Origin of the sequence: Flavivirga sp. 57AJ16 (assembly GCF_028736925.1) — a bacterium.
Taxonomy (GTDB): Bacteria; Bacteroidota; Bacteroidia; order Flavobacteriales; family Flavobacteriaceae; genus Flavivirga.
Map to the genome: position 1 here is coordinate 173,015 of NZ_JAQZAT010000008.1, position 57,671 is coordinate 230,685.

A 57,671-nucleotide genomic window follows, 5' to 3' on the forward strand; every position below is an offset into this window, starting at 1 on the left:
GAAATGAAGCTAATTTAAATGATCAATACCGTGAGTATGTTATTGTATTTAAAGAAGATGGTGTTGCTAAAGTACATGCCAGAGGAGGTGATACACTAACAGGGACTTGGAGTACACGTGTAACGCCTAATGGCGCTTTAATAAAACTTGAGTTTGATACGTTGGTAGACTTCACATTAGAATGGTTTGTGTACGATTTAGAACCAGGTAGAATAAAGTTATACCAGGCAGGAGGTAATAAAATTATCTTAAAGAAAAATTGTGATATAGTAGTTGATATTACTAAAGAAAGAGTTGAAAACTATTTACAAGAATGTTTATGGAGAGTAGCACGATTAAGTGTAGATGGTTCAGATAATGAAAAAGATTATATAGGTACACCATTAAAGTTTTTACCAGAAAATGTTGTTAAAATTAGGGTAAAAGGTGAGTTGGTTGAAGGAACTTATGAAGTATTAGTGAGAAATGCTGGAATAGGTTTAAGTATTACCCTTGAAGGAAGACCAGACCTGAAATTAGAATGGTTAATTACTTTCCTGGAACCAGGTTTAATTAAACTTGAAAATGAGAACAACAAAATGGTATTGAAAAGGCATTGTCCTGATGGTGATGAAGATATAAACTATATAGGTGATGTTGTTGTCACTGGTCTATGGGAAGTTGCTTCATACACTGATGAAGATGTAAATAAAACTGAAGAGTTCTTTGGATATTCAATAGATTTCTTAGAAAGTGGTTATATAAAAGTAACAGATCCTAATGAGGGTATTATAGATGGTTCCTGGTTGGCTTACAGAAATGAAGGTTTATTCCTTGGTCTGCATTTTGGGATGGAAGCACCGTTTGGTGATCTTAACCACAGATGGAAAATAAAAGAAGTTTCACCAAATAGAATTGAATTAAAAGATTACAATGCTAATGGTGGTATAGAAAGAATACTGGTTCTTGAACAAGCAGAGTGGTAGTCTAACTGTTTTTGATTGAAAAAAGGAAAAACTTATCTTTCCGGTTAGTAGTAGGTTAATTAGCTGGATTTCCTTTATAAGACTGTCAAATGATATCATTTGACAGTCTTTTTTTATTAGTCCACGCATATTGCGTGGCAGGAAAACTCTGTTTTGAAAAGTTGCGAAGCAATGCATTCAAAACGGATAGTTAAACCGGCTGGTCGGCCAGGCAGGCTAATCCCGCTTTTTCAGAGGGATCTCAAGTTTAATACCTCCGACCCTTGGGTCTATTTTCAGCGTCCAAGGCTTGCCCTAGGGCATAATATTTTTATATTAAGCCCCTTTATTAATACGCTTCAAATCATTAACTTTGCCATTCTTAAAATTAAAAGTAAATTATGTTTAATAATTTAAGCGATAAATTAGATAAAGCCTTACACGTTTTAAAAGGGCACGGAAGTATCACGGAAGTTAATGTAGCTGAAACTTTAAAGGAAGTTCGCCGTGCATTGCTAGATGCCGATGTTAATTTTAAAATAGCCAAAGAATTTACCGGAAGAGTTAAAGAAAAAGCACTTGGTCAGAATGTTTTAACAACACTACAGCCAGGTCAGTTAATGGTTAAAATCGTAAAAGATGAGTTGACCGAGCTTATGGGAGGTGATGCAGAAGGTATTAATCTTTCTGGTACGCCAAGCGTTATTTTAATGTCCGGTTTGCAAGGTTCTGGTAAGACTACTTTTTCTGGGAAACTCGCCAATTATCTTAAAAATAAGAAAACTAAAAAACCATTGTTGGTGGCCTGTGATGTGTATCGTCCTGCTGCGATCGACCAGTTACATGTTGTTGGAGATCAAATAGGCGTTGCCGTTTTTAGTGATAGAGGAAACAATGATCCCGTTGCAATTTCTAAGGCAGGTATAGCTCATGCAAAAGCTAATGGATATAACGTCGTTATTATTGATACCGCAGGTCGTTTGGCTGTTGATGATGTTATGATGACCGAAATATCGAACATTCATAAGGCCATTCAACCACAAGAAACGTTGTTTGTTGTAGATTCTATGACAGGTCAAGATGCGGTCAATACTGCAAAAGCCTTTAATGATGTACTGAATTTTGATGGTGTTATACTCACCAAATTAGATGGGGATACTCGCGGTGGTGCAGCTATCACTATAAAATCGGTCGTAAACAAGCCTATCAAGTTTATTGGTACAGGTGAAAAAATGGAAGCCATTGATGTATTCTATCCATCACGTATGGCAGATCGTATTCTTGGAATGGGTGATGTTGTTTCTTTAGTTGAAAGAGCCCAAGAACAGTTTGATGAAGAAGAAGCACGTAAACTACAAAAGAAAATAGCTAAAAACCAATTTGGCTTTGATGATTTCTTAAAGCAAATTCAGCAGATTAAGAAAATGGGGAACATGAAAGACCTTATGGGTATGATTCCCGGTGCTGGAAAAATGATGAAAGATATTGATATTGATGATGATGCCTTTAAAGGTATTGAAGCTATTATTCATTCTATGACACCTAAAGAAAGAAGCCATCCATCTATTATAAATTCAAGTAGAAAAATACGTATAGGAAAGGGATCGGGAACTTCTGTTCAAGAGGTCAATCAGTTGTTAAAGCAATTTAACCAAATGAGCAAGATGATGAAGATGATGCAAGGAGGCGGCGGTAAAAAAATGATGCAGATGATGAAGGGGATGCGTTAGGCCAGTATTCAGTCTCAGTTTTCAGTAATCAGTATTAAAAAGTAGAAATTTCATGGATTTCAAAAAACTATTAGTCTATCAAAAATCATTTGAGTTGGCTATGTTTATTTTTGAAATTTCTAAATCGTTTCCCAAAGAAGAAACCTATTCATTGACAGATCAAATAAGAAGAAGTTCACGTTCCGTATGTGCTAATATAGCAGAAGCTTATAGGAAACGGAGATATCCTAAACACTTTGTAAGTAAACTTACTGATGCTGATGGAGAAAACTCTGAAACAAATACTTGGCTAGATTTTGCATTAGCCTGCGAATATATTTCTTCTGAAGATTATTCAAAATATTCAGAACAAGGAAAAGGAATAGGTAAGCTAATAAATTATATGATTAATAACCCAGAGAAATTTGGGGTTAAGCTTGAATAGAGTGAGTACAACAACTTAAATTTAAAACTAAATAAAAACGGAGATTTAGTTCGGCAGAGTAAAAAAACTGCGACTGAGACTGCGACAGAAAACTTTATAACAATGACAATTTTAGACGGGAAAAAAGTTAGCAATGATATTAAAAATGAAATTGCAGCAGAAGTTCAGAAAATAAAAGACAAAGGTGAGAAAGTGCCACATTTAGCTGCGATCATCGTCGGTAATGATGGGGCAAGTTTAACCTATGTTGGTAGTAAAGTGAAAGCTTGCGAGCGGGTTGGTTTTGAGTCTACTTTGGTACAAATGTCCAATACAACGAGTGAAATTGAGTTATTGGAAAAAATAAAAGAACTTAATGAAGACCCTGAGATCGATGGTTTCATCGTTCAGTTGCCATTACCTTCACAAATTAATGAGCAAAAAGTGTTATTGGCTGTTAACCCAGATAAAGATGTAGATGGTTTCCATCCTACAAATTTTGGTAAAATGGCTTTAGACATGTCTACTTTTATTCCAGCGACACCATTTGGTATTTTAGAACTGTTAGACCGTTATGGGGTAGAAACTAAAGGAAAGCACACCGTTGTTATTGGTCGTTCTCATATTGTAGGTAGGCCTATGAGTATTTTAATGGGTCGGAAAGGGTTTCCGGGAAACTCTACAGTCACCTTAACACATAGTCATACCAAAAACATCACTCAAATTACATCGCAAGCAGATATTATTATTTCTGCATTAGGAGTTCCTAATTTCTTAAAAGCGGAAATGGTGAAAGATGGTGCCGTTATTGTGGATGTTGGGATTACAAGAGTTGCAGATGAAACCAGGCCAAGAGGATATAGAATAGTAGGCGATGTCGATTTTGCTAACGTTAGTGAAAAAGCAAGTTACATTACGCCCGTTCCAGGAGGTGTAGGCCCCATGACAATTGCTATGTTGCTTAAAAATACATTGCTTGCTCGGGAAAGGCACAATCAATAAAAAAACAGTATCGTTAACTTATAAAAACGAGGGTTAAAAAGTAAGTTCGATGTGCCATATTGAAATTAGATCCAAAGAATATCAAGCAGCGGAAATGACGTCATGATCTATAGTCAAACAATAACGACTAAGTGTCATTTAGAAGGAGGCACGACTGAAGAATCTTTTGAAGTTAATTAGATGCTTCGCTGTGCTCTGACAATAACAGTAAATTTAATAGTTATTAAAGCACGTCAATGGAAGAAATCAGTATCCAGTGTTCGGTCTCAGTTGGCTTTGCTCGAGATGGTAGTTCACGATTTCTTTTTTGCGTCTTCGCGTCTTTGCGAGCTTAGATCCAAAGAATGTCAAGCAGCAGAAATGACGTCATGATCTATAGTCAAACAATAACAACTAAGTGCCATTCAGAAAGAGGCACGACTGAAGAATCTAACTTGCTGAAAACAACTGTTCCATATTCTTAAAAGATTTAAACTCCAAAGCATTTCCTGAAGGATCTTTAAAAAACATGGTGGCTTGCTCTCCAATTAAACCTTCAAAACGAATATAAGGGGCGATAATAAAATCAATGTTTTTACTTTTTAAATGTTCCGAAAAAACATGAAAAGTATCCCATGGTAAAACAATTCCAAAGTGTGGTACGGAGACGTCCTTTCCATCTACCAAATTGGTATGCGTACTATCTTTTTCTTTTGGGTTGTGATGAATAACTAATTGATGACCGAAAAAGTTAAAGTCTATCCAACAATCACTACTTCTGCCTTCCTTACAGCCTAAAATATCTCTATAAAAATCTCTGCATTCCGAGAGGTTATGACCAGATGTGGCTAAATGAAAAGAAGGTATTAAGGTTTGTTATTAATCATTTATTTTTTTATCCTTCTTGGAGATTTCCTATATTCCTTGGTAGAATTACTAATCAAGTTATTTAACTCATTAAATTCTTCTTTTGTCAATTCTCTATACTCACCAACGGGCATGTCCATTTTAATATTCATGATCCTCACACGTTTAAGTGTTTCTACTTCATAGGTTAAATATTCGCACATACGACGAATTTGCCTATTTAAACCTTGTGTTAAGATAATTTTGAATTGGTAGGTGCTTAGTTTTTCGACTTTACATTGTTTAGTGACTCTGTTTAATTCTGCTAACGGAATACCACCGGACATACGCTCTATAAATGTTTGCGATATAGGCTTGTCTACTTTTACGATATATTCTTTCTCATGATTATTACTAGCACGCAAAATTTTATTTACAATGTCCCCATCATCGGTTAAAAGAATTAGGCCTTCACTAGGTTTATCTAATCTCCCAATGGGAAAAATGCGTTTTGGGTAGTTTATAAAATCAATAATATTATCTTTTTCAACAGAAGTATCCGTTGTACAAACAATCCCAACGGGTTTGTTAAAAGCCAAGTAGACAAAACTTTCTTTGTTATTTTTTATTTCTTCACCATCAACATGAACAACATCTTCCGGGGCAATTTTTGTGCCCATTTCTGGAATAACACCGTTTATGGTAACCCGCCCTGCTTCAATAAGTTTATCTGCTTCACGACGTGAGCAATACCCCACTTCGCTTAAAAATTTGTTAATTCTTTTTAACTGTACTTCCATGCTTCAAAAGTACAACATTTTATGCGTTTAAGAAGTCAATAACGTAACTGTGAACAGCTTCGTTTTTTAGACCATGCCCAAAGCCTTTCGTACCAATAAATTCTACTTTTTTGTGATTTTTTTTGAATTTTAACCCATCAGAGTAAGGTATGATTCTATCTTTCTTATCATGGACAACCAATATTTTTGCTTCGATATCTTTTGCGAAATCAGGGGCAGAATAGTATTCTGGTAAATGATTAAATTCTCTTAATACATACTGAGCCATAGCAAGGGAAACCTTTTTGTTGTAACCCATCATGGTTTCGTATCGTTTAAAGACCCCAACAAAATCTGCAGGAGCACCCAATAAGATTATTTTTTCAATAGATGCCAACTGTTTTTTGTATTGAGAAAAGATACTTGCGGTGCCACCAACCGAATGACCTACTATAGTATTTATCTCAAATTTTTTAGCAACAGCATGTATGCATTCTGAATAGAGGAGTGCATTAAATAATTTTCCACTAGAATGCCCATGCCCTGGAGCATCAAGAGCAATAACAGTATAGTTTAAAGACTTTAAGATTTCGATTAAACTTTTCCATCTATAGGCATTGCTTTCCCAACCGTGAGCCAATAAAACGGGTTCTTTTTCACCTTTCCAACAATACGTTTTTATTGAAATATTTTCATGCATGATCTCTTCTTGGACCGCAGTGTTGAGGTATTGTTTTTCTTTTTCATTGAGTCTCCCTTTTTGAGGGGTTGAAAATAACTTAATAGCCAGTTTTGCGGCATATTTTGGCGAAAAATAACTTATTAGGTTTATATAAGATCCAATAATTTTTATAAAGTAAGCATTCATTTAGTTTCTCTATTTACTAAGTCTATAGAAAATGCGGGTATGCAAATAGCTATATATTCACATGTTTCAGCGAAAGGATTAGAATATTGAACTCTAGTGTTCTTCTCAATTTTAATAGATTGGCCTGCTTCTAAAACAATGGTTTCACCTTCAATAATGAATTGCTTTTTACCTTTTATTATAAAGGTGAATTCATCAAACCTCGGTGTTTGAAAAGGTTCACTCCACCCAGAAGGCGCCTTCATATGGGCTATGCTAATTTGTGAATTGCCATTGGAAGCCATTCCAAAATGTTCCTTTATGATTTTTCCGTCTGTAGTTGGTACGACAAACGGATTGTTTTGTATTGTATATTTTTTTTCTTCCACGTAAAGTTTATTTTTCAACTAACAACTAACAACTAACAACTAACAACTAACAACTAACAACTAACAACTAACAACTAACAACTAACAACTAACAACTAACAACTAACAACTAACAACTAACAACTAACAACTAACTATTTCATGGGCTTCTTCTTGATCATGCCACCTTTTAAATCTTTAACAACGCCCATGATAATAAACGCCTTTCTGTCTATTTTGTCAATTTCCGTTTGAAGTTTGGTAAGTTCCAGACGTGTTACAACAGTGTAAATAATATCTTTATCATAGCTAGAGCCTTGTTTACCATAGCCTCCTTTACCGGCATATATAGTGCAAGCACGTCTTAGTTTTTCAGTAAGCATGATCCTTAGTTCTTCATGGTGGTTTGAGATGATTGTGACCCCTACATATTCCTCTACGCCATCTACCACGAAATCTACTGTCTTTGCCGCAGCCAAATAAGTAAGCATAGCATAAAGAGCTGTTTCAATAGATAGTATGTATGCACCTACGGCAAATATTATAACGTTGATTAGCAGCAAAACATCACCAATAGTTAATGATAATTTTCTGCCTAAAAATATGGCTAAAACCTCAGTGCCATCAATAACGCTACCTCCACGTATCGACATGCCAATTCCCAAGCCTAAAAAGAAACCACCAAAAACAGCGATTAATAACTTGTCTTCAGTAACGATAGGGTAGTTTACAAAGTGTACAACGGTTGCTAAAAGAGTTATGGCAGCAATACTTTTTATGGCGAATTTATTGCCAATGGTTCTGTAGGCAAGAATTAAAAAAGGCAGGTTAACTAACACTAGTAATAAGCCTAAATTCAATGATGTTACATTTTCTAATAATAAAGAAATCCCTGTAGCGCCACCATCAATAAATTTGTTTGGCAATAAAAAACCCTTTAACCCAAATCCAGCAGAAAAAACCCCAATTATAATAAAAAAATATTCTTTGACTGCATGCGATAATTCAACTTGAAACCGTCTTACCAGAGGGACTATTTGTTTTTTGCTCACAGGCTTGTTGACTTGTTTTTTTTCAAGTCTTTTACGCGCCAGATCTACTAATAATTTTGATAAGAAAGGGTTCATTTATTTAGTTGTTAATGCATGGTCCAGTTTAAGAAAAAGTATTTTATTTTAGCATTATCGGGAATATGCATAGCTTCTATTTTTACATCCATATTAAACCTAAGATTGGCAGGGAGTTCTTTTTTATCTATAACAAAACTTGCGTTTAATTCGTTTACAATAATATGAACCGAGTTTATTAGACTATTTATTTTTGAAATTTTATAAGCACTCGAAATATCCTTAAAGGTACTTAGGGTAGATATGTTCTTATTTGTTTTATATCTAGGATCTATAATTTGAATACTTTCAATAACCGACGTAGAGTCTAAAGCTTGTTTCGGGGTGAGAACCAAAAGTTTTGCACCACCTTTTTCAAATAGCTCTATATTGTTTTTGCTGCCAGCAAATTCATCACCACTGGTAAATGTTACTAAAGAATCTTTAGCAAAGATGCTTTTAAGGTCTTTAACTTGTGTGGAATCTGTTAATAATCCAATATGTTGTTTTCCAATTTCAAAAGGGTTTTGCTCTTTTTCACAACTAGAAAACAAGAGGATAAGAATAATAAGACTTAAAAATGATCTGTACATTATTTAAAAATGATTTAGGTATTGGTTAATATTAATTATTGAACTCATTTAAACTTTTAAAATTGGCTGAAGAATTATCCTTTAGCACCCATTTTTCACTTTTTTTTATTCCGTAGCGGTGCTATACAACTCTAAAAAGCCATCAACTGGATACAAAATGACTAATTTTCGCTTCAATCCAAAAAGTTTAAATGAGTTCATTGATTTATTTTTTTAGTACTTTGGTTAAAATACCAAAAACACTTCTTATAAAGGTAGCACTTGTGAGTACTTTAACAATAGGATTTATTCTAGTACTTCTTCTGGAACTAGTAGTACGTTTTCTGGACTCGGCTTTTTTAAGAGCTTCCCTTTCTTGTCTTGCTTTTTCTTTTGCTTCCTCGGCTTCAGCACGTTCTATTTTTTCATTAAGCATTTCGTAAGCACTTTCTCTATCAATATTTTTATTGTATTTTTTTACCAATTTCGATTTTGAAAGTAAGGTGCTTAATTCTATATCGGTTAACACGTCCATTCTACTCATTGGTGCTCGCATCATGGTAGCAGCTAAAGGGGTCGGTCTTCCCTTTTCATCTAAAGCAGATACCAGAGCTTCGCCAATACCTAAGGATGTTAATACTTCGGTGGTGTCGTAGTACTTGGAATCCGGATAGTTTTGTGCCGTAAGCTTTATGGCTTTTCTGTCTTTAGCCGTAAAAGCCCTAAGGGCATGTTGTATTTTTAAACCAAGCTGTCCTAAGACGGCTTCTGGGACATCCGTTGGGTTTTGAGTTACAAAATAGATGCCTACCCCTTTACTTCGTATTAATTTTACAATGCTTTCAATTTGGTTTAATAACGCTTTTGATGCTTCATTAAAGATTAAATGAGCTTCGTCAATAAAGAGAATTAGTTCGGGTCTGTCGCTATCACCTTGCTCAGGGAATGTTGAGTAAATTTCTGCTAATAAGCTCAGCATGAATGTTGAGAATAGTTTGGGTTTGTCTTGGATATCTGTTAATCTGATAATATTAATATAGCCACGTCCGTTCTCATCAATCCTTAGTAAATCCTGGGTATCAAAAGAGGTTTCTCCAAAAAACAAATCGGCACCTTGCTGTTCTAGCGCAACGATTTTACGTAAAATGGCACCTGTTGATGCCGTCGAAATTCTACCATAAGCTTCAGTAAATTCTGCTTTTCCTTCTTGAGTGGCGTACTGGAGTATTTTTTTGAAATCTTTTATATCCAGAATAGGCAGCTTATTGTCATCACAATATTGAAATATGACGGCCACAACTCCAGATTGTGTTTCAGATAAATCTAAAATTCTCGAGAGCAATACCGGTCCAAATTCGGTAATGGTTGCTCTTAAGCGAACCCCATCTTGTTCAGAAAGGGTTAATATTTCAACAGGAAAAGGCTTCGCTTCAAATGGGAGCCCTATTTTTTCGTGGCGCTCATCAATTTTTGGATGCCCAGGACTCGGTTGTGCTAATCCACTTAAATCCCCTTTAATATCCATAAGCAATACAGGAATGCCTTTGTCGCTTAAATTTTCGGCCAGTACTTGTAAAGATTTTGTTTTTCCCGTACCAGTGGCGCCAGCGATTAAACCATGACGATTCATGGTCTTTAAAGGTATTTTTACATGAGCCCCCGTAACAGTTTCGCCATCTAACATGGCAGCACCTATCGGGATAAAATCACCTTTAGTTGTATTGCCCTCAGTGATATGTTTGAAAAAAGTTTCCTTGGTACCCATATGCTATAATTTTGCATAAAAATACAGGAAAAAAGAAGAAGAAAAAAATAAGATTATAAGCGATAAAACCTAATCTATTCACGCCATTTAACCCAAACAACTATTGCTGGATTTGCTACACTTGACCCTGAACTAGAAGAACTTAATGATATATAATCGTTTATGTTAAAATCTAGATTTAATGTTGAATTATTAAATTCATAATTTGACAAATTAAAATTATATGAAATAGTGGTATTGGTTCCAAATCCAGTCCAATCAAAGACTCTTAATTCAAAACCTTTATTGCTATTACCTCCACTACAATTACCAGTAATTCCAACGATCGTTCCATTAAATGGCATTAAAGGACCACTACCTGAATTTCTCATAGTACCTCCATAAGAAAGATTTTGACCATCTGAGTTACCATTAGTTCCAAATTGAATCGCGACTGCTCCAGTGCTCAACCACTTTGCTCTTGTAGCATCGTACATAAATAGTTGGTCTCCAATAACGGCTAATTGCCCGGTCATGGAACCAGTTGGTGCAGATTGCGGGTTTAATCGTAAGGCGGGAATTCCAGTGTTAGTGGTTTCAATTTCTAGTTCAGAAGATGGCGTAGTAGTACCAATTCCAACTTGCGAAAAACTATAATAACTGCATAGCAGCATTATAAAAAAAACTATTTTTTTCATTTTTGAGTAGAGGTTGAGAGCTATTTATTTAATCCAAAGGTAAAGTTAAAGTTATAAAATTATATCTAAACTAAATCTGAATTTATATAAACTCGTTAAAATTGATTTATTATTATAATTGTTATTTGTAATCAGTTCATTTTAGAGATGCCAATGTTAATCATTTGCCCCTCTAAGGGTGTGCCGTTATTGTTTACGACATATCTAAATTTTACTATATCATTTGTGCTAATAGGATACATGATATTTCCACTAGTACCCCAGTAATCGGTACTGGTTAAGGTTGCGACACCCCTATTAAGATAACCAACTAAATTACCATTTACCGTCATTGCAATGATGTATTTTACACCGCCCGAAGGCATATTTCTTACAGACAAAGAAGCGCTAAACATATAATTTCCAGATTCTAGGATAGTTATTGTGCCATTAGAAGTAATGTTAAACACATGGGGGTTAGTAGCTAGAACATCGCTAGTACCAATTGGAAAATCATAGTATGTATTATTGCCAGTTGATATTATTGAATTTCCGGAGCTACAAAGTCGATTTATTACTAAAGTCGAGTTAGAAAGATTAGTCCAAGAGCTGCTTCTGTAAATGTAATACGAATTTTTAGTGGTATTAAATACTAAAGCACCGTCTAATGGCGTTGCAATAGACATCATCTGCGAATTAGTCACCCTAGGAGGTACAAAAGCTCCTGTAGTGCTATCTATTTGTAAAGCAGAACCGTCATCAGGGGTAGTCGTTCCTATACCCACCTGAGTATAAGATATGTAATGCATACATAAAAATAGCACTACAAAAAGAGTCGTTTTTTTCATTCTTGAGAGAAAGAGATTGAAAACAAAATTATTATTTTAATTAATCCATGGCGAATGTATAAAAATAGAATTGAAAATCAAAGTGTTAATAAGTGAACTCATATAGTATATATCTTAATAAACGATAAGCAAAAAGAGGTGTAATCGCATGTAAATAAAGGTGAAACACTATTTTTTTGAAAATATTCCTTACTATGTGAAAAGAAGTACGACAAAGTGTTTTTGGTTTTTTTTTCTTACGCTAGATACAGTAAAAAGTGTTATAGGTGGATGTAAATAATACCATTTCTTGTTTGAAATGGCCGCAATAAAACGCCCTTTTTTACTTTCTACTTCAATAGAAAAAGAAACCGTAGCTAGGCTTGCTTTATTTTTCAATTTTGTATAAAGCAAAAAATCATCATTTTCTTTTACAGTAATTTCAAACAAGAAATGGTATAAATTTAAAAACAGTTATACTGCTGCCTACTAAATTTGTTAATTTTAATCAAAAGAGTTCCTTGAGCTTTCCAATTGACCTCTCCTTTAGAGAGGTCGGAACCGTAAAAGAGCTCCAGGAGAGGTGAAATAAAAAGAATCCAGAAATTTTTTGTTTGAAAAGAATTTCCAGAGGCTCGCCTAGGTCTGTTTTTTGACCAGTTTGTACCACAATATGGATGAATTGTGTATGCTAGTTTTAAAGCGAACGAAGCACATAAGTTTCTATAAACAGGATATACAGACTGAAAGTCTGATTCGTGTTCATGCTAATTAAAATACACCAGAAACAAAAGAGTATTAATTCGTTATATATTTGTGTGTTACCAAACAGTATAAACTAGAATTGAAACTGAAAATATAGTAGATTAAATTAATGTTATATGTATCTTTGCAAATTATGAAAAAAGAGGTACAATTACTGGTAGATAAAGGAGACATGTTGCCTTTAATGGAAGCGTTTTATACGATACAAGGGGAAGGCTACCATAAGGGTACTGCAGCCTATTTTATTCGTATAGGTGGATGCGATGTAGGATGCCATTGGTGTGATGTTAAAGAAAGTTGGAATGCCAATTTACATCCCCCTACTGAAACTGTTAAGATTGTTGAGAATGCCAAGAAATATAGTGATACTATTGTTGTAACTGGAGGTGAACCATTGATGTGGGATATGACCATTTTAACAGACCAATTGAAAAATAAAGGGCTTCAAACGCATATAGAAACTTCTGGAGCTTATAAATTAACAGGTACTTGGGACTGGATTTGTTTGTCTCCGAAAAAAATGAAACTGCCTACTAAAGAAGTTTATAATAAGGCAGATGAGCTCAAGGTCATTGTTTACAATAAAGATGATTTTCGCTTTGCAGAAGAACAAGCTGCTAAGGTTAATAAAGATTGTATTTTGTATTTGCAGCCAGAATGGAGTAAGCGTGATAAAGTTGTGCCGGAAATTGTAGATTATGTAATGGCCAATCCTAAATGGAAAGTGTCACTCCAAACGCATAAATATTTGAATATACCTTAAATTCAGTATTCAGTATTCAGTATTCAGTATTCAGTATTCAGTGTTCAGTGTTCAGTGTTCAGTGTTCAGTGTTTGGTTCCTGTTTCAACTTCAATTTCGATTTCAGTGTTCAGTATGCAGTGTGTTCAGTACTCGTTAATTTACAAAATAAAAATGTTCCAATGGTTTTATATTATTGGAACATTTTTATTTTGTCTAACCGTCTAACCGTCTAACCGTCTAACCGTCTAACCGTCTAACCGTCTAACCGTCTAACCGTCTAACCGTCTAACCGTTTAACGATCTTATTTAGTAAAAGGCACTGCAACTCTAGTAGTTCCCCATCCTAAATGCATATGAGCGCCTCCGTTGGCTTCTTCGAAAGCTATAGAGAATGCTTCTAACGATTCTTCTTCAGATGTTACTGGTACAGATAAACGAGCAACATCATTTGCTTCATTATAGGAATAAGAACCCCAAGCGTTTATGTCTTTACTTATAATAACTGTCCACTCTTTATCTCCAGGTATGGCATAAAAGGTATACGTTCCAGCCTTTACGGGCTTGTTTCCTAACTTCATATCTGTATAAAGTGTTAATTCTGCCGCTTCATTAGCTCCAAGTCTCCAAACTTTTCCGTTAGGTGCTAATTTACTAAGTGCTCTTCCCTTAAGTTGCGGCCTACTGTAAACAATTTTAATAAGTTTATTGGCGTCTCTATAGCTAGTAGGAAATGCCGCTGCATCCATCGGACTTTTATCCAGACCAGAGAATTTTTGAGCATCTACATTTGTAGATAGCAGCATAATAAAGGTAAAAGCAATAACTGTAAAAAATGTTGATTTCTTCATAATGGTTTTTTTAGATTAGATAAGGTTTAAAGATAAATGTAAATTGTGTTAAGGTTCTTATAAAAGTCGTAGGCAGATGTTAAAGTTTACATTTTAAAGCAAAAAAAAACTACTCATAATGAATAGCTTTTTTTAGGAAATAGAAAAAGTCAAGATGAGTCCAATGAATTCAGGGTATAAAAGTTATTTTTTCATCACCTTTACATTCATTTCCTCAACTTTTTTATCTGATAAAACAGAAGGCGCACCAAATAATAGATCTTCACTGGTTCCCGTTTTTGGAAACGCCATGACTTCACGAATAGATGTTTTTTTCTCTAATATCATCATCAATCTATCAACTCCCCAAGCAATACCGCCGTGTGGGGGTGCACCATAATGGAAAGATTTATACATCGTACCAACGCTTTTAAGCATGTCTTCTTTGTTGTAGCCCATATTTTTATAGGTAGCTTCTAAAATTTCAGGCTTATGGGCACGAACAGAACCACCTCCAATTTCATAACCGTTTAAGATAAGGTCGTATTGTTGTGCAATAATACTTCCTATTTCCTCTTCTTTGCCGTCCATATGCTTGTCGATATGATGAATGGCAGGCATTGAAAATGGATTATGGGTAAACGTCCAACGACCTTCATCTGTTTTTTCAAACATGGGGAAGTCTATTACCCAAGCAGGTCTTAGTTCCTTTGGGTTTATTAGGCGTAACATGCTGCCTAATTCTTGGCGAACAGCATCCAATGCTTTATTGGCCGTTGCATAGTCTGCGGCAGAGAAAAATACAATATCACCAGCCTGAGCGTTGGTTGTTTTAATGATGCCAGCAGCAATGTCTTCACCTAAAAACTTAATAATTGGTGACTGCAGATCATTTTCATTAACAATAATATATGCCAAACCACCTAAACCGTGCTGTTGCGCAATAGCTGTTAATTTTTCTATTTGCCCTTTTGATAAACGCTTCTTTCCTTGTTCTTTGGCAGAGATCTTAATACATTTTACGATACCTCCTTCTTCAATAGGTTTACTAAATACTTGGAAGGTCGTGTCTTTTACAATATCTGTAATATCCTGTAGTTGTAATCCAAAACGCAAATCGGGTCTATCGCAGCCATATTTATCCATGGCCTCTTTATAGGTAATAACTTCAAACGGATGTAAAATCCATTTTTTACCATAAATTTTCTTAACAATGTCATTGAACATGTTCGTGTTCAAATCTATAATTTGCTGCATGCTGGCATATGCCATTTCTATATCCAGCTGCGTAAATTCTGGTTGGCGATCACCACGAGAATCTTCATCCCTAAAACAACGTGCAATTTGGAAGTATTTTTCGTAACCGCTTACCATCAACATTTGTTTAAATTGTTGAGGGGCTTGTGGCAAGGTATAAAAAGCCCCGGCTTGTTTGCGGGTTGGCACTATAAATTCCCTTGCTCCTTCGTCTGTTCCTGCACTTAAAATAGGTGTTTCAATTTCCAGGAAATTTTGTTCATCTAAAATATCCCGCATTAACTTAATCACTTTATGACGGTTAATAATAACCCTGCGAACATTGTCATTTCTGTGATCTAGGTATTTATACCGAAAACGTGTGGTCTCGTTTGTTTTGGTTGCTCTCTTTATTTCGAAGGGGAGTGTTCTGGAGAGATTTAAAATCTCTAAAGAAGCTGTTTCCATTTCTATTTTCCCTGTTCGTAAAGCGGGGTTGTAATCGTCTTCTTTACGTTGGACAAGCGTTCCGGTAACAGTTATAACCGATTCTGGCTTTAATTTTACCAACTCATCTAAATTAGGGAATGACTCTCTACTTAAACGTACTTGAAAAACTTCGTTGCTGGAATCTCGCAAATCAATAAAAATAAGCTCGCCATGATCACGAACACTTGATACCCATCCAGAAAAAGTAACATCTTCAGAAATATTTTCTTCAGAAACATCAGAAATTAAATGTGTCCTGTACTCGTCTTTTATAACAATAGGAATTTTAGGTAATATTTCTTCCTGTGCTTTGGTTGTTGGTTGTTGGTTTTTGGTTGTTGGTTGCTTAGCTGTTTGAGAGGCCCCCTGAACTTTAAACTCAGAACCTTGCAACTGATTAAGAATGCCTTCCCGAATTACTTTTCCAGAGGCACCTTTTCCAATAATGGCGATAACCTTACCAACTAGAATGCCCGCCTTGCCTTGGTTTCCAGCTTTTATGTCATTTGCAACCGCTTCGTTTTTAGAAATTACAGTTGAAATAGCCTCCTGAATTTGAGATTCTGAGATGGTATTATTTTCAAAATACTTATTGTAATCGAAATCCCTGTCTTTTAGATACGATGTAATGGCATTCTGGACCAAGACAGACGTTATTTTTTCATCTTTAAATAGTTGAAAGATCTCAACAAGGTGTTCAACACGGTGTATATTGGCGTATTCATCAGCAGCAATATTATTAACCAATGTCTTCGCAACGAAAGAAGGGTCTTTAAGTTCATTATTTATAGCTATAAATGTTTTAGAACGTAACGAATCTGCTGTAAAAAACTTGGCATCTTGGGGTAATACCCCACCTTTAATCAAAATGGACTCCACGGCGTAGGGAAGTGTGCTGGTATCCACTTTAATGGTACTTACAACTTCTTTAATAGAAACAAAAGGTAAGTCTGGCTCTGAAATAAACCGATAATCGGCCTCAAACTCTTTTTTACGCATTGTTTTGGTTTGCTTTAGTTCAGCATCCCATAAAACGGTGGTCTGTTCTGGTCGAAACTCTTTGTGTTCTATATAATAGTTGAATTGTTTTTCAACCTCTTCCTTTAAAGCCTCTACCATAAACTTAAACGAGTTTAAGTTTTTAATTTCGGTACGTGGGTTTAAATTGTAACTGTGTTTTTTACGAAGCGATACAGATACATCCGATTTAAACTCGCCCTTTTCAAGATTAGCTTCAGATATCTTTAGGTTTTGAACAATACGTTGAATGTATTGTGCATAGGTTGACGCGTCTTCAATATGACGAATGCAAGGCTCGGTCACAATTTCAATAAGTGGTACCCCTGCCTTATTAAAATCGACTAAGGATACTTTTTTTTCATGCACCAATTTGGCTGCGTCTTCCTCAATATGCACTTGCGTTAAATTAACGGTAAATTGAGAGCCATCATTTCTAAAACAAGAAACTTGTCCGTCTGGTATAATGGGGTTATGAAACTGCGTAATCTGAATGTTCTTCGGGTTATCCGGGTATTCATAATGTTTCCTGTCCCAGGAAATGACGTCGTTTTCAAAGGATGATTTTACTGCTTTTCCAAAATAAATAGCTTTGTTGATCGCTTCTTTATTAATGGCAGGTAAAACGCCCATTTGTCCTGTGCAAACAGAACAGATATTCTCGTTTGGTGTTTCTATTTCTTGGTTTGGACAAGAACAAAACAACTTGGTCTTCGTATTTAACCGTACATGTGTTTCCAGTCCGATTACCAATTCTAACTCGTGGGCTTTTAATGCGGTGTCTAATTGTTCCAAATCCATTATATCGTGTCTTTTAAGAAGTTAGCAAACTTCAAAACGAGTTCGTCATTATTTTTTGCTGCTGTAACCTGTAAGCCTGTTTTTGTACCTTGAGGAATGGTCAAGGTTGGTAATTGTCCTAGACTAAAACCGACCGTATAAGCATCAGATAAATACATAGCTAAAGGATCTTTTAAACTAGCTCCAATTTTAGGTGGTGTACTAGGTGTAACAGGGGATAAGATAATATCCACTTGCTCAAAATCTTTTTCAAAGTTTTCAGAGATTGAATCCCTTAAAGCAAGACTTTTTAAATAGATTTCATCAGAAAACCCTTGAGATAATACTTGGTTTCCACCAACAATTCTGCGTTTGGTTTCTTCCGAAAATTTCTCAGACCGTGTTATGGCGTAAGATTCCTTTAGGTCTTTATTGTCGATGCGGTCACCATAATTGGTGCCATCTAAACGTGATAGGTTAGAAGCTGTTTCTGCCATAGCCAAAGTATAGTAAGTAGAAACCAAAATATCAGATTTAAAGAAATCCAGTTCTTTAACTTCAATGCCTTTTGCTTTTATTTTTTCTATGGATGCTAAAAAATCATCTTTAATTTGAGCATCAATCGCTTCGCTTTCAATAAAGTTTTTAAAATAACCAACCGTTTTAATGTCGGCGGCATTTAAAATACTTTTTTCTTCAATAGTTTTAGACGTGTATGTTGTTTGGTCTTTTGTATCCTTACCGCTCATCGTATTTAAAACAATACGAATATCTTCTACAGATTTAGCTAAAGGGCCGACACAATCTGTTGATGATGCGTAGGCCATTAAACCATAACGTGAAATACGTCCGTAAGTTGGTTTTAAGCCATATATGTTATTATAACCAGCTGGTTGACGAACAGAGCCTCCTGTATCGCCCCCTATAGAAAAAACAGTATAATCTTTAGCGACATTTACGGCAGAACCTCCACTAGAGCCGCCACCAACTAATTCTGGGTTTATAGCATTTTTAACGGCTCCAAAAATAGTGTTTTCACTAGAGGACCCATGACCAAAGCTATCACAGTTTTCTTTTACAATTGGGATAGCACCTGCATCCAATAGTTTTTGAATGGCCGTAGCGGTATATGCCGATTTATAATTTTTCAACAAGTCTGAACTTGCTGTTGTATAAGTGCCCTGAAGCATGTAAACATCTTTAATGCCAAACGGGATGCCTTCAAGCAAACCAATAGTTTCACCATTTGCAATTTTGGTATCTACCTTGGCTGCCCGTTCTAAAGCTAATTCGGTTAATAAAGAGTTTACGGTGTTGTTAGTGTTCTCTTTAAGCAGGTTTAATTTTTCCTGAACCAAGCCGGTACAAGATATTTTCCTGTCCATCAATTGCCGATGGAGGTGTTGTATCTGAGATTCCATAATCTATGCATCTATAACTTTAGAAACTACTAAATAGCCATCTTTCTCTTTTGGGAAATTGTCTTTAATGATTTGTTTTTCCAAAGCAGAACTTTCAATTACTACATCATCTCTCAAATTATTTAAAGACACGCCATTATTATGATTGTTATTAAAGGAGGAGGTATTATTTGTTGCCTGTGCATTTTTAATCACGTCAAATAATTTGCTCACTGCCTCAGAAGGTTGGGCTCCTTTAATGCTCGACAATACGTCGACTGTCATAATTTTACTCATGGTTTCGTTTAATTAGATTAACAAAAAAAGCCTTCCGAATTCGGAAGGCTTTATATATTTTTAGACAATAACCTTCCCGATCCTAAAAATTAGGATTATTGAAATTATTATTGTTATTGTTTTTTGTCATAAAACTTTATCTGTCGTCAAATATATATAGAATAAATGTACTAAACATCATTTTTCCCCATCTAATATTTTTATTGTCAAATTAATAAAAAACTTGAAATTAATTTATGAGTTCTATAATAATTATGCGTTTGGGGTTAATTCTTGACAGTATGGAATGATTTTTTTACTTGTTAAACTCATCTTTCGATTTTCGATGATTTTTAGTTTGTGTACGCTTTTTTGTGTAAGATTTTCAGGTTAAGCGAGTAGAAGCAATTACTACAGTATTTTTGTCGCGCCCAGTTATTTTAATCGATAAATCGTTCTGCTCTTTTTGGGTTTACTACTCCAATTTTTCAGAAATGGAAGCTGTTAACTTTAAAATCGTTGGAGTTATTTCGTATGGAGGGTTCATATATGATACTATCATTTATACGGAATCTTAAATGTATATGGAATTTTTTAATTGGCATTGTTATCTTTATTAAGATAAAGGTGAGTATCATAAATAAGTTTCGCTTTTTTGACCATATATAACCGTTCCTAAGAAAATAGATTACGAAGCAGCTTTCTTTTTTATTAAAAAAGACACTACTTTTTTATTTTCTTACTAAAAAATGCAATCATGCCAATTCAAAATATCGCTTCTGCGATGTTTTGAGTTTTTATTAGCGGTTATACGATAAAAAAATAGGCTAAAATCCATTTTAAGATGGTTTTTAGGCGATTTAAGACACTTTTGAATAATTAACAATTGTTGATAATTATTGTATAAAGTCTCTAAAATGCTTTTTAAAGGTAGGTTGATTTCGTATATTTGTTAGTGTCCGAAGAATGATGCCTTAGCGTCATTTTTTTATGGGATAAAATCAAGTTTTAACTTATAGATAAATAATAATATGAGTCAAGAAAAGGAAGAATTTAATAAGCACAATTATTCAGCCGATAGTATTCAGGCTTTGGAAGGTATGGAGCATGTACGTATGCGCCCATCTATGTATATTGGGGATGTTGGAATACGAGGTTTGCATCATTTGGTATATGAAGTAGTCGATAATTCTATTGATGAAGCACTAGCGGGCCACTGTAATAATATTACGGTGATTATTAATGAGGACAATTCTATTACTACGGAGGATGATGGTCGTGGTATTCCTGTGGACTTGCACAAGAAAGAAGGGGTTTCTGCTCTAGAGGTTGTCATGACTAAAATTGGTGCTGGTGGTAAGTTTGATAAAGATTCTTATAAAGTCTCAGGTGGACTGCACGGAGTGGGTGTAAGTTGTGTGAATGCTTTATCGGAAAATTTAAAAGCAACAGTATATAGAGAAGGCAAAATTTATGAACAGGAATATGAACGTGGAAAAGCCATGTATCCTGTGAAATCCATTGGTGATACAGATAAAAGAGGTACCACGGTTACTTTTAAGCCAGACCCGACCATTTTTACTCAAACTTTAGAGTATAGCTACGATACTTTAGCAAGCCGTTTGCGAGAGTTGGCCTATTTAAATAAAGGGATTACGGTTCACTTAATTGATAAAAGGTCTAAAAAAGAAGACGGTGAGTTTGAAGGCGAAACATTTCATTCTAAAGAAGGGCTAAAGGAATTTATCAAGTATTTGGATGCCACTCGTGAGCCTTTAATGAAAGATGTTATTGCGTTTGAAGGTGAAAAAAATGGTGTGCCAGTTGAGGTTGCCATGATTTATAATACCTCATATGCTGAAAATTTACACTCCTATGTAAACAATATTAACACTCATGAAGGAGGCACGCACCTTTCTGGATTTAGAAGAGGGTTAACGCATACCTTGAAAAAATTTGCAGATGGTTCTGGGATGTTGGATAAATTGAAATTCGACATCGCAGGTGATGATTTTCGTGAAGGATTAACAGCCATTATTTCTGTAAAAGTTCAAGAACCCCAATTTGAAGGACAGACAAAAACAAAGTTGGGAAATAGGGAAGTGTCGGCTTCTGTTAGTCAAGCAGTTTCTGAAATGCTAACAGATTATTTGGAAGAACATCCTGATGATGCAAAAACCATTGTTCAGAAAGTCATTTTGGCAGCTCAAGCACGTCATGCTGCCCAGAAGGCACGTGAGATGGTTCAGCGTAAAACGGTCATGTCCATTGGTGGGTTGCCTGGAAAATTATCAGACTGTTCAGAACAAGATCCAGCAAAATGTGAAGTTTTTCTTGTTGAGGGAGATTCGGCGGGTGGAACGGCCAAACAGGGTCGTGATAGAGCATTTCAAGCCATTCTTCCACTTCGTGGAAAAATATTGAATGTCGAAAAAGCCATGCACCATAAGGTATTCGAAAATGAAGAGATTAAAAATATCTTTACAGCACTTGGAGTTACTATAGGTACCGAAGAAGATAGTAAAGCATTGAACCTGTCCAAATTACGTTACCATAAAATAGTTATTATGTGTGATGCCGATATTGATGGTAGCCACATTGCAACGCTAATTTTAACATTCTTCTTTAGATATATGAAGGAATTAATTGAAAACGGACATGTATATATTGCGACGCCGCCTTTATATTTAGTGAAGAAAGGTGCTAAAAAACAATATGCCTGGAGTGATAAAGAACGGGATGAAGTTATAGCTGAGTTTGGAGATGGAAGTAAAATACAGCGTTATAAAGGTCTTGGAGAGATGAATGCAGAGCAACTTTGGGATACCACTATGAATCCAGAGTTTAGAACCATGCGCTTGGTGCAAATAGATAATGGCACTGAGGCAGATAGGATTTTCTCAATGCTAATGGGAGATGAAGTACCGCCGCGTAGGGATTTTATCGAAAAGAATGCTATTTATGCGAATATTGATGCTTAAATAGTTAAAAAATAGTTGTTTAATAAGCCTTGGTATTGTTAATGCCAAGGCTTTTTTTGAATTACAAATATCGATGAAATGCATTTTTTTACGATAAAAAGTTGTTTTGTGTAGTTTTTTTTATATTTTTGTCTCAACTCAATATAAAAAAGATGAAAAGAATAACCCTATTCGCGTCGCTTATTTTAACGACAACGATGTTAGAAGCACAAAACGACATTGATGCATTACTTGCTGCCGGTGTAGAAGATGCAGAACGTTTTGCACAGGATTATCTGGCACCTGGTACTAATGGATTAATGTATAGCATGAATGCCAACTGGTTTAATTCGGCTGCAGCGAAGCCCTTAGGTGGTTTTGAGATTTCGGTTATTGTCAATGCAGCAACCGTAAAAGGAGAAAACAAAACATTTAACTTGAACACAGACGATTATAACAATGTTAGCTTTGTTCAAGGACCAAATTCTCAAATGGTATCTTCTGTGCTGGGGGAAAACGATCCTCCAATTTTTATCGAAATAGAATACGACGATCCTATTTTTGGAAGCCAAACAGAACAAATAGAATTGCCGGACGGTATTGGTTCTGGAAGTGCCAACTTATTGCCAACAGCTTTTATTCAAGGGGCAGTAGGACTTAGTAAAGGTATAGAGGTAAAAGCACGTTTTGTTCCTGAAATTGATACAGATGATGTGTCTTTAAGTATGTATGGAGCTGGCTTGCAATTAGAATTTACCAAGTGGCTACCAGCAGATAAGTTGTTGCCGGTTGCCATATCCGGTTTAGTGGCTTATACACATTTAGGAGCTTCTTACGACTTAACGGATTCGTCTGGAGTTCAAGGTGAAAATCAACGTCTTGAAAATGATACCAATACCTGGTTGTTTCAGTTAATGACATCAACTAAACTACCGGTTTTTAATTTCTATGGCGGTATAGGATATGTGAAAGGAAAATCTGAATCAGATTTATTAGGTACGTATAGAGTTACAAGTGGTGCATTGACATCTGAACCTATTGTGGATCCATTTTCAATTTCTAGTGAGGCGTCCTCTGTAAGAGGAACTATTGGAGCAAAATTAAAATTAAGTTTCTTCAGACTTAATGCAGAATATCATTTATCTAAATTTAACGCCTTTTCATTGGGGCTTAATTTTGGCTTTAGATAGTCCTATCAAGAAACAGAAAATTGTTTAATTTTAATTAGTTTATATTTTTGTTATAGTTTAAAAAGTACAGGATTTAATCTTGTACTTTTTTTTTTATTTAGAGCATGAAGTAATAGTAATAAAAAGACAAAAAAAGGATGAAAAGAAGCATTCCTGCCTGCCGGCGAGGCAGGTTGCAATCAATTGAAAAAAGTTTAAATCACTTCAATATTAATTTGTAGTTTTGTATGACCAAAATCATATAACTTAGGCTTTTATATTGCGAGATTTGTGTCAATAAAATGTCATTAAAAAGGAAATAATCAAAAGTTATCAATAACAATCAAAATTTATAAATACATGAAAGTAACAGTTGTAGGAGCAGGGGCAGTAGGTGCAAGTTGTGCAGAGTATATTGCCATTAAAAATTTTGCTTCAGAAGTCGTTTTATTAGACATCAAGGAAGGGTATGCAGAAGGAAAGGCAATGGATTTAATGCAGTGTGCATCATTAAATGGTTTTGATACCAAAATAACTGGTATTACAAACGATTATAGTAAAACTGCAAATAGTGATATTTGTGTCATTACTTCTGGAATTCCTCGTAAACCGGGAATGACACGTGAAGAATTGATAGGGATTAATGCTGGTATTGTAAAAGCAGTATCATCCAGTTTAATAGCCCACTCTCCAAATACTATTCTTATAGTGGTTAGTAACCCCATGGACACCATGACCTATCTGGCACATAAATCGACCAACTTACCTAAAAATAGAATTATTGGTATGGGGGGGGCTTTAGATTCTGCTCGGTTTAAATATAGATTAGCTGAAGCTTTAGGGGCTCCTATTAGTGATGTTGACGGTATGGTAATAGGTGGACATAGTGATACTGGGATGGTACCATTAACGAGTCAGGCAACTAGAAATAGTATTAAAGTATCTGAATTTTTAAGTGAAGACAGATTAAATCAGGTAAAAGAAGATACTAAAGTAGGTGGTGCTACACTTACTAAATTATTGGGTACTTCTGCCTGGTATGCACCAGGAGCAGCAGTTAGTGGTTTGGTACAGGCCATTGCTTGCGACCAAAAGAAAATGTTCCCTTGCTCTACGCTTTTAGAAGGAGAATATGGTCTAAATGATATCTGTATTGGTGTACCGGTTATTTTAGGTAGAAACGGTATTGAAAACATTGTCGATATAGAACTTAGTGATGCTGAAAAAGCACATATGCAAGCTAGTGCAGAAGGTGTTAGAAAGACAAATGGCTTATTAGAATTTTAGTATTCAATACTTTAAAATAGAATTTATACAAAGACTGTAGAAATACAGTCTTTATTTTTTTATATTTGGAGCTTGAAGCATCCGCAACAAAATATTTATAGTAGAAATGATCACGGGATGCTACATGCAACAATTCAAAACAATAGATAAACGCGCATGAAAGCGAAATGGTACTTTAGTACTTTAGTTATTGCCCTCACTTTACTGAGTGTTTGCCAGAAGCAAATTTCTGTACCCAATCAGGAAATTGTCATGGAGTTTATCTATGACGAGGTTACGTTAGATGAGGTTCAAAATGCCATTGCAGTTGTAAAGAAACAATTGCAAACTCTAGGAATAGATAATATACAAGTCGGGAAGAAAGAAGACGGACGGCTAAAAATCACATATTATAGCGATGTTAATGTCACCAGTATAAAAAAAATACTTTCCGAAGAAAAAAAATTAGAACTTGATTACGCTTCACATAGTAAAGATAAAGAACGCTCCAGACTTCCTTCCAATGAGAACAAAAGTGGTTATAGTTTAGATGTATATGAAATCCAAAATGGCACAGATGCTGGATCTGACCTAAATGGCACTTATGTTGCAGAATTAAAACACAAATCTGACCGATTTTCCAATCCTAATTTATTTATAGGTAAACTGAATACCGGTGCGGAAGATAGCGTTGTTAAAACGGCCTATAAAGTAAGTAGACATATTGCCATTGCTATAGATAATATGTCTCACCATGTTCCTGATGTTAGAGCAGGGCCGTCTTGTTAACAAAAATTCTTAACCTTAAATAATGCTTTTTTGCTATTTCAAATAGAGGTATGTATAAATACCTTCGGAAAAGAAATACGGAATTTTAAAAAGCATTTTCCAAAAATCAAAACATGCGATAAGACTGGCTTTCACCATATATTCAAAAAGCTAAAAAACATCTTATTCGTATCATAAAAATAATTATCAAATCATAGAGCAAATCATATATTTGCTCGTTTTAAAAAATTTGACCAAAAAATCATAGAAGCATGCAAAATAAAGGACTAGTAAAGCTGTTTGCAATTTTGTTCGGATTGGTAAGTATTTACCAATTATCGTTCACATTTAAAGCAAATCAAATAGAAAGCGATGCGGAAGAGATCGCCATCAATAAAATTCCAGAGACGGAAGTCGATTATCGCGCTAAAAGAAGCCAGGAGGAAGTTAATTATTTAGAGTCTATTGCGACCGATACCGTTTTTAACCTTGGTATTTCTAAATTTACTTATAATGAAGTGAAGGAAAAAGCGATGCCTTTAGGCTTAGACCTTAAAGGAGGTGTTAGCGTGACGTTACAGATATCTGTAAGGGATATTTTAGAAGGGTTGGCAAACAAAAGTAAGGATCCAGCATTTAATAAAGCTTTAGATGATGCAGAAGAACTTCAAAAAGATGCTCAAGAATCCTATTTGGAATCTTTTTTCAGGGCTTTTGATGCTATTAAAGGCGATACAAAATTAGCATCACCAGATATTTTTTACACCAAGGATTTAGATGGTGAAATTAATAGTAATATGTCTGATGATGAGGCTAAACAAGTTATAGAGAGAAAAGTGGATGAGTCTATCGTTTCTGCTTTTGAGGTATTGCGTAAGCGTATTGATGAATTTGGTGTTACACAACCTACTATTCAACGTCTCGGTAATTCAGGGCGAATTTTAGTTGAATTACCAGGGGTTAAAGATAAGGAGCGTGCTTTAAAATTATTACAGAACACGGCCCAATTAGAGTTTTGGGATGCTTATAAAGGTGAGCAATTCTTTAACTTTTTAGCGCAGGCAAACGAACTTTTAAAAGAATCTGTTAAGCCTGAGGCAACCGAAGAGGAACAAGAACCTCAAGATGAAGAAAGTGCAGAGGATGATACTATCGATGACCTATTAGGAGATGCGACAACAGATTCTACAGCGGTTGAGACCGAAAACAATCCTATTTTTGACTTATTTAGAGGGCAAGGTTACCAGGGCGGTCCTGTTATTGGGAGATTTGAGCTTAAAGATAAGGCAACACTTCTTGATTATTTAAACAGGCCAGAAGTAAGAGAGTTATTGCCAGCAGAACAACGTTATGCTAAATTTGTTTTTGGAAAACCAGAAAAAGATAGCGAGATAGTAGATTTATATGCTCTAGTAGGGAATAGAGATAATACACCTCCATTAAGTGGTGCTGTTATTGTTGATGCCCGCAATCAGTTTGATGCTGCGAATAGATCTGAAGTTTCTATGCAGATGAATGCAAAAGGTGCTAAGATCTGGGAAGACATGACGGGTAAGGCCTATGCTCAGCAAAGCCAAATAGCTATTGTCTTAGACGATATAGTGTATTCTGCTCCAGGTGTTACAACCGGACCTATTGCAGGAGGGAATTCTTCAATTTCTGGAAATTTTACATTAAATGAAGCGGTCGATTTAGCAAACGTACTACGTGCAGGGAAATTACCGGCATCGGCTGATATTATTCAAAGTGAAGTCGTAGGACCATCACTTGGACAAGAAGCTATTGATAGTGGTACTATGTCGTTCTTAATAGCATTAGTGTTGGTATTGGTATGGATGGTATTTTATTATGGTAAAGCAGGTGGTTTTGCAGATGTTGCGATGTTATTGAACATTTTATTGATCTTTGGTGTTTTATCAGGATTAGGAGCCGTGTTAACATTACCGGGTATCGCAGGTATCGTATTAACAATTGGTATGTCTGTGGATGCAAATGTACTTATCTTTGAGCGTATTCGAGAAGAATTAACTAAAGGAAAAGGACAGAAAGAAGCTATTACGGATGGTTTTAGTAATGCCTTATCTTCTATTTTAGATGCTAATATTACTACTGGTTTAACAGCATTGATTTTATTTATATTTGGAACAGGGCCAATTAAAGGGTTTGCAACGACTTTATTAATAGGTATTGGAACCTCTTTATTTACAGCGATATTTATTACTAGATTGTTAATTGACTGGTATGTTAACAAAGGGGGTAAACTGGATTTTGCTACAGCTGTTACAAAAAAACTTTTCAGAAATATCAATATCGAGTTTTTACAAAAACGTAAAGTTGCTTATATCATTTCCGGGGCTTTTATTTTATTGAGTTTAGGGTCTTTGTTTACTAACAGTTTGGATCAAGGTGTGGATTTTGTTGGAGGTAGAACCTACCAGGTACGCTTTGCTCAAGACGTTAGTGCTTCTGAAATTACAGGCGTGTTATCAAAACCAGAGGTTTTTAATAGTGCGGATGCTAAAACTTTCGGGGCTACTAATCAGTTAAAAATTACGACGAAGTACAAAGTAAATGAGACTGGATCCGAGGCTGACGAAGCTATTAGAAAATCATTATTTAATGCATTACAACCATATTTAGATGGCCTGTCTTATGATGATTTTATTAGTGATGCTGATACTAAAACTGTTGGCCTAATGAAATATTATAAAGTAAGTCCAACGATTGCCGATGATATAAAACAAGCTTCATTCTGGGCGATTTTAGGATCTTTAATAGTGGTGTTCCTTTATATCTTAATCCGTTTTAAAAGATGGCAATTCTCTTTAGGGGCAGTTGCGGCTGTATTTCATGATGTGTTAATTGTATTAGGGATATTCTCTTTAACATATAAATTTATGCCATTTAACATGGAAATAGACCAGGCATTTATTGCTGCTATTTTAACAGTTATAGGTTACTCGTTAAATGATACCGTGGTGGTGTTTGATAGAATTCGTGAATTCTTCAATGAACATGGTAACTGGGAATTTAAGCGTGTTGTAAATGTATCGCTTAGCAGTACATTAAGTAGAACATTAAACACGTCGCTAACTACTTTAGTGGTACTATTAGCTATCTTTATTTTTGGTGGCGATTCCATTAGAGGCTTTATGTTTGCTTTAATAGTAGGTGTTATTGTAGGAACATATTCATCATTATTTATTGCAACGCCAATAATGTATGACTCGGTTCAAAAACTAGAAGATAAGAAGAAATAATAGCAGAAATGGTATAGTTAACTTTAACTATTTTTCTTCATTCAAAAAGCCCATCAATGTATTGTTGATGGGCTTTTTGTTTTTCCATTCCTGCGACATGTGCTGAGCTTCCTGAAATGAGTTTAGAAAAGCAGCAACTCGTTTAGGAAAGTTTTATGTTTATTAGCTAGCCCATACTTATTGCATGAGAAAAGTGACGAAGCCCAATGTCATTAAGTTAAGGTAATTTGTTCTTTATTTGTCACAAGGAGCGCAGTCGAAGCCTCAAGAAGATTTCATCCATCATGTCGGGAGCACAGTCAAAATGCTAATAAAAACTAGAACTCCAATAGGTCTTCGACTTTAGCCTGTCTTGAGTACTTCGACTACGCTCAGTATAAACTTGGAGCCGAAAGGCTCAACAGCCTTAACTTAATAACATTGGACGAAGCCATGCGTACAAAACAGGTCGTTGAACCATGCCTTTGTCGTGACAGGTTAATTCCACTTTTTTAACTGGACTCGGGTTGATACCACGACCTAAGAGTTAATTTTAGGCTCTAGAACGGGCTCTCGGATTTATTACTTTGGAGTAGACTGAGGTTGTTTACTTCCTATATAGAAAATAATTGTTCACTAAGTTTATGTACTGGCGTTTGGCCTCATCTTCACTAATATCCTTAGCTTGGAATAGTGCATTGGTTTTAAAGGCATTAATTATAGGTTTCTTGCTTTTTGGCCTGCCATAGTCATTGGTAGCTTTTTTGTAGTATGCATAAAGCTTCAAAAGGGTATCTGCAGGAAAAGGCTCGGTATAAGCATTTACTCTGTTAACAGCATTTTGAAACTCTATATCTAAATCTTTTTTGGTCATTAAACTTCAGCAATAACACTTTCTCCTCCACGAACTTTTTGGTTAAGTCGCACTTTTATATTGGTGTCTAAAGGTAAAAATAAATCGACCCTTGAGCCAAATTTAATAAAACCAGAGTCTTCACCCTGTATGGCCTTGTCATTTAATTTGGCATAGTTTACAATACGTTTTGCCAAGGCTCCTGCAATTTGCCTATATAAAACTTTGCCATAAGTTTTGTTTTCTACAACAATTGTGGTGCGTTCGTTTTCTTCGCTTGCTTTAGGGTGCCAGGCTACTAAGTATTTCCCTGGATGATATTTACTAAAAATAACATTACCACTAATTGGATAACGTGTAACATGTACATTTATTGGAGACATAAATACACTTACTTGCAGGCGTTTTTCTTTAAAATATTCCTTTTCAAATACTTCTTCTATAACAACAACCTTTCCGTCAACAGGAGATACTACTTGTTTGTTATTAGGTGAAATAAGCCGTTTAGGGTTTCTAAAAAACTGAAGGATAAGTATTAAAAATACTAATAGCACAATAAGAATGAGCGTTCTTAGTCCTTCAATCTCAATGAAATTGTCAACCAATAAAAAGGATGCAATAATAAATACAAAAGTTATCAGTATAATTTTATGGCCTTCTTTATGAAACATATTGTAAAATTCTTAAAAATAAATATATAAAAGGAGCTGCAAAAATAATGCTGTCCAGTCTATCTAATAACCCACCATGACCAGGCATGATTACACCACTATCTTTAACATTGGCTTGTCTTTTAAATTTAGACTCGACTAAGTCCCCTAAAGTCCCAAATACACTAATAATAATGCTTAAAACCAGCCAACTTGTAAACCCCAAAAGTTCTGTAAAGGTAGCAATAAAATAACTTGCTACACACGAAAAAAATAAACCACCAAGAAAACCTTCTACTGTTTTTTTAGGTGAAATCTTTTCAAAAAGCTTTTGCTTTCCAAAATTTTTACCAATTAAGTAAGCAAAAGAGTCATTCATCCAAACTAAAATAAAAGATCCCAATAGTATGTTTGGGTCATAGTTTTTATGATAATTTGCTATTAAGATTAAGAATACAAAAGCGCTCGATAAATAAAAAGTTGTAAGAACAAATCGTTTTGAAGCAAAGAGGGGGATTGTTTTTTCAGAGAATAAATCCTTTATTAAAAATAACTGAACAAAAATAGTAAGCACCATAAGTATTTGAGTGGCTTCATCTAACCCAGCATCGGTATTTAGTACCGATTGCCAATACCCAAAAACAGCATAAAGTATAATGAATATAAGATAGGGGATATAGCTTTTAAGCTGAATGAGTTTTTTGAACTCCCCCATACAGACCATGCCAAAAACAAAAAAAAGAGCAATTAATAGTTGTTCGTAATTCAGGCATAGAATTAATAGCAAGACATAGAGTAGCCCAGAAAGCGATCGAATAAGGGTTTCTTTCATTCTATAAATCTTCTAAAAGTAGTAGGTATAGATTTTTTGCACTACTGCCATAACTTAGAAAATCTTTTTCATCACTAGATTTAAAGTGTTTTATGGTTGTTATATTAGTTGGAATTTTTTGTCTGTTTTTAGATTTTATACCACGTAAGCCTTCTCCAATATTTTCAACAATTTGACTTGTAGTTGCAAATACAATAAAGTTTATGGGCAATTCTGGAAGTTTCTTTTCGAAAATTTGCTTTGAAGATATCAGTAATGACCCATCATTAGCAATGAGATTTTCGCAGGTTGTTAAAAAAAAAGTAGCTTCACTTATTTTATTTGTATGCTCTAAATTAGAGTTTATAAATTTATCTTTTAAGTGCTCATCAAATAGCAAGGTCTTTTTTTCTTCCCAACTGTTTTCTGTAAGAATATGTTCTAAGTTTAAAAATATTTCGTTTAAATTTTCACAATACAAAAACTTACCACCATTAGCTTTAAAGTTTATGGTAAACCTTTCGTCTATTGGTAGTTTTATTTCTGGCATATATTTGCCTCTATCATCAGATTTTAGTTCTTCTCCTGAACGTTCGGACTTGGAACCAAAAATTTTTCTAAAAAGACTCATTTAAGTGATTGCTATTAACAGAATTCTTTTTGAGGTTTATCAAATATAAAAAATCTTAAATTAACCGTACGGTTAATTTAAGATTTTTACTAAAAGCTTAACAAAATTATACGCTTATCGATCTATTTGTCCAAGTTTTTAAGCTCTTCTTTTTCAAAAGCACGTTTTCCAAATATTTTTTCAAGATTATCTTTAAAGATGACTTCTTTTTCGAGAAGTACTTCGGCAAGATCTGTTAGCTTGTCTTTATTGTCTTCAAGTAATTTAATGGCTCGTTGATATTGTTTTTCAATGATGTCTGAAATTTCTTTATCAATCAATTCTGCTGTTTGTTCGCTGTAAGGTTTTGTGAAACCATACTCGTTTTGTCCAGAAGAATCGTAATAGGTTAAGTTTCCAACTTTATCACTTAACCCATATATGGTTACCATCGCTCTAGCTTGCTTGGTTACTTTTTCTAAATCACTAAGTGCTCCAGTAGATATTTTATTAAAAATCACTTTTTCAGCAGCACGACCACCAAGAGCAGCACACATTTCATCTAGCATTTGTTCTGGTCGAACAATTAAGCGCTCTTCTGGTAAATACCATGCAGCACCTAACGAACGGCCACGAGGAACAATAGTTACTTTTACCAAAGGTGCAGCATGTTCGAGCATCCAACTTACAGTGGCATGACCAGCTTCATGATAGGCAACCGCTTTCTTCTCACTTGGTGTTATTATTTTATTTTTCTTTTCTAATCCGCCAATAATTCTATCTACAGCATCAAGAAAATCTTGTTTATCAACCGCCTTCTTACCATTTCTGGCAGCAATTAATGCAGCTTCATTACAAACATTGGCAATATCTGCTCCAGAGAATCCAGGGGTCTGTTTAGAAAGGAAATCTGTGTCTAGATCTTTGGATTTTTTTAAAGGTCTTAAGTGCACTTCAAAAATTTCTTTACGTTCACGGATATCTGGCAAATCAACAAAGATTTGCCTATCAAAACGTCCCGCACGCATTAATGCTTTATCTAAAATATCGGCTCTATTAGTCGCGGCAATTACAATAACATTTGTATTTGTGCCAAAACCATCCATTTCTGTCAATAGCTGATTAAGTGTATTTTCACGTTCATCATTACTTCCAGACATGGCATTTTTACCTCTTGCACGGCCAATGGCATCTATTTCATCTATAAAAATTATAGAGGGTGATTTTTCTTTGGCTTGCTTAAACAAATCTCGTACACGGGATGCCCCAACACCAACAAACATTTCAACAAAATCTGAACCGGATAAAGAGAAGAAAGGTACCTTAGCTTCACCGGCAACAGCTCTAGCCAATAATGTTTTTCCTGTTCCTGGAGGGCCTACAAGTAAAGCGCCTTTTGGAATTTTACCACCAAGCGTCGTATATTTTTCTGGAAATTTAAGAAAGTCGACTATTTCTTGAACTTCTTCTTTGGCTCCTTCTAAACCGGCAACATCTTTAAACGTTGTTTTAACTTCGGTGTTCTGGTCAAAAAGTTTTGCCTTAGATTTTCCGATATTAAAAATCTGTCCTCCACCAGCACCACCAGCACCACCAGACATACGTCGCATAATAAAAATCCAGACTCCAATAAGTAAAATAAAGGGAAGTATGCCCATTAAAAGATTTCCCCAATCGTTTGTTTCGGTATCAAACGTAACAACCGGTTTAACTGTTAGATCTTTTGTAAGGTCGTTTAAGCGATTCTCAAAATTTTGAAGATCACCAAATTCAAATTTATAGTTTGGTAATTTTGTTGCAGAAGGTATAAGCGATGTGGGCTTGGATTTTTTATGAACTTCTTTGGCTTCGGCCTCTTTGGTTAAATAAACTTTAGCGACACGTGTGTTCTTTACTATATTTACTTTTTCAACATCACCATCTTCTAAAAACCTAAAAAAGTCTGAAGGTGTGGTCATATTACCATCTTGATAGCTTCCATTACTGAATAACTGAAAACCTAAGAAAACAGCTATTAATATACCATAAATCCAGTACGGACTAAATTTTGGTTTTTTATCTTTTGTATTTTTTTTGTTGCTTGCCATTTGATTTTTTTAGTAACTAGTTTCTATAACTGTTGTTTTTGCATCACCCCAAAGACTTTCAATATCATAATACTCTCTTATGTGTTTTTGAAACACATGTACTACAACATTTACATAATCTATTAATACCCATTCGGCATTATCGACCCCTTCAGTATGCCACGGGTTGTCTTTAAGTTCTTTGCTTACTTTCTTTTGTATTGAATTGACTATGGCGTTTACTTGTGTATTTGAAGTTCCTTCACAAATTATAAAGTAATCACAAACCGTATTTTCAATCTCTCTTAAATCTAGAATATTTATTTCTTTACCTTTAACATCTTCAATGCCATTTATTATTACAGATATTAGTTGGTCTGTGCTTATATTTTCTTTCGCCATTAATTTTCTTTAATTTGTGCAAAGTTATTATTTTTTTAGTTCTTTATACTTTAAAATAATCATAAGATTTTAGGGTGTCACAATAAATTTAATATGTTTATAGTCAAACTTAATGCCATCGACTCTACAAATAGCTATTTAAGAAAGCTTAGTGCAGAAGAAAGAGTAGATGATTATACAACTGTTATTGCGAAAAAGCAAACAAATGGGAGGGGGCAAATGGGAACAGTTTGGAGTTCGCAATCATCTAAAAACCTAACGTTTAGCGTGTTTAAAGATGTATCTCAATTTTATTTAGAAGACCCTTTTTATATTAGTATTGTTACTTCTTTAGCTTTACTGAAGACCCTTCGGTTTTTTTCAATTTCTCGATTAAGTGTAAAATGGCCAAACGACATTTTGTCAGAAGACAAGAAGATTTGTGGTATTTTAATAGAAAATGTCATAAAACAAAATAATATTAATGCTTCCATTATCGGCATTGGCTTAAATGTAAATCAAACTAAATTTGAGAATTTACCCAAAGCCTCTTCGCTAAAAATGATATCCGGAAAGGTTTTTGATTTGGATGAGATAGTTCATGTCATTTTAAAAAACCTAAAATATTATTTCCTGCTTCTAAAAAAGGGGCAGCATGATATTTTAAAAAAAGACTATGAAGCTTACTTATTTAGGAAAAATAAACCTTCAACATTTAAAGATGGAGAAGGTGCCGTGTTTTCTGGTTTTATAAAAGGGATTTCTAGGTCTGGAAACCTTCAAGTGTTATTAGAAGATGATATTATAGAAGAGTTCGATTTAAAAACAATTACCCTTTTGTACTAGGGTCTGTTAATACTAAACGGAAATCATGGTTTTTTTGAAGATTTTTTCGGATTTCCAGACGGTTTTTGGCAAACATAGCAGGCTACGTAGGTAAAAAGCAACGACGAAATACGGAAAAAGGGCGAAAAAAACAATTTTAGGCTTCATGTTAACAGGCTCTATATTGCATTAGGTATACTAGTAGCAAGCGTTTCAATAAATTTGCTAATAGGGCCTTTTATCATCATGGCCATCATTGGGTTAAAGTCTCCTGTGAATTCTAATTGTACTTCGCTAGAGGTTTCGCTAATTTCAGCAATATTTCCAATAAGTGAAAAATCTAATTTTCCGCCAGCCGCTCCTAAAACTATTTTATTTGGAGCTATTGCTTCTTTCTTTTTAAGAATGATTTCGGGCATGCCCTTTAGAGCAAATAAAAATTTGTCATTTTCTAAAACTTCAAACTTACTAATATTTTCGGGCATTAAAGATTCAAAATTTTTAACATCGGATAAAAAATCAAATACTTCTTGTGATGATTTATTAACGCTAATTTTGGGTGATTCTAAATTCATTTCTTTACTGTTTTTCGTTTGTTGTAGGTTTGTTAAGTTATGTTTTTATGATTTTACCTAAATGTTCCCACAACTAAACAACATACATTTGTGATATCAATTAACGTTCCATTCTGCTGGATTGTTATTCCATTCGGATAATGTTTTTAACTCTGCTTCAGAAATATATTTGGTGTCCAAAGCTTGTTCCAGTAAACTTTCATAGTTACTTAAAGTCTGAAGTTGGATATTTTCTTTTTCAAAATTTTCGGTAGCGACTTCAAATCCATAAGTGAAAATAGCAATCATGCCTTTTACATTTAGATTTGCTTTTTTTAAAGCTTTTACGGCATTTAAGCTGCTTTTTCCTGTACTGATTAAATCTTCAACGACGACAATATTTTGCCCGCTTTCAACAAAACCTTCTATTTGATTTTTTCTACCATGTCCTTTAGCATCGGGCCTTACATAAATAAAAGGTAGCCCTAGATAATCTGCAACCAACATACCTATACCAATAGCACCAGTAGCAACCCCAGCAATAACATCGGGTTTACCATATTGTTTTTCAATTTGCTTGCCCATAATTTCACTAATATAATTACGAATTAGCGGAAATGATAATGCAATACGGTTGTCACAATAAATGGGGGATTTCCATCCGGATGCCCAAGTAAATGGCTCTTTTGGACTAAGTTTTATAGCGTTAATTTGTAATAAAACTTCAGCGGTTTTTTTTGCGGTGTCTTTGTTAAAAATCATGTTGGCAAAATTACATATAAATTTAGTTTTATCTGATTGTTGCTTTAGGAATAAAAAATATTTTTTCAACAATGAGTAGATTATAACTAAAAATGATATTTTTACCACACTGTAAATTGTTAGTTGTAACATATGTATCAAGTTTTTGTTGGGGACAAGCCTATTATATTAACAACTAAAGTTGAAGAAGAGATCAACTTTAAAAATTATTTGCTCGATACTGTAAATATTGGGAAAGTTATAAAGGAACTCAACACCACTTCTTTAAAAGAAATCCGCCTTATTCATAAAAATGAAGATAAGCTTCTGAAAAAATTCTTAAAAAAATTACCCAATGTTATTGCTGGTGGAGGTAAAGTATATAACGAGAGCAATGATATTTTATTTATATACAGGAATGATAAATGGGACTTGCCCAAGGGTAAGGTAGAAGGTAATGAAACTATAGAAAGAACGGCGATCCGTGAAGTCTCAGAAGAAACGGGAGTTGCTGGGTTAAGAATAACAAAACCTTTAGAAACTACTTATCATATTTTTAAGCGTAATGGGCGACATAAAATAAAAATTACTTATTGGTTTGAAATGAAAACCAATTTTAATGGTAATTTGTATGCTCAAGAAGAAGAAGGGATCACTAAAGTAGCATGGTTAAATAAAAATCAAGCTAAACAGGCTCTGGGAAACTCTTACGCAAACATTAAGTTGTTGGTTTGATCGAAAAGCCATGCGTTCAAAATAGATCGTTGGACCATGCCAATAATACCATTTCTACCTTAACTTAATGACATTGAGCCCAGATATGAATGTATTTTCTTTTAATCAGGCAGGAAAAATACTATTTTTTTGTCATAAATAAATTTAAGGTAGAACTGGTATTATTTAACTCTATATACAGGATACTGCATATGGGCATCTTCGTAATATTCACTTTGCTTGTGGATCCAATCTAATTGCTCGTACCAATTATTATGGAATGCCGTTATGTCCTTTTTGCGATGTTCAAATGCTTTTTTTAGTTTCGAACTTTTGTTTAATAATTCTAAAGCTTTGTCCTCCCATACATAAGGAGAAAAGCCTTCTTTTTGTTGTAAAACGGTGTCAAAGAAGTTCCAATTGAAAAAAGAATCTGGTGCTTGGGGTTCTAAAGTTTCTAATAAATATCTATAAGCATCCTGATGTGTATAAATAATATAATCGCCTTTTATAAAGTTAACTTCTTTTTGGGTTTTAGTAATCTTTGTATCATAATGTTGATAATGCCCTTCATAAGGTGTTTTTCGAGTGTCATAACTCCTAATTTTATAAGATTCTACCATCATTATTGAATCTTTTTTTAATGGTGTCATTTCAACTTGATTCAATTTTAATAGTTCAATGACGTTATGCCAGCTTTGTGGGATGACATAGGCATTTGGTACTTTAATTTCTATACTGGGTTTAAAGTAATTTTGATAGTTTATTTTTTTTATAAAAGGTTTGTTCCTATCATATTTCAAACGTTTAGTGCCGGTTATTTCACTAGTAATCAATGCGCCTTCAAAACCTTTAAAATTTAAAGTTGTGGTTTTTGTGGTATCGATTTCCCAGTTAAGGGCATAATTTCTTACGTGCTTAAGGCTTTCTTTTGAATGCATTCGTTTTTGTTGTATGGTAACATGGTCTTCTTCTATGATTTCAACCATGCTTTTCATAAGTTCGTAAGTGCCTTCTACACGTTGTTTGTAAGGTTTTAGCATATGTGTTTCCACCATCATGCCAAGGGTGTTAAACAACGTTGTGTAGCCTGTTGAATATCTTGGGGAATCCATAAATTGAGAGAATCCTTTTTCAGGAACTTCATTAAAAACATTCACGTAAGGGGTCATGTCCCAATTTTTTAAGGCCAGTTTTTTTTCTAGTTTTGGCATCATATCATTGTGAAGGTATTTTCCCAGCTCGCCCCCCAGCTTATTGTGCTGTGTGAACAAATGAGTGAGCGTATATTGATAATCTGCCCCATTGCTTACGTGGTTATCAATAAAAACATCCGGTTTTACCAAATGAAAAATTTGAGTAAACGTCTTTGCATTTTTAGTATCACATTTTATAAAATCACGATTTAAATCGTAGTTTCTTGCATTCCCTCTAAAACCATAGTCTTTTGGGCCATTTTGGTTCGTTCGTGTGGTAGAATTTCTATTAAGGCTACCACCAATATTATAAATGGGAATGGTCACTAATACCGTTTCTTTGGGAGTTTCGATTCTGCCTTGAACAATATCCCTAAAAAGCATCATAGTGGCATCAATACCATCACTTTCCCCTGGATGGATACCGTTATTTATGAGTAGAATGTTTTTTTTGTTTTCACGGACTTTCGAAAAATCAAACACTTTATGAGGGTTAAGGGTTACTATATGGAGTGGTTGCCCCGAGTCTGTTTCTCCTATAGTTTGTATAGCGATTTCTGAATAAACTTGAGCTAAATGTGTATAAAATTCAATGGTTTGTTGATACGTTGCAGTTTCTAATCCTTTCGATTTTTCAAAATGAGTTTCAAAATCATACGTTGGTTTTCTATTTGAATTGGTACAGGAAATGCAAAAAAATAGGAGGATAAGTATTAATCTCATGTTTAATATATCTGGAGTTATTTTGTAATGATACACTTAAAAAAAAGCTAAAATTAGAAAAAAATAACTAACTTGGCATTGTAAGTGATATCTTTCATAATAGATAGGGGGCCGTTTTTTCGAAGTTGTTAGTAAATTTTATTAATCTCTCAAAAAAAATATTTTTTATGAAAAGCTATAGACTGTCGTTTGGTACTATTACCATAATTAATTATAAACTGGCTGAAGTGGTCGTTGATGATGGTATTGAAATGGATGAAGCTATGGTTAATCAATATCAGTTTTTTTTGCTAAATAACCTAGAGGCTCCGTTCTCATTATTAGTAAATAAAAAACATTCTTATAGCTATACTTTTCCGGCCCAAAGAAAAATTACTCATTTAGATGGAATTAAAGCTGTAGCTATTGTTATAGGGACTAGTAGCGCATTAATGTCAACAAAAGCCTTGTTGGGTGTTAATGGAAATAGTTATAAGGCGCTTAAATTGTTTCAAGATAGAGAAGAAGCCTTAACATGGTTAAATAAAGGTGTAATTGTTTGATTTTTATACTATTACTCAATCGTTTTAGTGCCGTTCCCCATCAAAATAAAGATTACTTGTTGCTTCTCTGCATTTTAAGTGTAAATTTGCACCTTCAAAAAACAAACCATGACCGAATTTATTAGAAAGCGTGCAGCAAACGCCAAGAATGATATTTTAAGCGGAATAACAGTAGCATTGGCTTTGGTGCCAGAAGCTGTAGCTTTTTCTTTTGTTGCTGGCGTAGATCCTTTAGTAGGGTTATATGCCGCTTTTATGATTGGTTTGATTACGGCTATCTTTGGAGGTCGCCCAGGTATGATTAGTGGTGCAACTGGGGCTTTAGCTGTTGTCATGGTAAGTTTAGTAGCAGAAGGAAATGCTTTTGGGGCAGAAGGAGAAAACCTTGGTCTTTATTATTTGTTTGCTACGGTTATTTTAATGGGAATTGTACAAATGCTTGCGGGGATCTTAAAATTAGGGAAATTTGTAAGGTTGATTCCGCATCCAGTTATGATGGGATTTGTAAATGGCTTAGCTATTGTGATTTTTCTAGCACAGTTAAAAATGTTTAAAGATGTAGATGGCGATTGGTTTAGCGGCTCTCAAATGTGGACTATGTTAGGTCTTGTAGCCTTGACTATGGCCATTATGTTTGGTCTGCCTAAATTAACTAAAAAGTTACCTGAGGCTTTAATTGCTATTTTAGTGGTTTCTGCTATAGCCGTTTTTGGTGATCTGGATGTGGCGACTGTTGGTAGTTTTATTCGAGATGGCGGGGGAGAAGGCTTAAAAGGGGGGCTGCCACAATTTCAAACAGATATATTTAATAAAGTGCCATTTAATTGGCAAACGATAAGGTTTATTGGTCCTTATGCCTTAATCTTAGCAGCGATTGGTTTAATAGAATCCTTAATGACATTAAATCTTGTCGATGAACTAACAGACACTAGAGGAAATACCAATAGGGAATGTATGGCACAAGGAGGCGCCAATATTATTACTGGACTATTTGGTGGTATGGGAGGTTGTGCTATGATTGGACAATCGCTTATTAATATTAAAGGTGGTGGACGTGGTAGACTGTCCGGTATTGTGGCAGCCTTAGCCTTATTAGCTTTTATTTTATTTGCATCTGGACTTATTGAGCAAGTACCAATTTCTGCTTTAGTAGGTGTTATGTTTATGGTGGTTATAGGTACATTTGCCTGGAGTAGTTTTAGAATTTTAAATAAAATTCCAATCACAGATGTTATTGTTTTAATAGCGGTGTCTGCACTGACTGTTATTTTTGATCTAGCTATTGCAGTAATTGCGGGTGTTGTTATAAGTGCTTTAGTGTTTTCTTGGGAAAATGCTAAACGCATTAGGGCTAGAAAGCGCATGCGAGAAGATGGTACTAAAGTATATGAGATTTGGGGGCCTTTATTCTTCGGATCTATAGTAGCTTTTAACGAAAAATTTGATATTAAAAATGATCCACAGCAAGTAGAGGTAGACTTTGTGGAGTCGCGAGTAAGTGATCATTCAGCCATCGAAGCTATTTTTAATTTAGTTAATAAATATGAAGCTGAAGGAAAAACAATAAAATTAAAACATTTAAGTGAAGATTGTAAAATCTTGTTATACAAATCCAGTCCAAAATTTAGGGAAGTTATTGTGGAGGCTATAGACGATCCTCGCTACCATTTGGCCGAAAACCCTGAGGCATTTACTAAAGGGCTTTCAGAGTATAAGCTGTAATTTTGTTAGGTGTTAGGTGTTAGGAGTAGGAAGTTGGGAGTTCATTACCGATTTCATTAACATGGTAAAGAAATATCCAGATCTTCAGGCTGTAGCACTTTACAGGAACGGAAACTGTCCCGTGTTTCGGAAACCGATATGTATACCATCACAAAGAATAATAAAACAACAGCAAAAAAAATAAAAACAAACTTACGCATGAGAGAAGTTTTAGGTTATATGCATTGTATAAATCATTGTAGCTAAGTTAAAGGGTCTTTTCTAAACACTTCCAACAGGTTAAAAATTAAGATACAAAAAAACACCCATATTGTTCCTGCGATGAAACCGCCCACAATATCTGAAGGGAAATGTACGCCCAAATAAATCCTACTAATCCCAATACTTAAAATAAGGATGCCAAAAAGCACAATGAGCCCCGTCTTAATGAATTTGTTTACCTTAAACTTATAAATAAGATAGATAATAAAACCGTAAAAAGCCACGGCGCTCATGGCATGCCCGCTGGGATAGCTTAGTGTTTTTACAACCACCAGGTGCTCTATATCAGGTCTGGCCCTGTCTATAAATCTTTTTAGTATCATATTGGAAACCGAAGCCAAGACTAGGACCAAAACAATCTGGCCTATATATCTCCATTGCTTAAAAACCAAAATCGTTAATATGATGCTCAGACCAAGTACAAATAGGTACCCATGTACATCTCCAACTTCTGTTACAAATTTAAAATATTGCGTAAGTGTCGGATTGCGGTATGATATGATAGATTGTGTAATGGCATGGTCGTATTTTGCCAAGGTCTCTGTTTTTAGTGTTGCCGTAAGCTCTATAAATAGGTTAATACCTACTACCACCACCACCAAAGCAATTATAACGGTAAGTATATAAGGCAGCTTATTGTGGTAAGTTTTAAAATGGGGCAAAAGGAGCGTCCTTACTTTTTGTATAAGTCTTTTAAGAATTTCTCTCATTGCATTGTTTAACAGATATACAAAATAACACTAATTGGAATTTAGGCAAAATAATTTACTGGTAGCGTTAAGCATTATAGGATATAAGCAATAATTAACACTAAAGTATATTGAAAAAGGTATAAGTTCCAAGTACTCAACTTGACAAGTCGTTATTAAGACCTTTTAGGTAGCTTCTTAATGTAGTTAATTCCTTGAAGCATGCATTGTTAAAAGCGACTGTTTACTTATTAATAGCTGTTTTTAGCCTTGCTTTTAATTGAGACTTCTTGATTGACCACTTAAGAATTTCCAACCATCTTTACGTTTAATCAATGTTCCAGATTCAATAATTTTAAACGTCACTGGGTTCTGGTCGGTGTCAATTTGCACACATTTTACAATGCCCGAATAGTTTGCTATTTTTTTTGTTAAAGGTTGAATTTTAATGCTTTCCCAAGAAAACTCAATAAAATTAATGAATTTAGAATTCTTAATTAATATACTTTTTATGGTGTCATAATCTAAAGTTTCCTTGTAACCTGGAGGTACCCAAAAAAAATCTGAAGAAGCATCTAAATATTTAAACTCGCTTGCTAATCCATTTTTTGTAATATCCTTATGGTAATTTTCAAACATTTGTTTAATTTCAGATGTAATGATCTCTTTGTCTTTATTGTTTAAGTCCTTTTGGCCATAACTATTAAAAATGACCAAAAAAAGTAAATGAGTTATCCAAGTAAGTTTCATTTAATTTTTACGCTTTTAGGTACAAGTTTTGTGTAATCTCCATGATGTCTTATAACATCTCTTACAATAGACGATGCTATGTAGGATGTGTCCGCCGATGTTAAAAGGAACACAGTTTCAATAGGTGCTAGGTCACGGTTAGTATGAGCAATAGCTTTTTCGAATTCAAAATCTGCAGGGTTGCGAAGTCCACGTAATATAAATTCTACTCCAATTTCTTTACAAAAATCTACAGTTAATCCTTTGTAAATGACAACTTTGATTTTTGGTTCATTGGCAAAAGCTTCTTCAATAAATTGTTTACGTTCCTCTAATGAGAACATATAATTTTTATCGGCATTTACACCTATGGCCACAATCACTTCATCAAAAAGAGTAACACCACGCTTTATAATATCATAATGCCCCAATGTGATCGGATCAAAAGATCCCGGGAATATGGCTCGTTTCATGTTCTTAAAGTTACAAATTTTATTTTATTTGCATAATTTTTTTACTTTTTAATTAACTATTTGTAAGTATTTGGCTTAGTATTAGTTATGCTCGTTTTAAAGCTTCTTCAATAGCATTATCGAATAACGACGGTAATGAAATACCTTCAGTAGCGGCTTGTTGTGGTAAAATGCTTTCTTTTGTTAATCCGGGAACTGTATTCATTTCCAGTATATGTGGTTCACCATCTTTAAAAATAAATTCAGTACGAGAAAAACCTTTCATTTTTAAAAGCTCGTATACTTTTTTAGCAAGTTTATTTACTTTGTCTTCTTCTTCTTTGCTTAATCTTGCGGGCGTTATTTCTTGAGATTTTCCTAAATATTTAGCTTCGTAATCGAAAAAATCATTTTCGCTTACAATTTCAGTGATGGGCAATACTTTGGTTTTTCCTTTATAAGTAATAACTCCGACAGACACTTCGACGCCATCTAAAAACGACTCGATTATAATTTCATCATCTTCTTTAAAGCTAACGGCGATCGCATTTTGTAAATCTTCTTTTTTATACACTTTAGTAATTCCAAAACTACTTCCTGCTTTATTGGCTTTAACAAAACAAGGCAAGCCTACTTTATCTACGATTTGATCTTCATTAATAGAATCGCCCAGATTTACATAAAAAGACGTTGCTGTTTTAATACCATAAGATTTTAAAACACTAAGACAGTCACGTTTGTTAAACGTTAAAGCAGCTTGGTACATACCACAACTGGTATGAGGGATATTAAGCAATTCAAAATACCCTTGCATAAAACCATCTTCACCAGGAGAACCGTGAATGGCATTGAATACACAATCGAAAGTAACAATACGATTAGCTACTTGAACGGAAAAATCATCTCTGTTAACAGGGAATTCATCATTGTCATCATTAACATATACCCATTTATCTTTAAATATATGTATGCGATACCTATTATATTTTGTAGTATCCAGCATTTCATAGACAACATTTCCGCTTTTTAAGGAGATTTCATATTCGCTTGAAAAACCTCCCATAATGATGGCAATATTTTTTTTTATAAGCATATTTCTTTTATTTCCGTGAAGACGGAAATATTTTTAATTTGTATCCGTCTAAAATGTACAATAAAACGTATTTATTATAAATCCATACCAAGTCTAAGCATAAAATAACATTGGTTTTAAAACAATATTTTATGTCTAAACAGATATAGGCTAAAATATCATATATATTGCAAAAGAAAAAACCGTTCTGTTTTATATATTTGCCTTATCGAAAAATTTACAGATGAGCCTATTTAAATTTCTTACCAGTAAAACATTTTTAAAACAAGTTTTATTAGCACTAGCGGCTGTATTTGTGTTATGTTTTATTATGCTTCAATGGTTGAAATCTTTAACAAATCATGGTGATTTTGAAACGGTTCCCAATTTAACTGGTAAATCCATAAATGTTGCAGATATAGAGTTAAAAGAGAATAATTTGGTGATGCAGATTCAAGATTCAGCAAATTTTAATCCAGATTATCCTAAGTTTTCAGTTATCGAACAGGAGCCTCCCGCTGGTGCAAAAGTTAAGGAGAATAGAAAAATATATTTAACACTTAATCCATCGGGGTACAGAAAAATACAAGTTCCAGACCTAAAAGAGCGTACCTTTAGACAAGCAAAGCCCATGTTAGAAGCTTTAGGGTTTCAAGTTGGTAAAATTACTTACGAAAATAATATAGGCAAAGACCTTGTGCTAAAGATGCGTTATAGAGGGAAAGCTATTAATAAAGGCGATATGCTGTCAAAAACTTCAAAGATAGATTTGGTTTTGGGTAATGGTAAAAGACCTTGAAGTTAGAGGTTTTTTTATTACTACATATTAATATCTAATTTTACTGTAAATGGAAGATTATACGCCGCAATTACCTGATGAGGATAGCCTTTATGAGCATTATGCTTTCACGGTTGATAAGGGACAGACTCCTTTACGTATAGATAAATATTTAATGAATTTTGTTGAGAATGCTACTAGAAACAAAATTCAAGCAGCGGCAAAAAACGGCAGTATTTTTGTTAATGACGAAGCTGTAAAATCGAGTTATAAAGTAAAGCCTTTGGATAGTATTCGTGTGTTGTTTACACACCCTCCACATGAAAATTTATTAGTAGGCGAAGCTATTCCAATTGATGTGGTCTATGAAGATGATGAACTATTAGTGGTTAATAAGCCGGCAGGTATGGTGGTGCATCCGGGGCATGGAAACTATTCGGGGACGCTTATAAATGCTTTAATCCATAGGTTTGATAATTTACCAAATAATTCCAGTGAACGTCCGGGATTGGTACACAGAATAGATAAGGATACCAGTGGACTTTTAGTGGTGGCTAAAACCGAAAAAGCCATGGCACATTTATCATTGCAATTTGCTAAAAAAACCAGTGAGCGTGAGTATATCGCTATTGTTTGGGGGCATGTAGAGGAAGATGAAGGTACTATTGAGGGGCACATTGGTCGTCACCCAAAAAACAGATTACAAAATACGGTTTTTCTAGATGATGAAGCCGATAAAGGAAAACCTGCCATAACTCATTACAAAGTTTTGGAACGTTTGGGATATGTTACTTTGGTGTCCTGTAAACTCGAAACAGGCCGCACGCACCAAATACGTGTGCATATGAAACATATTGGGCACACCCTTTTTAATGATGCCCGATATGGGGGCGAAAAAATATTAAAAGGCACTACCTTTAGTAAATACAAACAGTTTGTAGATAATTGTTTTAAAGTATTGCCACGCCAAGCACTTCATGCTAAAACCTTAGGTTTTATGCACCCAAAAACAGGAGCGTTTATGCGATTTGATACGTCCATTCCAGAGGATATGCAGCAGTGCATTGAAAAATGGAGGGGCTATGCAAAGCATCAGGAATTGGAGTGATTTATTGCGAGGAAAAACCTGGATATTGAGAGGTGCACATACTTTTCTTCTAAAAGTATTTTGTCAATAAGTGAAATTGGTATGGTTACTACTAATATTGAAACTGTTTATAATTCAATAAATAGCATGAAAAATATCCCTTTTTTTAGCGGTGACCTTATGCGTTTTTGTGCTTTGGGAAATGAAGAGGGATTATTTATTTTAATAAATAAAATTCTAAAAAAATGGTATCCAACCCAAGAGGAAGCCTTTACTTCAAATTTTATTATTAGGGGAGATTATAACTTTAGTTTTGAAAATGGAGAAATAAAAGAATTATTGTAATTTAGTTAACTAAAAAAATAGCTTTAATGAAATTAGTCCTGTCACCAGCAAAATCCCTTGATTTTGAAAGTCAATTACCAACAACAATACATACCGAGGCACCGTTTTTAACGCAGTCTGAGCGCTTAAATAAATTACTAAAAAAGAAATCGGCCAAGAGTTTATCAAAACTCATGCGTATTTCAGACGCTTTAGGTCAATTAAATTATCAACGTAATCAAGATTGGCAATTGCCTTTTACAACAGATAATGCACGCCCGGCTGTTTATGCTTTTAGTGGTGATGTGTATAGAGGGCTGGATGCTTATAATATTCCGGAAGGGAAAATACCTGTTCTACAAAAGACTGTCCGTATCATTTCTGGTTTATACGGGTTGTTAAAGCCAACGGATTTAATTCAGCCATACCGTTTAGAAATGGGAACTAAATTTCCCGTTGGAAAAAATAAGAATCTCTATGAGTTTTGGAAAAAGCAAATTACGAAGGCCTTAAATGAGGAATTAGAAGCCGGGGAATTGTTTTTAAACCTGGCCAGTAATGAGTATTTTAAAGCTATTGATACCAAGGCATTAAAAGTGCCAGTGATCACTGCAAACTTCAAGGATTTTAAAAATGGGGAATATAAAACTATTATGACCTTTGCTAAGTTGGCACGGGGTTATATGGCACGCTATGTTATTGATACTAATGCTAGTACTTTAGATGATATAAAAGGCTTTAATTATGAGGGCTATAATTTTAGTGAGCCTATGTCTACAGAAACCGATTTAGTTTTTATTAGATAATATGGCGTTTTACTTAATTATTGCACTTCAGGCCTTTTGTCTATATCATCTTTATAAAAACAGAAATCCCTACTATTGGGCTTTTTTAATATTTTTTATTCCAGTTATTGGCTGTATTATTTATTTAATTACTCAGGTTTATAATAAACGGGACGCAGAAAAAATCACAACTGAAATAACGCACATTATAAACCCGACTAAAAGAGTGAGAGATCTGGAGAAACAGCTTCAATTTTCAGAATCGTATCAAAATAGAGTCAATTTAGCTGATGCTTATTTAGAGATAAAAGATTATAACCATGCCATTCCCCATTATTTGGAGGCTTTAAAAGATAGCTTGCAGAACGATTTTTATGTTGTTAAGCAATTAATAGAAGCGTATTTTAACCTTGAAGATTACGAGCATGTTATTTTATATGCAGAAAGCATAAAAGACCGTTTGGAATTTAAGAAATCGAGAGTGCAATTTTTATATGGATTGGCTTTAGCAAAAATGGGTAAGTTAGAAGCAGCCGAAGAAAGCTTAAAGCAAATAGATATCCGCTATTCCTTTTACGATGAGCGTTTAATATATGCAAAGTTTTTATTGAGCAATGATAAAAAAGATCACGCCAAAGCGGTGTTAGAAGATGTGTATGCGGAATCCCAGCATATGACAAAGCTTAATAAACGTATTTATAAAGCAACCATATTAGAGGTTGAAAAACTTTTAAATGATTTCATACCCCATACCACACACAACTTTTAGTCTTGATCCGTTTTATTCATTTTCGTTCCAATGGAATTTGTGTATTATACGGTGAATAACAGGGCTTATCAATATACCAAAAGAAGCAATAAATATCAATCCCGAGTAAAGCCCATAAATACCTGCAAAAAAATGTCCATTATGAGTACTTGGTTTCTCAAGAAGCCCTAAACCCGATAACATTATAGATGAATGCAAGAAGGATTCGCTTAAGGTTAATCCCTCAAAGGCCATAAATCCAAAAATACCAATTAAAAGCGAAAAGATAATCAATATCAAAATACCCAAAAAGTGTTTTAACAATCTAATATAAAACTGTTTTCTTTTAATAAGTGTTTCTGTTCTTTTTTCGTACATAGCTCACATTTATTTACCGCCCAAAATAGCAATTCCATTTTTTTGGATAATATAGCCTTTCAAAGTAATAAGTTTAAAATCTCCATGACTCCAATTACCTTTACTTGTTTTATCCATTAGGATGCTCTTTATCTATCACAATCTGTTTTTGTCAATGGCATCGTCGAAGAGTAAGATATTTTGTTTTTATCAACAAAAGCAGTACCGTTTTCATTTAATTCTCCATAACCTTCAATAAGTTGATTGTCTTTTATTAAAAAAGCTACTTCTCTTTTACTCTCAACACCTTCGGACATAAAGGTATATTCACCAAACAGTTTATCGCCTTCTAATGTTCCGTTAAGTGTCCCTGAATTACTATCTTTTGCATCAAGAGCATAAGTTAGGTTTCCTTTAATTCCATTTTCCACATCGGTGATTTCTAAATTAATGGCATTGTTATCTGCATTATAAGAATAGCAGCCCGTTTTTAACAATGAAGTTGGTTTTTTATTAACTACAACTTCTTTTTCTTCTGATGTATTTTTTTCTTTTGCGGTATTGTTTTTACAGTTGGTGAAGCCTATGATTAGTAGCAATAATAAAATTAGTTTTTTCATCTGAATTTAAATTTTAGAATTAATCGATTTTTTTGAAAACCAATAGTTGTCCTGATGCGTTAGACAGCCACAATCTATTGTTCTCTATCTTATAGGAAGTAGTACTTTTTAAGGTCATTAAAAACTCATTTTCCAGATTATTTTGCCCGCACATCATTTTTGTAGTCGAAATATCAGTAAATCGTAAAACGCCAAATTCAAAAAATAGTTCTCCATTCATTCGGTTACATCCTGCATAGCCTGTAAATGATTTTGATGCAGCATTGATTTCCATTGAAGGCAGGTCTTTTTTGAAGCTTTCTTTAGTAATTTCATTTCCGTTCAATGTTTCTAACACCCATAAATCATGCAAACGATAATCGATTATATATTCTCCACAGCCTTCTAATTTTGTAAACTCGGTTTCTCTGCCTTTCATATATTCTATGTCAACCGAATATGGGGAAGCCATACCAGACATCGCATTTATACATTCCAATTGATTAATTTGAATGTTCATTTTTGCCATTTCTGTATGCAATTTGTACAGTTTTATATTGGCATCTTGTGCAAGTTCTGGCAATGTATGTGGCGTCATTATAGAATCGTCAATGGTTTTTAATTTAATCATCTTTTCAGATATGGTCAGGCTCCAGAATGGTTCTGTGCCATTGGCTTTGAAATAAACATTTGTAACGGTCTTTCTATGTGATAAAGGATTTATTTTGGCAGTTGATTCAGAAGAAATCTCTTTAGTACTTGCTTCGCTGTTTTTCTTTTCTGTCTTTTTATCCCCACAGGATGAAATTACCAAGCCAATACATAGTATTACCATTACAAACCTTTTCATTGCTACTGTATTTTATGAAAACGCATCATTGGAACATTATCAATCATCAAGTTTAATTTTCCTTCGGAACCAAAACTGTATTTGTTTATTTTCCCCATCATATTTAAAAAAACTTTTTCTCCGTTTCCACAGAACATCATTGTAGTTGGCCCAGGTTCTCCAAAGGATATTGAATCTCCTTTAATAGTATAATCTGCCGAATAGCCATTACAACTATTATTTCCTTCAGCCTTTTTGGTTTCTTTATTAAAGGATATTTGTGGTTTTTTGTCAGGGTATAGTCCTTCAAATGCTATGCGTGGTCCAGATATATATTCCAATTCCCAAGTGGTATTGTATAATTTTTCGTTTTTGTTAGAAGCACAAGAAGCAAATACAAGGCTTAAGATTGTGATGAATAGAATTTGTTTTGTTTTCATAATTATGGTCGATTTTTAGTTATTATTTTTCCAATTGATAGTAAAGTTCCCATCATAATTAAGGCTACACCAAATATAATTCCAGCATTTATAAAAGTTTGTTGGTATCCAATATTGGTTACATTTAGAAATGGGTAAGGATAAAAGCCTGAAAAATAACCCCTTATCAATACGAAAAATAAAAAAAAGATGGGATATAATAGCCAGATTGTTAATGAGCTTATTGTTAAATCATTGTGCTTAATGTTTAAATACCAGTAGTGTAGTACAAATATTGGAATAACCGTATGCAACAATTCATCTACTATGAATTGAAGTCCTGTTGGTGTCCATATGTTTCTTAAAACCACTTGATAAACCAATCCCACAATAAAAATAAATGATGTTATGGCGGTAAGTGTACCTTTTTTTCTAAATAGGTTAAATGGAAACCTTGACACATGAAAGACTTTGGTGGTAAAATACAAACCTACAAGAATATTGGTCAGTATCGTAAAAAAGCTAAAAAAACGAATGATTGTTTCAAAAATATCGGCTTGCCTATTTAGTAATATTAGGATAAATTGAACAATGACTGCAAACCAGCTTAATGACATTCCTATTATTTCAGTTTTACGTTTCATTTTATTGTTTACAATGGTCTCGGCTATGAGTAGTTACGTGGGTTAGCGTTTAACTTTGCAAGTACACACCAAACTGAAAATCCGCGAGGATTTTTAGAAGTAAGCGAGAACAAGCAATTACTTATAGCAATAATTGGGTGTAGTTATTTTCTATTCAATGATTTCAAAAATTCGTCTGCTGTCATTACGGGTAATAACGATTTTTTAAAGTCTTTTCCGTTTCTTGTTATTATAATTTCGCACTCCGATTCTGTTGCACTAAAATATTGCAAAGCATCCTCAAAATCTTTTATTGAGGAATTCAATCCTTTTTCAATCGTTTGTTTGTCCAGAGAGCATATTTCACAGATTATCTTAAATTTCCGTAGTTTTTCCCTTGCAATTTTTCCATTCTCAAATTTTGCGAGAAAATAGTTTACTGTTGCAAATGAAATAGGCGAAACAACCATTGTCAGTTTTTCTTTTTCAGCTAACGTTGCAATTTTCGCAATTGGTTCATAAAATGGTTTACGCTCTCCTAAAAAGTCCAGCATTACATTTGTGTCTATAAAAATCCTTTTGCTCATTTATATTTCTCAATTAAATAATCAGAATATTCTTTTTTATAGTCCAAATCAGCTGGGATTTCAGTTCCTGTTGAGATGCTTTTCACGAAAGGTGAAATCTCAAATTCAGAAATATCATTATCTGAAGTCAAGGATTGTAAATAAGCCTCTACAATTCGAGACAAGCTCATTTTTTTATTCGAAGCATACTCTTTGGCTTTTTCAATAATCCTTTGATTGAGCTTTAAAGTTAACTTTGTGTCCATAATAATTTATTTTATACGTACAAATATATAAAAACAATCCGTATAATTGAATTTAACGATGACTTTTGCTGTGAGGTTTAATTACACCCAAACATTGAATAAACACAATATGGCGTTTGTTCCTCCAATATGCCCGGATAAGCATAATAAATATGTGTTTATTTATATAATATACACAAATGTACTTATATTCTTATAAAGTTAATTTGATATGATCTCAATTTTATTACTTTTAGAAAAGTATTTTAGTTGAAATTAGGCAGATGCCTGCCTGCACAGGAATATTATGTTTAAACACACCCACCCATACAAACCATTTATACAAAACGATACGACCAAGCTTATAGTTGGCACCTTGCCACCACCACGATTTACAACGGGAGCACTTTTAGAAAAGGATGTCGATTTTTGTTATGGAAGCTATTATAACTCGCTATGGCTGTTTATTGATAAAATCCACGATTTAAATTTACGTTACGATAACTCACCAAAGGCTGTTGAACAACGTAAACAGTTTTTAGTTAAAAATAAAATAGGTGTTTGCGATATTGTTGAAAGTGCCGAACGTGAAAAAATAGATGCATCCGACTTAGGCATGCAAAATATAAAACTTCGAGATGTTGTTGGCTATTTAAAGCAATACCCAACTATAGATACCTTGTTATTTACAGGCGGAAACAGTAAAAATGGTCCGGAATATTTTTTTAGAAAACATATTAGGGATTATAAAATAAAATTGGAATTGGTGAATAATGAGATCCCCAGAATCCACCAGTTCACCATGCCTAAGGCACTTGTTCCATCGAAACGTATTATCAAAACAGTGTCTTTAACTTCAGGATCGGGTGCTGCCAATATTTCAATAAGCAGAATCCCTTTATACAAGCAATTAAAAGCGAAAAACCCTAAATTCAATACGTTTGATTTTAGGGAGATGCAGTATCGTGAGTTTTTTTGAAGAAATTAATTCTAACAATTATAACTTTTAACCTGAGTTTGATTATTATTTAAGTGTTTAAAACAATCACAAAATACTGTTTGCCAGATGTTTGTCATTTCGACAGAGAGAGAGGAACGAACGACGAGAAATCCCTTAAATATGAGATTCCTCCTCAAAAGCTTCGTTTTGTATCTTCAAACAAATATATTTTGTTTTCGATAGCGTTCGGAATGACAGCTTTTTCATGATATTTTATTTTAACTATCTGAAAATCAGTGTTTTTAAAATCGAACTCAGGTTTTTAGTCATGTCGAACATATGTGAGACATCACATAATTCTTATATTTTAAGAGATGGTATGAGATTTCTCGTCGCTCATTCAAATGATAAATAATTGATGGTTACATGATAATTTACTCTTGCTTATAACCCAATATACCATCCACAGTATTTGTGGTTACCGCATGGTAATTTGATCTGGCTTTGTTATAAATAGCCAGGGCAACATCTGTTTTATCATTCCTTTTAAAGGCCTTGTAAATAGTGGAAACATACCAGCGTCTGCCTACTTTAATTAAAAAATCCTCAATTTTAGCGTCAACATCATTTCCGTGATAATCATGATTAATAGCTTGCTCATACCAAACCATGGCAATATACGAATTGTTAGAGTTGGTTAAATTGAAAGCTTCATCAAACATGGCCATATGTTCCGTTTTAATATCGTTAGGGAAGTTTCGAACAAAATGTACCCATTCCTGGGTTGTCCAATCTTTAGTAAGTGTTTTATCTACTGTGTTTGTTTTAACAAACTGCTGAATTGTTTTTTCAACCGTTTCGAATTTATCGGAAGAAATGATCGCTTGATTATCAGGAATACCCGCATTATAAATCCATTCGTTTGTATTAAAGGTTATATCATGTTTTTCTAATAGGTTTTCATTTAAAAACGCCACGAATTTTTCGGTATGGATTGTTGAGAATGCATGTTTTTGAAAATAACTTTTTAAGAAAACATCAAATTTTTCACGACCAGCTGTTTCTTCTAATGTTCTTAAAAAGAGATACCCTTTATCGTAGGCAATACTGTTCATGCCATCATCTGGGTTACGGCCTTTTAAATTTAGTTTTAGTTTGGTGTCATCGGGAGTTTCTTTAAAGCTCTCTATTTCTTCTTCTAAATCTTGCCTTCCAATGCGAGCTAGCATATTGGCTCTGTCTTTACCGTAAAGCGCTTCCATAATACGCATTTCAAAGTATACGGTAAACCCTTCGTTGAGCCAAAAATCGTCCCAGGTGGCATTGGTTACCAAATTCCCGGACCATGAGTGTGCTAATTCATGTGCAATAAGCGATGTTAAGCTTTTATCGCCTGCAATGACTGTGGGTGTCGCAAATGTTAATCGTGGGTTTTCCATGCCTCCAAAAGGGAAACTCGGGGGTAAAACAATGACATCAAATTGTTCCCAGGCATAGGTGCCATATAATGCTTCGGCAGAAGCCACCATGTTTTCCATATCCGAAAATTCATCATGTGCTTTTTCTACCATGGATTTCTCGGCATAGATCCCAGTTCGGTTGCTAATGGCTTTATATTCAATATCTCCAACGGCAAGTGCAATTAAATAAGGGGAAATAGGTTGTGCCATTTTAAAGGTGTACTGACCGTCTGGTGTTTTAGTTTTAGGATTTTCAGCACTCATCACTGCCATTAATTGAGAGGGCACCTTTACTTTTGCGTTATAAGTAATTCTTATTTGCGGACTGTCTTGAATAGGAATCCAGGTTCGTGTTAAAATAGCTTGCCCCTGCGTGAATAAAAAAGGATGCTTTTTGTCTGTCGTTTGCTGCGGTTTTAGCCATTGCAAGGCTTCTGTTTTATGAGTGGTTTTATAAAAAACAGTGATCTGTTTCGTATCGTTATTGATATCAATTTTTAAAGGACTTCCTAATTGCTCATCAAAATCACCTAAAGAAAAGGCTGTGTCTTTACCATCTGCCTGTACCTTTTCAATGGTTAAAAATTTTGAATCCAGAATAATTTGTGATGCTTTATTGTTTTTAATTAAATAAGATGCTTTACCATGTATTATTTCATTATCAAAATCGACATTAATATCTAAATCCAGGTGGGTAATAGCAGCTTCGTTCGGTTTAGAAAAAGAATGTGGTTCCTCAATATAGTCTGATGCGGGTGCGCTTTTTTTGTTATAACAACCTGATAATAATATGATTAAGCATCCTGATAATAATATGATTTTTTTCATATCAAATTTTAATATTTTAAAAAGAGGCACGAAGTTAGTCGTTTTTCTTTTAAAATCAATAATAAAAAGGACATGGCGAAAATTAGTGTACATTTGCGCTTTAATTAAAGAGGGTGATTTTTAATTTATGTAGTGTCATCTCTCATTCCCTATAAATAGGGCTAGCCAAACAATTTATATGTCGTTCAATTCATTAGGCCTATCTCAAGCCTTGCTAAAAGCGATTAGCAAAAAGGGATATACAACACCGTCACCTATACAACAAAAAGCAATTCCACCTATTTTAGAAGGAAAAGATGTTTTGGCATCTGCTCAAACCGGTACAGGAAAAACGGCTGGTTTTACATTGCCACTTTTACATCTGCTTTCTGAAAATCCGAAAGAAAAATACAGGCCCATACGTGCTTTAATTTTAACACCAACAAGAGAATTGGCAGCACAGGTGTATGCCAATGTTAAAGAATACAGTGAGTTTTTAAACCTGCAAAGTGCTGTTATTTTTGGAGGTGTCAATCAAAAACCGCAAGCGGCAAGGATTCGTCAGGGCATTGATATTTTAGTAGCTACCCCAGGGCGTTTATTGGATTTAGAAAGTCAAGGTTTATTATCATTAAAAAGGATCGAAATTTTTGTTTTAGATGAAGCAGACCGTATGTTGGACATGGGCTTTTTGCGCGATATAGAACGTGTCATAAAAATGATACCAACGAGAAGGCAAAATTTGATGTTTTCGGCAACATTTTCAAAAGATATAAAGAAATTGGCACATGGTATTTTACAGCATCCGGTGCAAGTAGAAGCCACACCAGAAAACACCACTGTTGAGGCCATTAATCAGAAAATATATCGAGTCGCTAAAGGTTTAAAATCTGGATTGATTATTAAACTAATTTCTGAGGGCAATTGGAAACAAGTGCTTGTTTTTACGCGTACTAAACATGGGGCAAATAAGCTTTGTAAAAAGATGATAAGTTCTAATATTAGTGCGGCCGCTATACACGGGAACAAAAGTCAGGGTGCTAGAACAAAAGCATTGGCAGGTTTCAAAAATGGAAGTATTCGTGTTTTAGTTGCGACAGATATTGCTGCCAGAGGGTTGGATATTCCATTGTTACCGCATGTTATAAATTTTGAGCTACCCAATATTTCTGAAGATTATGTGCATAGAATAGGGAGAACAGGTCGGGCAGGAGCTAAGGGAGAAGCTCTGTCTTTAGTGAGCGCCGATGAAACCACTTATTTACGGGATATTGAAAAGTTAATAGAGATGAAACTTCCTGTAGAAATTATTGAGGGTTTTGAACCTGATCCCAATGCTTCGACAGTTCCTGAAAAAAAACAACAGCGAGGTGGAGGAAACAGGCCCAAAAACCATTCTGGTTCAAGAAATTCAAAGAAAGATGGGCAAAAAAGTAATCATTCCAGACGCCCTAAAAGAAGAAATGACAGGCGCAGTAATGATAGAAGAAATTAGTCATCATGAATAAAATTCTAAAAGATAAGATTATTGAGGTTTGCGATAAAAAAATAGCGCAGAAAGGCCCAAATGTGGGTTTGTCCTTTTATGCTTTTTTCGCCAATAAAAATGATAACCCGGAGCTACTTATGGAGGCTGCGACCTGGTGGATCATGGAGCATAAGCTCGATCATTTTGAGAAAGCTGTAAAGATTAAGCGTTTGGTAGACTAATTTAAAAATATAAATCTCGGCTTTAGCCTGCCTTGAGTACTCTGGCTCCGCTCGGTACGAACTCAAGTCGAAAGGCTCGATCTGACATAAAAATGGAACAACCCAATAACCCATTACATGGTATAAAACTAGAACAGATCATTAATGATCTGGTGGCGCATTATGGCTGGGAATATATGGGTTATACTATAAAAATTAAATGTTTTACAAGTAATCCCTCGGTAAAATCGAGTTTAAAGTTTTTACGTCGAACGCCTTGGGCACGAACTAAAGTGGAAGCGATGTATTTGGAAATGCTGCGAAAGCGAAAAAGGAATAAATAATTTTGGATGTTCGTTTAACGTGATTGTATAAGATTAGTTGCGTGGTTTAAGCACCTAATTTAGCAAATACAAACCAAATAGAAAATCCGCGAGGATTTTCGTAAGTAGGCTTGCACTAGCAATTAATTTTATACGGTGTTGTTGGTAGTTATTCTTCCTTTTCCGTTTTTTGTTTTGAATTGATTAACTCAATTAATTTTGTCAGAGACGATTTAACTTTGTCAGATTCACTCTTTTTAAGCATCAATTCCGCTTTCTTTTTCATTCCGCTATAATTTGCGTCAGGATAAAGTTCAATCAGTTGGGTAAAGTACTTATCTATTCCATCAGCAAGTTTAGTTTTTCCTTTTTCGGAAAACGCCTTTTCTTCGTTTATCTCATCCAAGTAGATAACATAATTGTCAATTAAAGTTCTAATGTTCGAATTAATAACATTCTTGACTCTTGTAGAATTTGGGTCGTCTGCGCTTTCTAATATTTCCTTATTTCCTAATTTAAAATAGTCAAGTTGCAAACTCAAACCATATTGCCAAACAGCCAACATTTCTATATCATAAACATACATATCCTTTCGGTCAGTTGCTTGGTAGATTTGATGCATATCTTTCCAATGTTCAAAGAATTCGGTTGCAACTGCATTCCGATGTTTTGTACCTAATTCATTGTCTTTAAGTACTATTTTGAAATTTTGTTCGTCGGTTAATTTTTCAACTATTATT

General features: G+C 34.4%; 59 protein-coding genes (2 of these 59 running past the window's edge). 23 read left to right on the forward strand and 36 right to left on the reverse strand.

Features of this window, described 5'->3' with window-relative positions:
• From PQO00_RS10725 to PQO00_RS10740, 4 genes are all read left to right on the forward strand, one after another.
• Positions 1–965 carry the 3' portion of a hypothetical protein gene (locus PQO00_RS10725; protein WP_274184842.1) on the forward strand. It extends 790 nt beyond the left edge of the window, so only the last 965 of its 1,755 coding nucleotides appear in the window; its start codon lies off the left edge, out of view; its stop codon occupies positions 963–965.
• A gap of 380 nt (positions 966–1,345) precedes the next feature.
• Positions 1,346–2,674 (forward strand): signal recognition particle protein, encoded by a 1,329-nt coding sequence (gene ffh, locus PQO00_RS10730; protein WP_274184843.1) that lies wholly within the window; start codon positions 1,346–1,348, stop codon positions 2,672–2,674.
• A 52-nt stretch (positions 2,675–2,726) separates the two neighbouring features.
• Positions 2,727–3,098, forward strand: a complete 372-nt coding sequence (locus tag PQO00_RS10735) for a four helix bundle protein (RefSeq protein ID WP_274184844.1) — start codon at positions 2,727–2,729, stop codon at positions 3,096–3,098.
• Positions 3,099–3,200: 102 nt separating this feature from the next.
• Entirely contained in the window at positions 3,201–4,079 is an 879-nt protein-coding gene (locus PQO00_RS10740) for a bifunctional 5,10-methylenetetrahydrofolate dehydrogenase/5,10-methenyltetrahydrofolate cyclohydrolase (RefSeq protein WP_274184845.1), read from the forward strand.
• A 429-nt stretch (positions 4,080–4,508) separates the two neighbouring features.
• Here the strand turns inward: PQO00_RS10740 and PQO00_RS10745 are convergent, their stop codons facing one another.
• The 10 genes from PQO00_RS10745 to PQO00_RS10790 form a co-directional block, all read right to left on the reverse strand.
• Positions 4,509–4,925 (reverse strand): VOC family protein, encoded by a 417-nt coding sequence (locus PQO00_RS10745; RefSeq protein ID WP_274184902.1) that lies wholly within the window; start codon positions 4,923–4,925, stop codon positions 4,509–4,511.
• Between the two features lie 20 nt (positions 4,926–4,945).
• Positions 4,946–5,704, reverse strand: coding sequence for a 23S rRNA pseudouridine(2604) synthase RluF (rluF, locus tag PQO00_RS10750; protein WP_274184846.1), 759 nt, complete (start codon positions 5,702–5,704; stop codon positions 4,946–4,948).
• A gap of 19 nt (positions 5,705–5,723) precedes the next feature.
• On the reverse strand, positions 5,724–6,551 hold the full coding sequence (locus tag PQO00_RS10755; RefSeq protein WP_274184847.1) for an alpha/beta fold hydrolase: 828 nt from the start codon (positions 6,549–6,551) through the stop codon (positions 5,724–5,726).
• Positions 6,548–6,919 carry a cupin domain-containing protein gene (locus tag PQO00_RS10760; RefSeq protein ID WP_274184848.1) on the reverse strand — a complete coding sequence of 124 codons (372 nt, stop codon included), beginning with the start codon at positions 6,917–6,919 and terminating at the stop codon, positions 6,548–6,550. Before PQO00_RS10760 ends, PQO00_RS10755 begins: the two co-directional genes overlap by 4 nt.
• Positions 6,920–7,053: 134 nt before the next feature.
• Positions 7,054–8,025 (reverse strand): YitT family protein, encoded by a 972-nt coding sequence (locus tag PQO00_RS10765; RefSeq protein ID WP_274184849.1) that lies wholly within the window; start codon positions 8,023–8,025, stop codon positions 7,054–7,056.
• A gap of 11 nt (positions 8,026–8,036) precedes the next feature.
• Positions 8,037–8,597, reverse strand: coding sequence for a hypothetical protein (locus PQO00_RS10770; RefSeq protein ID WP_274184850.1), 561 nt, complete (start codon positions 8,595–8,597; stop codon positions 8,037–8,039).
• A 205-nt stretch (positions 8,598–8,802) separates the two neighbouring features.
• Positions 8,803–10,341 carry a helicase HerA-like domain-containing protein gene (locus PQO00_RS10775; protein WP_274184851.1) on the reverse strand — a complete coding sequence of 513 codons (1,539 nt, stop codon included), beginning with the start codon at positions 10,339–10,341 and terminating at the stop codon, positions 8,803–8,805.
• 74 nt (positions 10,342–10,415) lie between these two features.
• Positions 10,416–11,018: a hypothetical protein gene (locus PQO00_RS10780; protein ID WP_274184852.1), complete on the reverse strand. Its 603-nt coding sequence runs from the start codon at positions 11,016–11,018 to the stop codon at positions 10,416–10,418.
• Between the two features lie 131 nt (positions 11,019–11,149).
• Positions 11,150–11,845, reverse strand: a complete 696-nt coding sequence (locus PQO00_RS10785; RefSeq protein WP_274184853.1) for a hypothetical protein — start codon at positions 11,843–11,845, stop codon at positions 11,150–11,152.
• Positions 11,846–12,037: 192 nt separating this feature from the next.
• The gene (locus PQO00_RS10790) at positions 12,038–12,274 is read right to left on the reverse strand and encodes a hypothetical protein (RefSeq protein ID WP_274184854.1); all 237 of its coding nucleotides are present in this window, start codon (positions 12,272–12,274) and stop codon (positions 12,038–12,040) included.
• A 448-nt stretch (positions 12,275–12,722) separates the two neighbouring features.
• Between PQO00_RS10790 and PQO00_RS10795 the strand changes: the two genes are divergently transcribed.
• Positions 12,723–13,352: a 7-carboxy-7-deazaguanine synthase QueE gene (locus tag PQO00_RS10795; RefSeq protein ID WP_274184855.1), complete on the forward strand. Its 630-nt coding sequence runs from the start codon at positions 12,723–12,725 to the stop codon at positions 13,350–13,352.
• A 284-nt stretch (positions 13,353–13,636) separates the two neighbouring features.
• On the opposite strand, the gene PQO00_RS10800 is transcribed toward PQO00_RS10795, so the two are convergent.
• The 4 genes from PQO00_RS10800 to PQO00_RS10815 all read right to left on the reverse strand — a co-directional run bounded on the left by PQO00_RS10800 (position 13,637) and on the right by PQO00_RS10815 (position 19,380).
• Positions 13,637–14,182: a DUF2911 domain-containing protein gene (locus PQO00_RS10800; protein ID WP_274184856.1), complete on the reverse strand. Its 546-nt coding sequence runs from the start codon at positions 14,180–14,182 to the stop codon at positions 13,637–13,639.
• Between the two features lie 183 nt (positions 14,183–14,365).
• Positions 14,366–17,704: a bifunctional amidotransferase subunit GatB/aspartate--tRNA ligase AspS gene (gatB/aspS, locus tag PQO00_RS10805; protein ID WP_274184857.1), complete on the reverse strand. Its 3,339-nt coding sequence runs from the start codon at positions 17,702–17,704 to the stop codon at positions 14,366–14,368.
• Complete coding sequence (locus tag PQO00_RS10810) at positions 17,704–19,104, reverse strand: amidase family protein (RefSeq protein ID WP_274184858.1); 1,401 nt, start codon at positions 19,102–19,104, stop codon at positions 17,704–17,706. The genes gatB/aspS and PQO00_RS10810 overlap by 1 nt, the downstream gene beginning before the upstream one ends.
• Positions 19,105–19,107: 3 nt before the next feature.
• Complete coding sequence (locus PQO00_RS10815; RefSeq protein WP_274184859.1) at positions 19,108–19,380, reverse strand: hypothetical protein; 273 nt, start codon at positions 19,378–19,380, stop codon at positions 19,108–19,110.
• Positions 19,381–20,390: 1,010 nt separating this feature from the next.
• Between PQO00_RS10815 and gyrB the strand changes: the two genes are divergently transcribed.
• The 5 genes from gyrB (at position 20,391) to secDF (ending at position 28,782) form a co-directional block, all read left to right on the forward strand.
• The gene (gyrB, locus tag PQO00_RS10820; protein WP_274184860.1) at positions 20,391–22,340 is read left to right on the forward strand and encodes a DNA topoisomerase (ATP-hydrolyzing) subunit B; all 1,950 of its coding nucleotides are present in this window, start codon (positions 20,391–20,393) and stop codon (positions 22,338–22,340) included.
• Positions 22,341–22,492: 152 nt separating this feature from the next.
• Positions 22,493–23,509 carry a DUF6588 family protein gene (locus PQO00_RS10825; RefSeq protein ID WP_274184861.1) on the forward strand — a complete coding sequence of 339 codons (1,017 nt, stop codon included), beginning with the start codon at positions 22,493–22,495 and terminating at the stop codon, positions 23,507–23,509.
• 339 nt (positions 23,510–23,848) lie between these two features.
• On the forward strand, positions 23,849–24,775 hold the full coding sequence (gene mdh, locus PQO00_RS10830; protein WP_274184862.1) for a malate dehydrogenase: 927 nt from the start codon (positions 23,849–23,851) through the stop codon (positions 24,773–24,775).
• Positions 24,776–25,027: 252 nt separating this feature from the next.
• The gene (locus PQO00_RS10835; protein WP_274184863.1) at positions 25,028–25,543 is read left to right on the forward strand and encodes a hypothetical protein; all 516 of its coding nucleotides are present in this window, start codon (positions 25,028–25,030) and stop codon (positions 25,541–25,543) included.
• Between the two features lie 251 nt (positions 25,544–25,794).
• On the forward strand, positions 25,795–28,782 hold the full coding sequence (gene secDF, locus PQO00_RS10840) for a protein translocase subunit SecDF (protein ID WP_274184864.1): 2,988 nt from the start codon (positions 25,795–25,797) through the stop codon (positions 28,780–28,782).
• A 586-nt stretch (positions 28,783–29,368) separates the two neighbouring features.
• Here secDF and PQO00_RS10845 read toward each other — a convergent pair.
• The 6 genes from PQO00_RS10845 to rsfS form a co-directional block, all read right to left on the reverse strand.
• Positions 29,369–29,635 carry an acyl-CoA-binding protein gene (locus PQO00_RS10845; protein WP_274184865.1) on the reverse strand — a complete coding sequence of 89 codons (267 nt, stop codon included), beginning with the start codon at positions 29,633–29,635 and terminating at the stop codon, positions 29,369–29,371.
• Positions 29,635–30,285 carry a phosphatidylserine decarboxylase family protein gene (locus PQO00_RS10850; protein WP_274184866.1) on the reverse strand — a complete coding sequence of 217 codons (651 nt, stop codon included), beginning with the start codon at positions 30,283–30,285 and terminating at the stop codon, positions 29,635–29,637. The genes PQO00_RS10845 and PQO00_RS10850 overlap by 1 nt, the downstream gene beginning before the upstream one ends.
• Positions 30,275–31,096 carry a phosphatidate cytidylyltransferase gene (locus tag PQO00_RS10855; RefSeq protein ID WP_274184867.1) on the reverse strand — a complete coding sequence of 274 codons (822 nt, stop codon included), beginning with the start codon at positions 31,094–31,096 and terminating at the stop codon, positions 30,275–30,277. Before PQO00_RS10855 ends, PQO00_RS10850 begins: the two co-directional genes overlap by 11 nt.
• Position 31,097: 1 nt before the next feature.
• Positions 31,098–31,706: an LUD domain-containing protein gene (locus PQO00_RS10860; protein WP_274184868.1), complete on the reverse strand. Its 609-nt coding sequence runs from the start codon at positions 31,704–31,706 to the stop codon at positions 31,098–31,100.
• Positions 31,707–31,828: 122 nt separating this feature from the next.
• Positions 31,829–33,772, reverse strand: coding sequence for an ATP-dependent zinc metalloprotease FtsH (gene ftsH / locus PQO00_RS10865; RefSeq protein WP_274184869.1), 1,944 nt, complete (start codon positions 33,770–33,772; stop codon positions 31,829–31,831).
• A gap of 9 nt (positions 33,773–33,781) precedes the next feature.
• Positions 33,782–34,153 (reverse strand): ribosome silencing factor, encoded by a 372-nt coding sequence (gene rsfS, locus PQO00_RS10870; protein WP_274184870.1) that lies wholly within the window; start codon positions 34,151–34,153, stop codon positions 33,782–33,784.
• A gap of 93 nt (positions 34,154–34,246) precedes the next feature.
• Here rsfS and PQO00_RS10875 point away from each other — a divergent pair, with 93 nt between their 5' ends.
• Positions 34,247–34,978 carry a biotin--[acetyl-CoA-carboxylase] ligase gene (locus tag PQO00_RS10875; RefSeq protein ID WP_274184871.1) on the forward strand — a complete coding sequence of 244 codons (732 nt, stop codon included), beginning with the start codon at positions 34,247–34,249 and terminating at the stop codon, positions 34,976–34,978.
• 158 nt (positions 34,979–35,136) lie between these two features.
• On the opposite strand, the gene PQO00_RS10880 is transcribed toward PQO00_RS10875, so the two are convergent.
• Complete coding sequence (locus PQO00_RS10880) at positions 35,137–35,532, reverse strand: SRPBCC family protein (protein WP_274184872.1); 396 nt, start codon at positions 35,530–35,532, stop codon at positions 35,137–35,139.
• A gap of 96 nt (positions 35,533–35,628) precedes the next feature.
• Complete coding sequence (pyrE, locus tag PQO00_RS10885) at positions 35,629–36,273, reverse strand: orotate phosphoribosyltransferase (RefSeq protein ID WP_274184873.1); 645 nt, start codon at positions 36,271–36,273, stop codon at positions 35,629–35,631.
• Between the two features lie 132 nt (positions 36,274–36,405).
• Here pyrE and PQO00_RS10890 point away from each other — a divergent pair, with 132 nt between their 5' ends.
• Positions 36,406–36,987 carry an NUDIX hydrolase gene (locus tag PQO00_RS10890; RefSeq protein ID WP_274184874.1) on the forward strand — a complete coding sequence of 194 codons (582 nt, stop codon included), beginning with the start codon at positions 36,406–36,408 and terminating at the stop codon, positions 36,985–36,987.
• A 161-nt stretch (positions 36,988–37,148) separates the two neighbouring features.
• Here PQO00_RS10890 and PQO00_RS10895 read toward each other — a convergent pair whose 3' ends face one another.
• A complete protein-coding gene (locus tag PQO00_RS10895) occupies positions 37,149–38,885 on the reverse strand; it encodes a M14 family metallopeptidase (protein WP_274184875.1) in 1,737 nt (578 codons plus the stop codon).
• A 167-nt stretch (positions 38,886–39,052) separates the two neighbouring features.
• Here PQO00_RS10895 and PQO00_RS10900 point away from each other — a divergent pair, with 167 nt between their 5' ends.
• Complete coding sequence (locus PQO00_RS10900) at positions 39,053–39,427, forward strand: hypothetical protein (RefSeq protein ID WP_274184876.1); 375 nt, start codon at positions 39,053–39,055, stop codon at positions 39,425–39,427.
• A 108-nt stretch (positions 39,428–39,535) separates the two neighbouring features.
• Positions 39,536–41,149, forward strand: coding sequence for a SulP family inorganic anion transporter (locus tag PQO00_RS10905; protein ID WP_274184877.1), 1,614 nt, complete (start codon positions 39,536–39,538; stop codon positions 41,147–41,149).
• Between the two features lie 242 nt (positions 41,150–41,391).
• Here PQO00_RS10905 and PQO00_RS10910 read toward each other — a convergent pair whose 3' ends face one another.
• The 4 genes from PQO00_RS10910 to PQO00_RS10925 form a co-directional block, all read right to left on the reverse strand.
• Positions 41,392–42,120 carry a phosphatase PAP2 family protein gene (locus PQO00_RS10910; RefSeq protein WP_274184878.1) on the reverse strand — a complete coding sequence of 243 codons (729 nt, stop codon included), beginning with the start codon at positions 42,118–42,120 and terminating at the stop codon, positions 41,392–41,394.
• A gap of 255 nt (positions 42,121–42,375) precedes the next feature.
• Positions 42,376–42,849: a hypothetical protein gene (locus PQO00_RS10915; protein ID WP_274184879.1), complete on the reverse strand. Its 474-nt coding sequence runs from the start codon at positions 42,847–42,849 to the stop codon at positions 42,376–42,378.
• Positions 42,846–43,301: a pantetheine-phosphate adenylyltransferase gene (gene coaD / locus PQO00_RS10920; protein WP_274184880.1), complete on the reverse strand. Its 456-nt coding sequence runs from the start codon at positions 43,299–43,301 to the stop codon at positions 42,846–42,848. Before coaD ends, PQO00_RS10915 begins: the two co-directional genes overlap by 4 nt.
• Before the next feature lie 85 nt (positions 43,302–43,386).
• Entirely contained in the window at positions 43,387–44,367 is a 981-nt protein-coding gene (locus PQO00_RS10925; RefSeq protein WP_274184903.1) for a D-alanine--D-alanine ligase, read from the reverse strand.
• Positions 44,368–44,596: 229 nt separating this feature from the next.
• On the opposite strand from PQO00_RS10925, the gene PQO00_RS10930 reads away from it, so the two are divergent.
• The 5 genes from PQO00_RS10930 to PQO00_RS10950 all read left to right on the forward strand — a co-directional run bounded on the left by PQO00_RS10930 (position 44,597) and on the right by PQO00_RS10950 (position 48,095).
• A complete protein-coding gene (locus tag PQO00_RS10930; protein WP_274184881.1) occupies positions 44,597–45,151 on the forward strand; it encodes a PASTA domain-containing protein in 555 nt (184 codons plus the stop codon).
• A 49-nt stretch (positions 45,152–45,200) separates the two neighbouring features.
• Complete coding sequence (locus tag PQO00_RS10935; protein ID WP_274184882.1) at positions 45,201–46,238, forward strand: RluA family pseudouridine synthase; 1,038 nt, start codon at positions 45,201–45,203, stop codon at positions 46,236–46,238.
• Between the two features lie 126 nt (positions 46,239–46,364).
• Positions 46,365–46,562, forward strand: a complete 198-nt coding sequence (locus PQO00_RS10940; protein ID WP_274184883.1) for a hypothetical protein — start codon at positions 46,365–46,367, stop codon at positions 46,560–46,562.
• Positions 46,563–46,588: 26 nt separating this feature from the next.
• On the forward strand, positions 46,589–47,347 hold the full coding sequence (gene yaaA, locus PQO00_RS10945) for a peroxide stress protein YaaA (RefSeq protein ID WP_274184884.1): 759 nt from the start codon (positions 46,589–46,591) through the stop codon (positions 47,345–47,347).
• A gap of 1 nt (position 47,348) precedes the next feature.
• Positions 47,349–48,095, forward strand: a complete 747-nt coding sequence (locus PQO00_RS10950; protein ID WP_274184885.1) for a hypothetical protein — start codon at positions 47,349–47,351, stop codon at positions 48,093–48,095.
• A gap of 12 nt (positions 48,096–48,107) precedes the next feature.
• Here the strand turns inward: PQO00_RS10950 and PQO00_RS10955 are convergent, their stop codons facing one another.
• The 7 genes from PQO00_RS10955 to PQO00_RS10985 form a co-directional block, all read right to left on the reverse strand.
• Positions 48,108–48,452: a hypothetical protein gene (locus tag PQO00_RS10955; protein ID WP_274184886.1), complete on the reverse strand. Its 345-nt coding sequence runs from the start codon at positions 48,450–48,452 to the stop codon at positions 48,108–48,110.
• A gap of 128 nt (positions 48,453–48,580) precedes the next feature.
• Positions 48,581–49,051 carry a hypothetical protein gene (locus tag PQO00_RS10960; protein WP_274184887.1) on the reverse strand — a complete coding sequence of 157 codons (471 nt, stop codon included), beginning with the start codon at positions 49,049–49,051 and terminating at the stop codon, positions 48,581–48,583.
• 19 nt (positions 49,052–49,070) lie between these two features.
• Entirely contained in the window at positions 49,071–49,880 is an 810-nt protein-coding gene (locus tag PQO00_RS10965; RefSeq protein WP_274184888.1) for an META domain-containing protein, read from the reverse strand.
• A gap of 2 nt (positions 49,881–49,882) precedes the next feature.
• Positions 49,883–50,299 carry an META domain-containing protein gene (locus PQO00_RS10970; protein ID WP_274184889.1) on the reverse strand — a complete coding sequence of 139 codons (417 nt, stop codon included), beginning with the start codon at positions 50,297–50,299 and terminating at the stop codon, positions 49,883–49,885.
• A gap of 2 nt (positions 50,300–50,301) precedes the next feature.
• Positions 50,302–50,922, reverse strand: coding sequence for a Pr6Pr family membrane protein (locus PQO00_RS10975; RefSeq protein WP_274184890.1), 621 nt, complete (start codon positions 50,920–50,922; stop codon positions 50,302–50,304).
• A gap of 143 nt (positions 50,923–51,065) precedes the next feature.
• Positions 51,066–51,488, reverse strand: coding sequence for a PIN domain-containing protein (locus tag PQO00_RS10980; protein ID WP_274184891.1), 423 nt, complete (start codon positions 51,486–51,488; stop codon positions 51,066–51,068).
• Positions 51,485–51,733, reverse strand: coding sequence for a DUF6364 family protein (locus tag PQO00_RS10985; RefSeq protein WP_274184892.1), 249 nt, complete (start codon positions 51,731–51,733; stop codon positions 51,485–51,487). The genes PQO00_RS10980 and PQO00_RS10985 overlap by 4 nt, the downstream gene beginning before the upstream one ends.
• Positions 51,734–52,019: 286 nt before the next feature.
• On the opposite strand from PQO00_RS10985, the gene PQO00_RS10990 reads away from it, so the two are divergent.
• Complete coding sequence (locus PQO00_RS10990; protein WP_274184893.1) at positions 52,020–52,691, forward strand: uracil-DNA glycosylase family protein; 672 nt, start codon at positions 52,020–52,022, stop codon at positions 52,689–52,691.
• 395 nt (positions 52,692–53,086) lie between these two features.
• Here PQO00_RS10990 and PQO00_RS10995 read toward each other — a convergent pair whose 3' ends face one another.
• Positions 53,087–54,940 carry a M1 family metallopeptidase gene (locus PQO00_RS10995; protein WP_274184894.1) on the reverse strand — a complete coding sequence of 618 codons (1,854 nt, stop codon included), beginning with the start codon at positions 54,938–54,940 and terminating at the stop codon, positions 53,087–53,089.
• Positions 54,941–55,118: 178 nt separating this feature from the next.
• Between PQO00_RS10995 and PQO00_RS11000 the strand changes: the two genes are divergently transcribed.
• From PQO00_RS11000 to PQO00_RS11010, 3 genes are all read left to right on the forward strand, one after another.
• Positions 55,119–56,414: a DEAD/DEAH box helicase gene (locus PQO00_RS11000; RefSeq protein WP_274184895.1), complete on the forward strand. Its 1,296-nt coding sequence runs from the start codon at positions 55,119–55,121 to the stop codon at positions 56,412–56,414.
• A 5-nt stretch (positions 56,415–56,419) separates the two neighbouring features.
• Positions 56,420–56,629 (forward strand): DUF6500 family protein, encoded by a 210-nt coding sequence (locus PQO00_RS11005; RefSeq protein ID WP_274184896.1) that lies wholly within the window; start codon positions 56,420–56,422, stop codon positions 56,627–56,629.
• Positions 56,630–56,721: 92 nt separating this feature from the next.
• A complete protein-coding gene (locus PQO00_RS11010; protein ID WP_274184897.1) occupies positions 56,722–56,952 on the forward strand; it encodes a VF530 family protein in 231 nt (76 codons plus the stop codon).
• 148 nt (positions 56,953–57,100) lie between these two features.
• Here PQO00_RS11010 and PQO00_RS11015 read toward each other — a convergent pair whose 3' ends face one another.
• A protein-coding gene (locus PQO00_RS11015; protein WP_274184898.1) for a hypothetical protein crosses the window boundary here: on the reverse strand, positions 57,101–57,671 show its 3' portion. The gene runs 191 nt beyond the window's last position; only the last 571 of its 762 coding nucleotides appear in the window; its start codon lies beyond the right edge, outside the window; it ends in the stop codon at positions 57,101–57,103.

What these genes read in the sequence shown, in the direction of transcription:
- ffh (WP_274184843.1), top strand. Translation starts at nt 1,346, where the DNA reads ATGTTTAATAATTTAAGCGATAAATTAGATAAAGCCTTACACGTTTTA.
- PQO00_RS10735 (WP_274184844.1), top strand. Translation starts at nt 2,727, where the DNA reads ATGGATTTCAAAAAACTATTAGTCTATCAAAAATCATTTGAGTTGGCT.
- PQO00_RS10740 (WP_274184845.1), top strand. Translation starts at nt 3,201, where the DNA reads ATGACAATTTTAGACGGGAAAAAAGTTAGCAATGATATTAAAAATGAA.
- rluF (WP_274184846.1), bottom strand. Translation starts at nt 5,704, where the DNA reads ATGGAAGTACAGTTAAAAAGAATTAACAAATTTTTAAGCGAAGTGGGG.
- PQO00_RS10755 (WP_274184847.1), bottom strand. Translation starts at nt 6,551, where the DNA reads ATGAATGCTTACTTTATAAAAATTATTGGATCTTATATAAACCTAATA.
- PQO00_RS10765 (WP_274184849.1), bottom strand. Translation starts at nt 8,025, where the DNA reads ATGAACCCTTTCTTATCAAAATTATTAGTAGATCTGGCGCGTAAAAGA.
- PQO00_RS10770 (WP_274184850.1), bottom strand. Translation starts at nt 8,597, where the DNA reads ATGTACAGATCATTTTTAAGTCTTATTATTCTTATCCTCTTGTTTTCT.
- PQO00_RS10775 (WP_274184851.1), bottom strand. Translation starts at nt 10,341, where the DNA reads ATGGGTACCAAGGAAACTTTTTTCAAACATATCACTGAGGGCAATACA.
- PQO00_RS10780 (WP_274184852.1), bottom strand. Translation starts at nt 11,018, where the DNA reads ATGAAAAAAATAGTTTTTTTTATAATGCTGCTATGCAGTTATTATAGT.
- PQO00_RS10785 (WP_274184853.1), bottom strand. Translation starts at nt 11,845, where the DNA reads ATGAAAAAAACGACTCTTTTTGTAGTGCTATTTTTATGTATGCATTAC.
- PQO00_RS10795 (WP_274184855.1), top strand. Translation starts at nt 12,723, where the DNA reads ATGAAAAAAGAGGTACAATTACTGGTAGATAAAGGAGACATGTTGCCT.
- PQO00_RS10800 (WP_274184856.1), bottom strand. Translation starts at nt 14,182, where the DNA reads ATGAAGAAATCAACATTTTTTACAGTTATTGCTTTTACCTTTATTATG.
- gatB/aspS (WP_274184857.1), bottom strand. Translation starts at nt 17,704, where the DNA reads ATGGATTTGGAACAATTAGACACCGCATTAAAAGCCCACGAGTTAGAA.
- PQO00_RS10810 (WP_274184858.1), bottom strand. Translation starts at nt 19,104, where the DNA reads ATGGAATCTCAGATACAACACCTCCATCGGCAATTGATGGACAGGAAA.
- PQO00_RS10815 (WP_274184859.1), bottom strand. Translation starts at nt 19,380, where the DNA reads ATGAGTAAAATTATGACAGTCGACGTATTGTCGAGCATTAAAGGAGCC.
- gyrB (WP_274184860.1), top strand. Translation starts at nt 20,391, where the DNA reads ATGAGTCAAGAAAAGGAAGAATTTAATAAGCACAATTATTCAGCCGAT.
- PQO00_RS10825 (WP_274184861.1), top strand. Translation starts at nt 22,493, where the DNA reads ATGAAAAGAATAACCCTATTCGCGTCGCTTATTTTAACGACAACGATG.
- mdh (WP_274184862.1), top strand. Translation starts at nt 23,849, where the DNA reads ATGAAAGTAACAGTTGTAGGAGCAGGGGCAGTAGGTGCAAGTTGTGCA.
- PQO00_RS10835 (WP_274184863.1), top strand. Translation starts at nt 25,028, where the DNA reads ATGGAGTTTATCTATGACGAGGTTACGTTAGATGAGGTTCAAAATGCC.
- secDF (WP_274184864.1), top strand. Translation starts at nt 25,795, where the DNA reads ATGCAAAATAAAGGACTAGTAAAGCTGTTTGCAATTTTGTTCGGATTG.
- PQO00_RS10845 (WP_274184865.1), bottom strand. Translation starts at nt 29,635, where the DNA reads ATGACCAAAAAAGATTTAGATATAGAGTTTCAAAATGCTGTTAACAGA.
- PQO00_RS10850 (WP_274184866.1), bottom strand. Translation starts at nt 30,285, where the DNA reads ATGTTTCATAAAGAAGGCCATAAAATTATACTGATAACTTTTGTATTT.
- PQO00_RS10855 (WP_274184867.1), bottom strand. Translation starts at nt 31,096, where the DNA reads ATGAAAGAAACCCTTATTCGATCGCTTTCTGGGCTACTCTATGTCTTG.
- PQO00_RS10860 (WP_274184868.1), bottom strand. Translation starts at nt 31,706, where the DNA reads ATGAGTCTTTTTAGAAAAATTTTTGGTTCCAAGTCCGAACGTTCAGGA.
- ftsH (WP_274184869.1), bottom strand. Translation starts at nt 33,772, where the DNA reads ATGGCAAGCAACAAAAAAAATACAAAAGATAAAAAACCAAAATTTAGT.
- rsfS (WP_274184870.1), bottom strand. Translation starts at nt 34,153, where the DNA reads ATGGCGAAAGAAAATATAAGCACAGACCAACTAATATCTGTAATAATA.
- PQO00_RS10875 (WP_274184871.1), top strand. Translation starts at nt 34,247, where the DNA reads ATGTTTATAGTCAAACTTAATGCCATCGACTCTACAAATAGCTATTTA.
- PQO00_RS10880 (WP_274184872.1), bottom strand. Translation starts at nt 35,532, where the DNA reads ATGAATTTAGAATCACCCAAAATTAGCGTTAATAAATCATCACAAGAA.
- pyrE (WP_274184873.1), bottom strand. Translation starts at nt 36,273, where the DNA reads ATGATTTTTAACAAAGACACCGCAAAAAAAACCGCTGAAGTTTTATTA.
- PQO00_RS10890 (WP_274184874.1), top strand. Translation starts at nt 36,406, where the DNA reads ATGTATCAAGTTTTTGTTGGGGACAAGCCTATTATATTAACAACTAAA.
- PQO00_RS10895 (WP_274184875.1), bottom strand. Translation starts at nt 38,885, where the DNA reads ATGAGATTAATACTTATCCTCCTATTTTTTTGCATTTCCTGTACCAAT.
- PQO00_RS10900 (WP_274184876.1), top strand. Translation starts at nt 39,053, where the DNA reads ATGAAAAGCTATAGACTGTCGTTTGGTACTATTACCATAATTAATTAT.
- PQO00_RS10905 (WP_274184877.1), top strand. Translation starts at nt 39,536, where the DNA reads ATGACCGAATTTATTAGAAAGCGTGCAGCAAACGCCAAGAATGATATT.
- PQO00_RS10910 (WP_274184878.1), bottom strand. Translation starts at nt 42,120, where the DNA reads ATGAGAGAAATTCTTAAAAGACTTATACAAAAAGTAAGGACGCTCCTT.
- PQO00_RS10915 (WP_274184879.1), bottom strand. Translation starts at nt 42,849, where the DNA reads ATGAAACTTACTTGGATAACTCATTTACTTTTTTTGGTCATTTTTAAT.
- coaD (WP_274184880.1), bottom strand. Translation starts at nt 43,301, where the DNA reads ATGAAACGAGCCATATTCCCGGGATCTTTTGATCCGATCACATTGGGG.
- PQO00_RS10930 (WP_274184881.1), top strand. Translation starts at nt 44,597, where the DNA reads ATGAGCCTATTTAAATTTCTTACCAGTAAAACATTTTTAAAACAAGTT.
- PQO00_RS10935 (WP_274184882.1), top strand. Translation starts at nt 45,201, where the DNA reads ATGGAAGATTATACGCCGCAATTACCTGATGAGGATAGCCTTTATGAG.
- PQO00_RS10940 (WP_274184883.1), top strand. Translation starts at nt 46,365, where the DNA reads ATGAAAAATATCCCTTTTTTTAGCGGTGACCTTATGCGTTTTTGTGCT.
- yaaA (WP_274184884.1), top strand. Translation starts at nt 46,589, where the DNA reads ATGAAATTAGTCCTGTCACCAGCAAAATCCCTTGATTTTGAAAGTCAA.
- PQO00_RS10950 (WP_274184885.1), top strand. Translation starts at nt 47,349, where the DNA reads ATGGCGTTTTACTTAATTATTGCACTTCAGGCCTTTTGTCTATATCAT.
- PQO00_RS10955 (WP_274184886.1), bottom strand. Translation starts at nt 48,452, where the DNA reads ATGTACGAAAAAAGAACAGAAACACTTATTAAAAGAAAACAGTTTTAT.
- PQO00_RS10960 (WP_274184887.1), bottom strand. Translation starts at nt 49,051, where the DNA reads ATGAAAAAACTAATTTTATTATTGCTACTAATCATAGGCTTCACCAAC.
- PQO00_RS10965 (WP_274184888.1), bottom strand. Translation starts at nt 49,880, where the DNA reads ATGAAAAGGTTTGTAATGGTAATACTATGTATTGGCTTGGTAATTTCA.
- PQO00_RS10970 (WP_274184889.1), bottom strand. Translation starts at nt 50,299, where the DNA reads ATGAAAACAAAACAAATTCTATTCATCACAATCTTAAGCCTTGTATTT.
- PQO00_RS10975 (WP_274184890.1), bottom strand. Translation starts at nt 50,922, where the DNA reads ATGAAACGTAAAACTGAAATAATAGGAATGTCATTAAGCTGGTTTGCA.
- PQO00_RS10980 (WP_274184891.1), bottom strand. Translation starts at nt 51,488, where the DNA reads ATGAGCAAAAGGATTTTTATAGACACAAATGTAATGCTGGACTTTTTA.
- PQO00_RS10985 (WP_274184892.1), bottom strand. Translation starts at nt 51,733, where the DNA reads ATGGACACAAAGTTAACTTTAAAGCTCAATCAAAGGATTATTGAAAAA.
- PQO00_RS10990 (WP_274184893.1), top strand. Translation starts at nt 52,020, where the DNA reads ATGTTTAAACACACCCACCCATACAAACCATTTATACAAAACGATACG.
- PQO00_RS10995 (WP_274184894.1), bottom strand. Translation starts at nt 54,940, where the DNA reads ATGAAAAAAATCATATTATTATCAGGATGCTTAATCATATTATTATCA.
- PQO00_RS11000 (WP_274184895.1), top strand. Translation starts at nt 55,119, where the DNA reads ATGTCGTTCAATTCATTAGGCCTATCTCAAGCCTTGCTAAAAGCGATT.
- PQO00_RS11005 (WP_274184896.1), top strand. Translation starts at nt 56,420, where the DNA reads ATGAATAAAATTCTAAAAGATAAGATTATTGAGGTTTGCGATAAAAAA.
- PQO00_RS11010 (WP_274184897.1), top strand. Translation starts at nt 56,722, where the DNA reads ATGGAACAACCCAATAACCCATTACATGGTATAAAACTAGAACAGATC.